The following is a 56,207-nucleotide window of genomic DNA, read 5'->3' as shown; positions in this document are numbered from 1 at the left end:
TACAAGGATCTGCACGCCAATCCGGAACTGAGCTTCATGGAGGTGCGCTCGGCCGGTGTGCTGGCGGCCGAGGCGCGCAAGCTGGGGTTCAAGGTGACCGAAAAGGTCGGCGGCACCGGCATTGTCGCGATCATGGAAAATGGTCCGGGGCCTGTGGTGATGGTGCGTGCCGACATGGACGGTCTGCCGGTGACGGAGCAGACGGGGTTGCCGATCGCATCCAAGGTGCGCGTTACGACGCAGGAAGGCGTCGAAACCGGCGTGATGCATGCCTGCGGCCATGACACGCATATGACCGCCTGGGTCGGGGTGGCGCGGTTGATGGCCGCGAACAAGGCGCAATGGTCGGGAACGCTGATCATGATCGGGCAGCCGGCCGAAGAGCGCGGTGCGGGCGCGCGCATGATGCTGGAAGACGGATTGTTCAAGCGTTTTCCGAAGCCGGAATATGTGCTGGCATTTCACGACGCGGCGCAGTTTCCGGCAGGAATGATCGGCTATACCCCCGGCTATGCGCTCGCCAATGTCGACAGCGTCGACATATTGGTAAAGGGCACGGGCGGGCATGGCGCCTATCCCCAGACGACCAAGGATCCGATCGTGCTGGCGAGCCGCATCGTCACTTCGCTTCAAACGCTGGTATCGCGCGAGATCAGCCCGCTCGACAGTGCGGTCGTCACGGTCGGCAGCTTCCATGCCGGCGCGAAGCATAACATCATCCCCGACGAGGCGCGCCTGCAACTGACGGTGCGCAGCTATACCGACGAAGTGCGCGACCATCTGCTCGATGGCATCGCGCGCATCGCGAAAGGAGAGGCGATTGCGGCGGGGATTCCCGACGAGCGGATGCCGGTCGTCACCGTCAATCGCAACGAATATACGCCCGCGACCTTCAACACGCCCGGCTTTACCGAAGATATGGCGGCCTATCTGAAAGGGCGTTTCGGCGATCGGCGGGTGGTCCAGCTTCCGCCGGTGATGGGCGGCGAGGATTTCGGCCGGTTCGGGCGCGAGGACAAGGACATCAAGAGCCTGATCATCTGGGTCGGCGGCGTCCCGCATGCCGAGTTTGAGGCGGCGAAGAAAGAAGGCCGCGCGCTGCCCAGCCTTCATTCGCCCTTCTGGGCGCCGGAGGCGGATACGGTGATCGCAACCGCGACCGAAGCGCTGACGGCGATGACGCTCAAGCTGATGCCAAGGGGATAATTGCTACCGGGGGTGGAGACACCCCCTTGCACGGCGCGATGCCGTGACCTAGATAAAGGATATGCGGGCCGGGCCCCTCTGGCGTTGGCAGGAATTTCCTGCCTTCGTGATGTCGGACCGCATCGGGTGACACCGATGCACTGGCGGCCTTACCCCTCCCACCTTTTGGGTCCCGGCATCGGAGTCACCTGTTTTGAGTACGCTCAATCAGGAGGCCATATGTCTTTGAATGCCCACGTTTATCGTCTGACCCTGCTGCATCGTCGGCTCGACGAAGCGGTTCGCCGTGAAGCGCGGCGGCGCGGTACAGACCCGTATCGGGTACTCCGGCTCAAGAAGCTGAAGCTTGCCGTGCGCGACCGCCTGTCGGTGTTGATGCGCCGTCCGGCGCTTGGCTGACAACAGCGTATAGGGTAAAAATCGGGCGCGTCGCCACGGGCGGCGCGTCCTTTCGCATGTTAGGGCATGATCATGGAATTTCTGTTCGCTGACTGGCTGGGTACGCCGGTCTGGTTCTGGCTGGCGTTCATGGCGCTGGTCGCGGCGCTCACCGCCTTTGACCTTGGTATATTGAACAAGGAAAACAAGGAAATGGGCATAGCGGAGAGCTTGAAGCTTTCCGCGCTGTACATCGGTATCGCGCTCGCTTTCGGCGCCTGGATCTGGGCGGAAAAGGGCGGCGAGGCCGGTATTCAATATTATACGGGCTTTTTCATCGAAAAGGCGCTGTCGATCGACAATATCTTTGTGATTTCGTTGATCTTTGCGACCTTCGCCATCCCGCCGCGCTTTCAGTATCGCGCGCTGCTGTGGGGCATTATCGCGGTGATCGTGCTGCGCGGCCTGATGATCGCGGGCGGCGTCGCGCTGGTCAGCGAATATGGCTGGGTTCTCTACATTTTTGCGGCCTTCCTGGTGTTTACGGGCATCAAGATGTTGTTCGCGGGCGAAAAGCCCATGGATGTCGCGGGCAATCCGGTCGTCAAATGGCTGTCGCGCCACATTCCGATCACGCACGAACTGCACGGGGAGAAGTTCTTCGTGCGGACCCCGGATGCCAAGACGGGCAAGCTGGTGCTCGCGGCGACGCCGCTGTTCCTGGCGCTGGTCGTCATCAATCTTGCCGACCTGGTGTTCGCGGTCGACAGCGTGCCGGCGATCCTGGCGATCACCACCGACAGCTTCATCGTCTATACGTCGAATATCATGGCGATCCTGGGCCTGCGCGCGCTCTACTTCGCGCTCGCCGCGATGGTGCACCGTTTCCACTATCTGAAATATGCGCTGGCGCTGGTGCTGGTGTTCATCGGATCGAAGATCTTCGTCGCCGATTTCGTCCTGGGCGCCGAAAAATTCCCGCCGCTGCTCAGCTTGGGCGTGACCTTCGGCCTGATAGCGGGCGGCATCATCTGGTCGCTCGTCAAGACCCGCGGCGACGATCAGGCGGCGGCCTCCTGAGCGTGAAACAGGAAAGGGCGGGCCATGACGGTCCGCCCCTTTTTTTGATCAGATGGCGAAGACCAACGTGTCTTCTGCGTTGGGGGCCGCGGCGGCATAGCTTGGCAGCGGCGTGAATTCCTCTTCGCGCAGTTCGGATACCGCGAGCCCGTCGAGCTTGAAATGGCCAAGGCGCTTGTCCTCGTCCGACCGCCAGTTCTTGCTGAGGTTCAGCGCGCTGACGAACAGATGTCCGTGGCGTTCGAACATCAGGTGCGGGGCAAGTTCCATGACATTGCCGTTGTAAAGTGCCGTCACGGTGCGTCGTCGGGCGATGGCTTCCATCAGTTTAAGGCGGGTATCGTTCATTCTCTTGCGACCATTGGGGGAGAGGGATTATCGTTGTGCGTCGCACCATAATGCATGGCGGCGATGCGGTGGCAAGCCTTCTAGACGGGTTGAGCTGCTTTAGGTTCCCAAAAAAATGCCCGCCGAACGTCCTTTCGGACACTCGGCGGGCAGGCTTTCCTCCCCAGGAAAGATCGGTTGGCGCGGAGCGGGTCGCAAAGCTCCGCGCCGAGCTCCTTAAGCGGCGAACTGGTTCATCGTATTGTCCTTGCCCGCGGCCTTCAGCGCGGCTTCGCCGGCGAAATATTCCTTGTGGTCGTCGCCGATATCGCTGCCCGACATATTCTGGTGCTTCACGCAGGCGATGCCTTGGCGGATTTCGGCGCGCTGGACGTTCTTGACATAGCCCAGCATCGCTTCCTCGCCGAAATATTCCTTCGCCAGATTGTCGGTCGACAAGGCAGCGGTGTGATAGGTCGGCAGGGTGATCAGGTGATGGAAGATGCCCGCCCGCTTTGCGGCGTCGCGCTGGAAGCTGCGGATGCGGTCGTCGGCTTCGGCCGCAAGGTCGCTGGCGTCATAATCAACGCTCATCAACTTGGCACGGTCATAGGCGCTGACGTCCTTTCCGGCCTTTTCCCAGGCGTCGAACACCTGCTGGCGGAAATTCAGCGTCCAGTTGAAACTCGGCGAATTATTATAGGCCAGCTTCGCATTGGGGACGACTTCGCGGATGCGGTCGACCATGCCCGCAATCTGTTCGATGTGCGGCTTTTCGGTTTCGATCCAGATCAGGTCGGCGCCGTTCTGCAGGCTGGTGATGCAGTCGAGGACGCAGCGATCCTCGCCCGTTCCCGAACGGAACTGATAGAGGTTCGAGGGCAGGCGCTTCGGTCGCACCAGCTTGCCATCGCGGTTGATGAGCACGTCGCCGGGATTGCCCGCGCCGCTCACGTCTTCGCAATCGAGGAAGCTGTTATACTGGTCGCCAAGGTCGCCGGGTTCGCGGCTGAAGGCGATCTGCTTGGTCAGGCCCGCGCCCAGGCTGTCGGTGCGCGCGACGATGATGCCGTCCTCGACCCCCATCTCCATGAAGGCATAGCGAAGCGCGCGGATCTTTTGCAGGAAATCCTCGTGTGGAACCGTGACCTTGCCGTCCTGGTGGCCGCACTGCTTTTCGTCCGACACCTGATTTTCGATCTGCAGCGCGCAGGCGCCGGCCTCGATCATCTTCTTGGCAAGCAAATAGGTCGCCTCGGCGTTGCCGAAACCGGCGTCGATGTCGGCGATGATCGGCACGACATGGGTTTCGTGATTGTCGATCGCGTGCTGGATCTGCTTTGCCTTTACCTCATCCCCGGCGGCGCGGGCCGCGTCGAGATCGCGGAACAGGCCGCCGAGTTCTCGGGCGTCGGCCTGGCGCAGGAAGGTGTAGATTTCTTCGATCAGCGCCGGAACGCTGGTCTTTTCGTGCATCGACTGGTCGGGCAGGGGGCCGAACTCGCTGCGCAGGGCGGCGATCATCCAGCCCGAGAGATAGATGTAGCGCTGTTTCGTGGTCCCGAAGTGCTTCTTGATCGAGATCATCTTCTGCTGCGCGATGAAGCCATGCCAGCAGCCGAGCGACTGGGTGTAATTCGCGGGGTCGGCGTCATAAGCGGCCATGTCTGCGCGCATGATCCGCGCCGTATAACGGGCGATATCGACGCCGGTCTTGAACTTGTTCTGGGCGCGCATGCGGGCAACGTTTTCGGCGGCGATCGCGTCCCAGCGACCGTCCTGATCGCGGATGAGTCGGCCAGCCTGTGCCATGTCTTCGGTGTAGCTCATCATCTTCGTCCTTGCCTGCGCCCCGGGGGGCGATTGGGATGACCCGAAAATGACCGAGGGCGCGGCGAAAGTGAAAAGCTTTGTCAATAATTCTTGTGAAATATTGCGCATCGGTGCAAAGTCGCATGTAAATCAGTAAAGAAAGTTACATTGATGGCGGAGCGACGGGTGTTTGCCGGGCCGGCGGTGCGCAAGGTGCGGCGCGATGCCGGGCTGACACAGGCTGCGATGGCCGAGGCGCTCGACATCTCGCCAAGCTACCTCAATCTGATCGAGCATGGGCAGCGCGCCCTGTCGGCGACGGTGATTGTGCGGCTGGCCGAGCGTTTCGGTTTTGACGCCGCGACGCTGGGTGCAGAGGATGTGCCGGGTGGCCTCGCCGGGCTTCGCCGTCGCCTCGCCGATCCGCGTTTCGCCGATCTGGGCATCGGCGCGCGCGAGGTGGAGGAATGGATGCAGATGGCGCCCGCCACGGCGGCGGCCTTTGCCCGGCTGTTCGATCAGGGTGGGGGCGAAGCGTCCGCCGCGCCTGCTCGTGCCGACGCGCCAGAGGTCGATGCCGTGCGCCGCGCGATCGAGAAATGGCGCAATCATTTCGCCGACCTTGATGCGCGTGCCGAGGAACTGGCCGACGAGCTGCGCCTCGCGGGCGGGGATCTGTACGGCACCATCGCCGAACGGCTGCGCACCCGGCATCAATTGGGTATCCGCATCTTGCCGGCCGACGTCATGCCCGACAGGCTGCGTTGGCTCGACTGGCATGCCCGGCAGTTGATGCTGAACGAGTTGCTCCGCCCGGCTTCGCGGACCTTTCAGGCGGCGGCGACGTTGGCGCAGATGGAGGCGAAGGAGGAAATCGCGGCGCTGGTCGCGGGGGCGGAGTTTGCCGAGCCGGGCGCCGCGCGCCTGTTCGAACGGCATCTCATCCAGTATTTCGCGGCCGCGCTGATGATGCCCTATGGTCGCTTTCTGCGTGCCTGCGATGCGACGGGCTATGATCTGTTGTTGCTCCAGCGCCGCTTCGGCGCCAGTTTTGAACAGGTCGCGCATCGATTGACCACGCTCCAGCGGGTCGGTGCCCGGGGGCTGCCCTTTTTCATGCTGCGTATCGATCGGGCGGGGCAGGGGAGCAAGCGTTATGCGGGGGCCAGCCAATCGGCGCTGGTCGACGGCGATGCGCGCTGTCCGCTGTGGGGGATGCACGAAGCCTTCGCCCGCGCGGGCGAAGTCGTTGCCGATCTGGTCGAGATGGAGGATGGCACGCGCTGGTTTACGCAAAGCCGCAGCGTGGCGGCGCCGGGCGCGACCGGGAGCGGCACGCCGGCGCGCTTTGCGGTATGTGTCGGGGTTGATGCCAAGGTCGCCGCTCCGCTTGTCGCGGCGCGCGGAATCGACCTGATGCGCGAGCGGGCAACGCCGATCGGCCTTGGCTGTCGGCGCTGCACCCGAAGCGGCTGTGTACAGCGATCGACCCCGCCCATCGGGCGCCCGCTTCGGTTCCGCGAGGGCGAGCGCGGGGTCAGCGCCTTTGATTTCGCCGGCGATTGACGCGCGCTCGGGCTTCGTTCCCGCTCAGGCGCGTTCACAGCTCTCCGGATCGGTCGGTGGGGCAGCGAAATGCTCCTGCCACCATTGACGCCAGCGCGTTTCGAGCGCCTCGAACCGATCGGCATCAAGGCCATAAGTGGTCAGGGTGGCCGATCCGCCACCGGTCGTTTCGCCTTGGGCAGGGCGGTCGGTGACGATGAGCAAGCCGTCGCCCCACGCCGGAACCGCCAGTCCGACCTGCCAGGCCCCGCGGTGCCAGGCGATGCCCTCGGTTCCTTGCGGCCCCCTTGCGCCCATCGTGGCGGGGCCGGGAATGACGAGGGGCGTGCCGGGCGAAAGTGACCGAAGCGGCGCCAGGCCCAGCGCCTCGATCGGCAGCTTTGCTCCGTTCCGCGCCGCGCCGCTCAGGCGGATCGTGCGCCGGTCGGCGAGCGCGTGGCGCTCGATGCCGAAGCGCAATTGTTGCGCAAAGCTGATCCAGCCTTCGGTCATGTCTTCGTAAATTCCGTCCCAGCTGTCGCCAGCCGCGACCGCGCGGATGATGCGAAGGCGGGATCGGGCGCCATCCGCGACGATTTCGATCCGGTCGTCGGTTCCTTCGAAATGAATGATGCGGTGGTCGGCATCGGCGCGGGCGTGATCGACGAAGATATAGCGGATTTCTTCGCCCAGCGTTTCGGAATCCCAGCCGAACCAGTTTTTGATGGCGGCGGGATCGCGGATGGCATCCCATAACAGGTCGGCGGGCGCCGCGATCGTCACGTCGACAAGGACGCGATCCCGGCGGGGCATTTCTTGGCGATCGGACACAGGGCTTCTCCCGATGGTCAGTTAACGGCGGCGGCGGGGCGGGTGGCCGTCGCGGGGTGGCCCGCGATCGTTACCTGGTATCGCCGTCCCCGGCCCGGCGGCGCGAAATCGGCGGCGATCGCGGCGAGCGCATCCGACAGGCGCGCGGTAAAGGTTTCGATATCGGCGGGGTGCTCGAACCCCACATCGGCTTCGACCGTGAAGGTCAGAAGGCGGCTGTTCTCGCTCTCTGCGGCGGCCTGCATCCGCGACACGTCGCGCACGATGGCGGCGGCGGTCCGTACCAGATGCGTCGCCGCGTGACGATCCTGCGCTTCGACATGCGCGGGGTCGTCGGCCCCCATGATCATCGGATCGACGATCAGGGCGTCGCCGCGCGCGCGATAGAGTTTCTCGGTGAACCCGCGACGTTGGCGGGTTTCCGATGCCGTAATCAACCCCGCCTGTTCCAACACCCGCAGATGATAGCCGAGTTTCTGGCGCGGCATGTTCAGCGCCTCTGACAGCATCGACGCCGACGCCGGGGTGCGAAGGCGGGTCAGCAGTTCGCGGCGCAGCGGCGACAGCGCGATCCGTGCCGCACCGGCATCTTCGAGCATGGCGATATCGTTGCTCATGCGTTGAAACTATAATGGACAAAATATTTGTCAATTCGTCCGGCGCGACCGAATTGGCAAGCGGATAATCGAGTGATAGGCTGACCAAAGAAACGGGAAAGGGGGGTGTGATGGGGGAACAGCAAGCAGAAGAAATCATGCGGCCGAAAAACATGCTGGAAAAGAGCAGGCCGCGACGTGCCGTCAAACTGGGTTTCGTCGATTTGAAGAGCAAGGGACATGATCGCCCGCAACCGAATATCGACTATGACATCATTTCGGCGGGAAGCAGTGTTCTGGACGCATTGCCCTATCCAAAGTCCGCCCGGCAAATGCTCGATATCGATGTCTATGCCCTATATGGCGGCGACCTTCCCGAGGGACTGTTCGGCGGGCGTAACGAGGGGCTGCTGAAAATACAGGCGCACACCGCTGACCCCCAGAACATCGCAGGACAGGAGGCCGTTGCCTCCTTTGTCCGCGAATTTGACGTCAAGGACGATCAATATGCGCCCGGTTTTCTGTTTTCGGGCGTTTTCCGGCGTATTTTGATCGAAGGATCGGCGAATATCGGCATCGATCTTTACGAGATGGATAGCGATGCGTCGGAATATTACGGACGGTTCAAATCGGTGGTCGACAAAGTCCCGGAAATCAAGAGCATCGACGTGCTGAAGGGCATCCCTTATTTGTCCCTCGCGACCAATCTGGCCGAAGCGGTGATCGATGTGTTCGGCAAGAATCCCGACGACCATATCTGGGGCGAATTGCCGTTGCTTGAGATCAAGCCGCTGATCGGCGGCGCGTTTCTGCGCGATGGCATCTATATCATCATCGAAGCCGAGCGCGATCGCAAGGCGATGAAATTTGAAGAATTGAAATACCGCAACAACAGCCTGGTCGGAACGACGGGGGTGAAGCTCGGCGCGCATCTGGTGTTCGGCCTGCGGCTGCGGGAATATTCGGGGCGGGCCTGAACGGCGGGCCGATTGTACAAGGGGGGAAGGCAGGACGATGCGGAAATTTGTGGGGGCCGCCATCGCGGCGGGACTATGTTCGGTGCCGGCTTCTTTGCCGGCGACGGCGCAGCAGCAGCGCCAGGTGCCGATTGCGCAGGGGGTGACGATGGTATCGCCCGATGCGGAGTGTCCGGCGGGCACCGTGCGACGGGTCTATGCCGGCCAGCAACAGGTGGCGCAGCAGGGGTTCGGAACCGCGACACTCCATTATTGCGTCGAAGCCGAACTGGTGGCGCCAAAGGATGCCGACGCCGGGCCGCCCGAACTGGACGCGGTACGTTCCTTCCCCACCCTGTTGCCCCTGTCGCGTTTCGGGCCCAGCGGAACCAACAGCGACACCCAGCTGGTCGAACTGACTCCAGCCGAAGTTGGCGGGCTGCGCGATGCGGTGACGGCGATTGCGTTCGCCAACTACCGCCTCAGTGGCTGTCATGACCGCGCCCACGCGGCCTATATGCTGCTTCCCGCCGCGCTGCGGGCAAAGGCGGTCAAGCAATGGGTCGTGGCTCCGTCGGCCTTTACACGCGGGGTTCGCGGCACGATCGGCTATCCCGCCGACGCTAGCGTGAACTGGCGCTATCATGTCGCGCTGGCATTCCAGACCCCCGACGGGATCGCGGTTTTCGATCCGACGCTTTCGCCCGGGCGGTTGCTGACCGAGGCGGAATGGCTTGGAAGCTTTGATTATCCGCCGCTCAGCATGCGCTTTTTCGCGCCGGCCGAAACCTATCAATTCTTCGACGAAGACAATGATGTCGTCGAATTGAACGAACGAAAATCCTATGTCGAGAACAAGGATATCTGGGTCGGCAACGGCTATCGCTATGAAGGAACATCGCGAGCGAACCATTGGATCCCGAACAATCTGGCGCGCGATGCGGTCGGTGCGCGGGTCGAGGAGGGGCGCGTGTGCCGCGATCTTCAGGCGTTCAAGGGGCAACCTGGCAAATTGCTCGACATATTGACTAACGGATCGCCGATCGATTGTCCGGCCGAAAAGGCGTTGTTTGACCAGACGCGAGCGAAGTGGGTTGCGCTGCTGAAATAGCGTGGATGCGCCGGTGCCGTCAGGCGGCGCAAGCCGCGGCGCGGGCCAAAAGGAAGGCGCGCTCGCGCTCATTCGCCGACAGGGCAGCGGCAGCGACGAATTCGTCGCGGGCTTCGTCACGCCGGCCCGCGCGGAACAGGAAATCGCCGCGCGCCGCGGGAAGGGGCGCGTAGTTGCGAAGCGCGGCGGCATCGGCAATCGCATCGACCAGGCGCAATCCCGCTTCGGGGCCATGGGCCATGCTGTGCGCAATGGCGCGATTGAGGTCGACAACGGGCGACGGCATGACGTCGCGCAACCGGTCATAGAGGGCGGCGATCGTCAGCCAGTCGGTGTCCTCCGGCCGCCGCGCCCGCGCGTGGCAGGCGGCGAGCGCGGCCTGAAGCGCATACGCTCCGTCGCTTCCCTGCGCGAGCGTCTCGGCCTGGTCGAGGGCGGTTAGTCCGCGGTGGATCAGAAGCTGGTCCCACCGGGCCCGGTTCTGGTCGGGCAGCATGATCGGGCTGCCATCGGGGGCGACCCGCGCGCTGAGGCGCGAGGCCTGTATTTCCATCAGCGCCAGAAGGCCAAAGACTTCGGGTTCGCCCGGCATCAACCCAGCCAGGATGCGACCGAGCCTCTGTGCTTCCTGACAGAGTGACGGGCGGACGACATCGTCACCCGACGTCGCGGCATAGCCTTCGTTGAAAATCAGATAAACGACGCCGAGAACCGACGCCAGGCGCGCGTCCCGATCCGCGCCGCGCGGCACCTCGAACGCCAGGCCGGCGTCGGCGATCGTGCGTTTGGCGCGCACGATGCGCTGGTTGATCGTCGCGGGGTTTGACAGAAAGGCGCGGGCGATTTCCTCGACCGTCAGCCCTGCGACCAGGCGCAGCGTCAGCGCGGCGCGGGCATCGGCCGACACGATCGGATGGCAGGCGGTAAAGATCAGCCCCAGCAGTTCGTCGCCAATATCATCGTCCATGGCCTGTTCCATGTCGCGCGCATCGTCGCTCTGGCCGCCGTCGAGATCGCGCGCAATCTCGACATGCTTTCTTTCGCGCATCCGGTTGCGGCGGATCGCATCGATCGCGCGGCGCCGCGCGGCGGCCATCAACCAGGCGCCGGGGCGGTCGGGAATGCCCGACCGCGGCCATTGGGCAAGCGCAGTCACCAGCGCGTCCTGGGCAAGCTCCTCGGCCTGGTCGACGTCGCGGACGATGCGCGCGAGGCCGCCGATCAGCCGCGCGCGCTCGATCCGGAAGACCGCCTCGATGGCCCTGTGCGTGTCGTCTGTCACCATGACGGATATGTTGGCGATCAGACGGCGCAGGGCAAGCGCGGCGGTCCTGGCCTAGGTTCAGGCACCGTCCAGCTTGTCGCGGACGCGGCCGTGAATTTCGCTTGCTTCTGGCGTGATGACATCGGCGAAATCCTCGACTTCGTAAATGGGACGGATTTCGAGTTCGCTCGGCCCCGGCATCGGATTGGGGCAACGCCTGGCCCAGGCAACCGCCTCGTCCATGTCCTTGACTTCCCAGATCCAGTAACCGGCGACCAATTCGCGGGTTTCGGCGAACGGTCCGTCGATTACCGTGCGACCGGGACCGTCAAAGGCGATCCGCTTGCCCGCCGACGAAGGCTTGAGGCCGTCGCCGCCAAGCAGGACGCCTGCGTTGACGAGTTCTTCGTTGAACCGGCCCATCGCCTCGAACATCGCGGCGGTTTCTGCGGTGGGGGCGATGCCCTGTTCGCTGTCTTCGGTGGCCTTGACAAATACCATGACACGCATCGTCATTCTCCTTGATTGGCAGGGGTCTTATGACCCCGCACCGACACGACGAACGAGGGGATGTGGAATCGACATGAGCCCCAGAATTTTTTTTCAGCTTTGATCCGCCACCCAGCGCTCGATCAGTTTCTCCAGCACGTCGATCGGCATCGCGCCCGCGCCGAGTGCGGTGTCGTGGAATGCGCGCAGATCGAATGCGTCGCCGAGCGTGTGTTTGGCCTTTTCCCGGATCGCCACCCACCGTATCTGTCCGACCATGTAGCTCGTCGCCTGTCCGGGCCACACGCAATAGCGTTCGATTTCGGTGATGTTCGAGCGTTCGGGCGTGCCCAGTTCCTCGTTGTAATAGCGGATCGCCTCTTCGCGGGTCCAGCGATAGTGGTGCAGCCCGGTGTCGACGACCAGGCGGGCGGCGCGGAACATATAGGATTGCAGATAGCCGAGACGACCCCAGGGGTCGTCGGCATAGACCCCCATCTCGTCCGCGAGCTGCTCGGCATAAAGGCCCCAGCCTTCGCTATAGACCGAAAAGGTCGGCAATCGGCGCAGGCGAGGAATTCCCGGCGCTTCCTGGGCCAGCGCGATCTGGTGATGATGGCCGGGCGAGGCTTCGTGATAGGTCAGCGTCGGCAGCGTCCACGACGGATTGTCGGCGGTGTCGCGCAGATTGATATAATAGGCACCGGGGCGCGAGCCATCGAGCGCGGGTATCTGGTAATAGCCGCCGGCTGCGCCTGCCTCTATCTCCTCAGGAACGCGGCGAATTTCCACCTCCGCCTTCGGCAGCCGGCCAAAGCATTCGGGCAGGCGCTTCTGCATCGCGGCCATCTGGGCGTTGAGTTCGGCGATCAGCTTTTCCTTGCCCGCCTCGGTGTTGGGATAGATGAAGCGGGGGTCCTTGCCGAGCGCATTCAGCCGTTCGGCGACGCTGCCCTTGGTCATGCCCTGTTGGCGCAGGATCGTGTCGGCGCGGGCGCTGAGTTCGGCCATGCGTTCCAGGCCGAGCTGGTGAATCTCCTCGGCCGACAGGCTGGTGGTCGTCGCATAGCGCAGCGCATAATCATAATATTCGGCGCCCTGCGGCAGGCGCCATACACCGGCATCATGGGTCGCTCGCGGGCGAACGGTGGTCAGCGAGGCCACCTGCCGCTGCATCGCCGGATAAATGCGATCGCGGACGATGGCCGCGCAGCGCGCGGCCCAGTCGCCCGCAATCGCCTTTGCGCCTGTCTTCGCCGCGATATTGGTCGTCAGCCCGTTGTTTTCGGGCGTAGGCGACAGGATCGCGCGATATTGTTCGAGCGTGCGGTCGATCACGAAATCGGGCGGGATGATCCCGGCCGCGTGATCGGCATCGATCCGACCGGTTTCGCGGTCAAGTTCGGTGGCAAAGGCGTCGCAGCGCGCGAGATAGGCTTCGGCGTCGCTTTCGGTCGCGATGCCGTGCTGGTTTATGAGGAAATCGGGGATCGAGCGGTATGTGCCGCTGAGCTGCGTCACCGGATGCGGCTCGGGCCAGCTGTGAAGCCCATAGCTGAACGTATCAAAGGCGTTTACGTAAGTTTCCCAGGGGCCGCGAAACGTCTCGTAATTGACAAGGTCCATGCCCGAAAGCTTGGTGGGATCGATCGCTTTCAATGCCTCCAGGCCTTGCCGATACAAGGCCTGGTCGCGAAGCAGGCCATCGGGCGAGCGATCGTTGAGATGCGACTTGGCGGAGCTGCGCTCACCCTTGTCGAGACCCAGCGCCGTGCAGAATTCGGGACCGTTATCGAGCAGTTGATCGAATATCCGTTCATAGATTGCCGTCAGCCGGGCCCCTTCGCTTTCCGCCGCGAGCGCCGCTCGAGCGGGCGAACGAAATCCTGCAAGTGCCGTGGTGGCTATGGTTGCGGCAAGAAGCGTACGGCGATCCATCATTCGTCGATCTCCTGGAGAAAGGGGGGGGGGAGGGGGCACGCATTTGAAGACTGAATTTTCGGCGTCGGATACTCTGCGGAACAGGGCCGGCCGCGGTGTCATGCCGGCCTATCCGCGCGCCTTGGCAGCGGCACGCACATCCTGCGATCGCGAAAGCGGCATGATCAGAATATCGTCGCCATCGACGATCACCGCGACATCATTCATGCCGATCACCGACACTTTCTTTCCGTTGGCGCGGATCAGATTGCCATGGCTGTCTGCCAGGAACACGTCGCCTGACGGGGCATTTCCCGCCGCGTCCTTGTTGGCGAGGGCGTGCACCGCCTGCCAGCTTCCAAGGTCCGACCATCCCATCGCGACCGGAACGACCGCAACGCGCTCTTCCTTTTCTATCACGGCATAGTCGATCGAGTCCGTTGGGGCGGCGGCGAACGCCGCGGCGTCGGCGTAAAAGGCGTCGCCCTCCAAGCGGCCATCGGTGACGGCCTGCTCGGCGGCGGCCAGAATCGCTGGGCAATGCTGCTGCATCGCGCCGCGCATTCGGCCCGCCCGAAACAGGAATATGCCGGCATTCCAGCTATATCCGCCGGCGGCGAGCATCGCTTCGGCGTCGGCAAGCGGTGGCTTTTCGATGAATCGCTCGACCGCAAAGCCCAATTCCCCGAGCGGCGGCCCGCTGGCGATATAGCCGAAGCCGGTTTCGGGGTGGTCGGGTGTGATGCCAAAGGTCACGATGCGATCGTCGGCGGCCAGCGCGGCGGCCTTTGCGATGGCTGCGTGAAAGGCGGCAAGGTCGGCGATGACATGGTCGCTGGGCATCACCAGCAGCAACGCATCCGCGTCCGCGCTGGCCACGGCGAGCGCAATGGCGGCCGCCGTGCCGCGCGGCGCTGGTTCGACGATCAATCTGGCGGCGCGTCCATCGATCTGGTCGCGGACCTGCTCCACATGGGCGGCACCGCAAAGGACAAGCGCTTCACCGAATGTCGTTCCGGCGGGCGTTCGGTCGAGCGTTTGCGAAAACAGGCTGGTATCGCCGGCCAGCGCCAGAAACTGCTTGGCGCGAATGCCGCGCGATTCAGGCCAAAGACGGGTTCCGGCGCCGCCACACAGGACAACGGGTTGAATCGATACGGTCATTTGCATGGTCTATCGCCTTGATTGTCGGTCGTCACCCCCCGTCCAATCGCTCGCGAACCATCGCAAATGTGTAAAGTTTACCGACAATTCACGCCTGTAACCTATAACGCAGCCTTGAAAGGGCGCATTCAGGCTTCATGTTCAGATTGTTCAAACATTATGTGCCGCACTCGGTTGCGTGGCTGGCGCTGATCGAATTCCTCGCGCTGCTCGCGGCGGCGGAGAGCGCTTGGCATATCTATGCTCAGCAGGCGGATTTCGGTCCGGGGCCTTTCGCCGATCGCGCGCTTCCGGTGCTGACCTTTGCGCTCGCCAACTCGCTGGCGATGATGGCGACTGGACTTTATGGCAACGAGGCGCTGCGCTCGATGCGCTTTGCCACCGCGCGGCTGCTGGCGGCGGTTTCGCTCGGCGTGCTGTTCCTGTCGGTGGTCGGCTTTCTGCTGCCGACGGCGACATTGTGGCGCGCGAACAGCATTTACGCGATGGCGATCGCGATTGCCCTGTTGTTTCTGGTGCGCCTGGCCTTGACCCAGACCGCCGGGACCGATGCCTTTCGGCGGCGGGTCCTGATTCTGGGGGCGGGGCCACGTGCCGCGCGATTGGCCGAAATGGCCGAACGTCCGGGCAGCGGCCTCGACATCGTCGGCTACGTTGCCATGTCGGCCAGCGAAAAGACGATGGCGGGTGCCGTCCCGCGTGCGCAGATCAATAATCTGTCGGATCATGTGCTCAGCCTGAAAGCGGGCGAGGTGGTGCTTGCGCTCGAGGAACGCCGCGGGTCCTTGCCGCTGGGCGATTTGTTGCGGGTCAAGACGACCGGGGTCCACGTTAACGACATCTCCAGCTTTATCGAGCGCGAGACGGGGCGTGTCGATCTGGCCACCACCAATCCTAGCGGATTGATCTTTTCCGACGGCTTTTCGGCAGGGCAACGGATTTCGCGCGTCAGCAAGCGCCTGTTCGATATTGTCGCCAGCCTGATGGTGTTGGTGATCGGTCTGCCGCTGATCCTGATCGCGGGGATCGCGGTCAAGCTCGATAGCCGGGGGCCGATGCTCTATCGTCAGGCGCGCGTGGGGCTGTTCGGCGAAACCTATGACGTCTGGAAAATACGGTCGATGCGCACCGATGCGGAGGCCGCGGGCAAGGCGGTTTGGGCGAGCGAGAATGACCCGCGTATCACCCGCGTCGGCAACATTATCCGCAAGCTTCGCATCGACGAACTGCCGCAGCTTTGGTGCGTGCTCAAGGGCGAGATGAGCATCGTCGGCCCGCGCCCCGAACGGCCGAGTTTCGTCGAGGAACTGGAACGCGAGCTGCCCTTTTATGCCGAGCGTCATATGGTCAAGCCGGGCGTGACGGGCTGGGCACAGATCAACTATCCCTATGGCGCCTCGGTCGAAGACGCGCGCGCCAAGCTGGAATACGACCTCTACTACGCCAAAAATTATTCGCCCTTTCTGGATTTGCTGATCCTCCTCCAGACCGTCCGCGTCGTGCTGTGGCCCGAGGGGGCCCGATAGACATGACGCTCGCCAGCCTGTCCCACATCCTGTCCGCGCTGGCGATGACGGGCTTTCTGGCCATGCTGCTATGGATGCTGACGCACCCGGCGATGCGCCGTGCGGCGCGGGGTGCGGCACCGGTGCCTTTGACCGCGGTGGTGGCGGGCGTCGCGCTATGGTGCGCCGCGCTTTATGGGTTCGGTCCGGGTTCGGTCGAGGCGCTGGCGGTCCAGCCGATCCGCGATCTGACGATGCTCTACTGGTGTTCTGGCACCTTCTGGTCGAAACGGGCGCCGATGCCCGCGCCGCTGCGGCTTATCCAAAAGATGCTGGCGACGATCTGCATCGTCATGCTGCTGTTGGCGATCATGCCTCTGTTGGGCGTCCGGATCGGCGACGACACATGGCTTTACTTTGCGCTGACCATCACCGCGATGATCGTCGCGGCGGGGGGATTGCTGATCGTCGACAGCGCGGTCCGCCGGGCGAACAGCGGGGCGACGGCGCGGCTCGCGGTCGTCGCTGGCGGTCTGGCGATGCTGTGGGGCTATGAACTCAATGCCCAGTTGATCGGCGCGCTGACCGGGCAGGCCGCATCGACGCTGATTGCCCTTCTGCCCGGTGTCGCCCTGCTGGTGCTGCCGACATTCATTGTCGCCACACTGAATGTCGGCCGCGATCGCATGCGTCTGTCGCGCCCGGCTGCCATGCGGACGATCGTGCTGATCGGCGGGGCGGCCTATTTGATCCTGATCGGGCTGGCGGGCGCCGTCGCCCGTTTCGTCGGCGGCGACTATGCCTATCTCGCGCAGGCGACCTTCCTGATTCTGGCGCTTGGAACGGGGGGCTTGTTCCTGCTCTCGGCGCGCGCGCGGGCCTGGTCGTCGGTGATGATCACCAAGCATTTTTTCGAGCATCGCTATGATTATCGCGCCGAATGGATGCGGTTTACCGCGACCCTGGGGACCGGAGACAGCGGCGAGGAGGGCGATGCCAGTCTTCACCGCCGCGTCGCAAAGGCGCTTGCCGAACTGACCGGCAGCCCCGGCGCTTTGCTGATGCTGCCCGATACGCTGGGCGGCTTCGCGATCGCTGACCATTGGCGCTGGCCGGTCAAACCGGTCGAGGAAGCGGCGCTGTCGCTGCGGTCGGCCTTCATGCTTCAGGAAACCCGGCATATCGTCGATCTCGACGCCGAACGGCGGGCACCGTCCACCGACGCCTCCAGCCTTTCGATCCCCGAATGGCTCTTGTCGGATCCGCGCGCCTGGGTCGTCGTACCCGTGCTGCATTTCAATCGGATGATCGCGATCGTCGTGCTGCACCGTCCGGCCGTGTCGCGTTCGCTCGACTGGGAGGATCTCGACGTGCTGCGGATCGCTGGCCAGCAGGCGGCAAGCTATCTGGCCGAAGCGCAGAGCCAGCGGGCGCTATCCGAAGCGCGCCGCTTCGACGAGTTCAACCGCCGTTTCGCCTTCATCATGCACGATATCAAGAATCTGGCCAGCCAGTTGTCGCTGCTCGCGCGCAATGCCGAACGCCATGCCGACAACCCCGCCTTTCGAGCGGACATGGTCGGTACGCTGAAATTGTCGGCGGGGCGATTGTCCGACCTGCTCGTTCGCCTGTCCCCGCGTCAACGCGGCCCCTCGGCCCAGGCTGGCCGGGTCGCGGTCGAACCCTTGCTCCACGAACTGGCCGACGAAATCCGGCCGCGCCGCACCTTGTTCGTCAGCTGCCAGACGGGGGTGGCGGCGTGGGCCGACGGGGCATCCGTGCGCCAGATCGTCCATCATCTGGTCAGCAATGCGATCGACGCTTCCGACGCCGATACGCCGGTCCAGGCGATCGCCGCGGTCGACCAGGGCCGGGTCCGGATCGACATCATCGATCAGGGCTGCGGCATGAGCCGGGCCTTCATTCGCGACGAACTGTTCAAACCCTTTGTGTCGACAAAGGAAGCGGGCTTCGGCCTCGGCGCTTTCGAGGCATTGCAACTCGCACAGGCGATGGGCGGCACCATCGAAGTGGCGAGCGAGCCGGGGCGGGGGAGCTGCTTTACCCTCTGGTTGCCGCAGCCGGATGCGCGAGGCGGCACGGACACAGATTTGCTGGATGAAAGAATGGCTTCCCGATGAGCGAGACGAGCGGTGACAAACCGACCCTGCTGGTGGTCGAGGATGACCCCGGGCTGCAGGCGCAGCTCAAATGGGCCTATGAGGATTATCGGGTCCTGATTGCGGGCGATCATGACAGCGCGATCGACATGCTGCGCGCAGAGGAACCGGCGGTCGTGACGCTCGACCTTGGGCTTCCGCCCGATCCCGATGGCACGCGCGAGGGGTTTCGGACATTGTCGGCGATCCTCGAGATGAAACCCGACACGAAAGTCATCGTGGTGTCGGGCCATGGCGAGCGGGCAAGCGCCTTGTCGGCGATCGCGAGCGGAGCGTGGGATTTTTACAAGAAGCCGATCGATATCGACGAGCTGGGCCTCATCGTTCGCCGCGCCTTTCATGTTCGCGAGCTGGAAACCGAAAACGCTCGCCTCGCGGCGCTTGGATCGGGCGATCATCGCGTGCTTGGCGGAATGATCACGGGCGCGCCCGTGATGCAAAAGGTCGCGCGGACGATCGAACGGGTTGCGGGGCTGGACGTTTCGGTGATGCTGCTCGGCGCAAGCGGGACCGGCAAGGAACTGCTGGCGCGCGGATTGCACGAAGCGAGCGGTCGGCGCGACGGGGCCTTTGTGGCGATCAACTGCGCCGCAATCCCCGAAAACCTGCTCGAAAGCGAACTCTTCGGGCATGAAAAGGGTGCCTTTACCGGCGCGGTAAAGACCACCGAAGGCAAGATCGAACTGGCGCATGGCGGCACGCTGTTCCTTGACGAGGTCGGGGATATTCCGCTGCCGCTTCAGGTCAAGCTGCTCCGCTTCCTTCAGGAACGGACCATCGAACGGATCGGTGGGCGCAAACCGATCGCGGTCGATACGCGGATCGTCTGTGCAACGCATCGCAATCTCGATGCCATGATCGCGGCAGGCGATTTCCGGGATGATCTATATTATCGTCTCGCCGAAATGGTGGTGAAGATACCCGCGCTGTCGGACCGGGCCGGCGATTCCGTGCTGCTGGCGCGGCATTTCCTGCATCAATATGCGCCCGACATGAACCCCGGCGTTCGCGGCTTTGCCCCCGATGCCTTGCAGGCGATCGACGAGGCCGCGTGGCCCGGCAATGTCCGCGAACTCGAAAATCGGGTAAAGCGCGCGGTCATCATGGCCGACGGCAAGTTGGTGATGCGCGAGGATCTCGATATGCCGGTCGGTGACGAGGAGGGAGAGGGCGAAGAGGCCTGGCTGAACCTGCGCAGCGCGCGCGAAGCCGCCGATCGCGTCGCGATCCGCCGCGCCATGCGGCTGAGCGAAGGCAATATCTCGCACGCCGCCAAGCTGCTCGGCATCAGCCGCCCGACGCTTTACGACCTGCTCAAGCAATATCGGATGCAGGCCTGAATGTGGCCGGCCGTCCCTGGCGGGCGCGTCCGGACGGGGGCGCTGTTGCTGTTGGCGGTCGTCGCCGCCGGCTGCGACGGCCCGCCGCCGCAAACCCCGCGACAGATGTTCGAGGAGCGGCGAGCCGTGTTGCAGGACGCGATCGCGCGCAACCCGGAGGCGATAGCCGAGCGCGTGCAACTGGCGCGGGTCGCGTTCGGCCTCGGCGACGGGGCCGCGGCCGAAGCGGCCGTCCGCGAGGCGATGGCGCATGGTGCAAAGGCCGATGCGCTGCGGCCGCTGCTGGCGCGCGCCTATGCGATGCAGGGCGATGGCAACCGCGCGCTGCGGACGCTCGATGAAGGGCCGATCATCCCCGAGATGATCGGTGAAGCGGCCTGGGTCGCCGGCAATATCCATCTCGAAAACGGCAATCTGGGCGCGGCGCGAGAGGCGTATGACCGCGCGGTGCGCGCTTTGCCGCGCAACGCCGACTTGTGGGTCGATGTCGCGCGGTTCCGCGAAGCCAATGTCGACACACGCGGCGCGCGCGATGCTGTCGCCTTTGCGATCGAACTCGACGGCCGCAACGGTCCGGCGCTGGCGCTGACCGCCAATCTTGTCCGGAGGCAGGAGGGGCTTCGCGCCGCGCTGCGCTGGTACGACGCGGCGCTGGACGCCGATCCGGACAATGCCGACGCGCTGATCGAGCGGGCGGCGACGCTGGGCGATCTTGGCCGCTATCGTGACATGTTGGCGTCACTCCGCCACGCCGCGACGCTCGCACCGCGCGATCCCCGGCTCTATTATCTGCAGGCGGTCGTTGCGGCGCGGGCCGACAATTACCGGCTGGCGCGCAGCCTGCTTCAACGCACGCGCGGCCAGATGGACGACGTGCCCGCCTTCATGTTGCTGAACGCGGTGGTCGAACTGCAACTCGGCGGGGAGGCCGTTGCGGCGACCTGGGCCGGACGATTGCTGAACGAACAACCGCATAATCTGACGGCGCGGCGCCTGCTCGCCGCCGCCGAGTGGAGCGACGGCGATGCCGAGGGCGCTTTCGATGTGCTGGCGCCGATCGTCGACCGATCCGACGCCGACAGCTGGTCGCTGTTGATGGCGGCGCGCGCTGCGTCCGAACTCGGGCGCGCGGGCGAAGCCGCCGATCTGACCGCGCGGGCGGCCACGCTCGCGCGCGGCGAGGCTGCCCCCTTTGCCATCGATGGCGACTATAATTTCATCGGCATGGCGGCCGATTCCGAACCGCTGAATCCCGGGCGCGTGATTCCCGCCATTTCAGCCGATCTATTGCGCGGCAATGCCGGACGGGCGATCGAGCGCGCGATACGGCTGCGCGATGCCAATCGCGGTGTTGCCGACGCACATATCCTGCTTGGCGATGCGGCGCTGGCGGGCGGGCGATATGAGCTGGCGGTCGAGGCCTTTCGCGCCGCGCGCGCCCTGGATGCGGGCGAGCGGACGACCCTGCGGCTTGCCAATGCGCTGTTTCGTGCGGGCGATCCGGCGGGTTCGGGAGCCGCCATTCTGGCGCTGCGCGACAGCCAGCCGTCGAGCATCGCCGCCGATCGGCTCGCCGGGCATCTGGCGATGGACTTGCGGCACTGGGATCAGGCGATCGGTCATTTCGATCGGGTGCGCCATCGCATTGGCGACCGCGATGTCGTGATTCTTCGCGAACTGGCGCGGGCGTGGGCCGCAAAGGGCGACGATGGCCGCGCGTTGCAGATGATCGCGCGCGCCTATCGGCTCCAGCCGCTCAACCGCGAGATCATGCTATTCTATGCCGATCTGCGCGAACGCAACGGCGATGCGCAGTCGGCCGCCGACCTGCGCGACAAGGCCGCGCAGATCGGGCGCTGATCAGACGAGCGGCCCGAATTCCTCGACCAGCCCACGATAAAGCGCGCGTTTGAACGGCACGATCAGCTTTTCGATTTCATGGAGTTCGGCCCAGCGCCAGGCGCGAAACTCCTGATGGCTGGTTTCGATGTTGATGTCGGCATCGCTTCCCATGAACCGCATCAGAAACCAGCGTTGGCGCTGGCCGCGATACTTGCCGCCCCAGATCTTGCCGATCAGCTCGTCGGGCAGATCGTACAAATATTCGTCGCGGCTGCGCGCGATGATCTCGACCAACCCGCCGTGAACGCCGGTTTCCTCTCCCAGTTCCCGGATCGCCGCTTCCTCGGCATCCTCGCCCGGGTCGATCCCACCTTGCGGCATCTGCCAGGCCTCGGTCGTGGTATCGAGCCGCTGGCCGACGAAGATGCGGCCATCGCGGTTGGCGAGCATCACCCCGGCGCAGGGGCGATAGGGAAGCGTGTCGTGATCGTTCATGCAGTCGCCATGGACTCGGCGACGATGGCTTTCAAGACTGTGAGTGCACCCTTGATGTCGTCCTTGGCGCTGGGGATACCCTGCGCCAGGCAAATATAACCGTGGATATTGCCGCGCGCCTCGCGATAGGTGGTCGGCACCCCGGCGGCGATCAGTTTCGCGGCATAGGCGCGCCCTTGGTCGCGCAGCGGATCAAGCCCGGCGGTAATCAACAGCGTCGGGGGCAGGCCCTCGGCGGAAAAGTCGAGTGGCGCTGCGCGGCGGTCCTGCGGATCGGCGGCATAATGGTCGGCGAACCAGGCCATGCCGTCCTGCGTCAGCAAATGTCCCTCCCCAAAATCGCGATAGCTTTGCCAATCGTCGTGGGTCGTGACCGCCGGATAGATGGGATGGATCGCCACGACCGGCTTGGCCGCGGGTTCGTCGCGCAGCGCAAGCGCCGTTGCGATCGTCAGATTTCCGCCCGCGCTGTCCCCAGACAGGACCAGGCCGGTGCTGGGCAAGTTCGCGGCGACCCACCGCGTCGCGGCTTCGCAATCTTCGGGCGCGGCGGGGAAGGGGTGCTCGGGGGCAAGGCGATAATCGACGGCGACCACCGGCATGTCCAGAATGCGTGCCGCTTCGGCGCAATAGGGATCGTGGGTGTCGAGATCGCCGATCACCCAGCCGCCGCCGTGAAAGAAAAGCATGACCGGTCCCGGTTCGCGGTCGGGGCGATTGTCGTAGATGCGGACAGGAATATCGCCCGCCGGGCCGGGGATGGTGCGGTCCTCGACCTTCGCGATCTCGCCGCGGGGAACGTCGGCAAGCTGGCCCATCACCCGCATCATCTCGCGGGCGCCTTCGGGCGGCATCTCGTTCATTTTCGGACCTTCCTGCGCGTTGAGGAAAGCCAGGAACATGGCCACGTCGGGGCGCGTGAAATGGGTCGGGGCCTCGGTCATCCTGTCACCTTTCGTCCTGTTGCTTTGACGCAGCTATTCGCTATCGCAGGGCGATATTCAATCGCGAAATGAAACTTGTTGGTGCGTTCGGCTTTGTGCCGCACAATTTTTTCTGAATTGCGGCTTTGCGCGGACGCGCCTAGGCCGATGGAACAGGTTCGCAAGATTTGAAGGCAGAGCAGAGAATGGCGACAGCGGTAGAGGACCGGGCAACGACGCCCCAGTCCCCCCTTTCCGATGCAGTGGTGGTACGTTTCGCGGGTGACTCCGGCGACGGGATGCAGTTGACCGGCGGTCAGTTCACCCTTTCCACCGCGCTCGCGGGCAACGACCTTGCGACCTTCCCGGACTTTCCGGCCGAAATTCGCGCGCCGCAGGGCACTTTGTTCGGCGTTTCGGCGTTTCAGATCAATTTCGGGTCGAGCCAGATCGACACCGCGGGCGACGCGCCCGACGTGCTGGTGGCGATGAACCCGGCGGCGCTCAAGACCAATGTCGGCGCGCTGAAGCTCGGCGGGCTGATCATCGCCGACGAGGGCGAGTTCAACGACCGCAACCTTGCCAAGGCGAAATATGAATCGAACCCGCTGGAGGACGGCAGCCTGGCCAAATGGCAGCTGTTGAAACTCAACATCAGCCAGGCGACGATGGATGCGGTCAAGCCCTTCGGCCTTGGCAACAAGGAAGCGCTGCGCTGCAAGAATATGTGGACGCTGGGCCTCGCGCTCTGGATGTTCGACCGCGACCGCCAGCCGCTGATCGACTGGCTGAAGGCGAAATTCGCAAAGGCGCCCGAGCTTGCCGATGCGAATATCGCGGCGCTCAACGCGGGTCACGCCTATGGCGAGACGGCGGAACTCGCCGGGCCGCTGAAACAGCATCATGTCGCACCGGCTCCGGCCGAACCGGGCCTTTATCGCACGCTCACGGGGGCAGAGGGCATTGCGCTCGGCCTCGTCGCGGGCGCGCAGCTCGCGAAGCTGCCGATGTTCTTTGGCGGCTATCCGATCACGCCGGCGTCGGCGATCCTCCACCATCTTTCGCGGCTCAAGGAATATGACGTCACGACCTTCCAGGCCGAGGACGAAATCGCCGCCATCTGTTCGGCGATCGGCGCCAGCTATGGCGGGTCGCTCGGCGTCACCAGCTCGTCGGGCCCCGGTATCGCGCTGAAGGGCGAGGCGATGGGCCTTGCGATCATGACCGAGCTGCCGCTCGTCATCGTCAACTCGCAGCGCGGGGGCCCTTCGACGGGTCTTCCGACCAAGACCGAACAGTCCGACCTTTATCAGGCGGTTTATGGCCGCAACGGCGATGCGCCGATGCCGGTGATCGCCGCCCGCTCGCCCGCCGATGCGTTTGAATGCGCGATCGAGGCGTGCCGGATCGCGGTGCAGTACATGACCCCGGTGATGCTGCTCACCGACGGCTATATCGCCAATGCCGCCGAACCGTGGCACGTGCCCGACCTCACCACCTATGAAGCCTTCCCTGTCGCGTTTCTGACCGAAGTGCCCGAAGGTGGCTTCAAACCCTATGGCCGCGACGAAAAGCTCGCGCGCCCGTGGGTCAAGCCCGGAACCCCCGGTCTGCTCCACCGCATCGGCGGGATCGAGAAGGAAGTCGATACCGGGCACATCAACTATGCGCCCGAAAATCACCAGGCGATGACCGACATCCGCAAGGACAAGATCGACGGTATCAAGGTGCCCGACCAGATCGTCGAACTGGGCGCGGAGGGCGGAAAACTCGCCATCGTCGGCTGGGGGTCGACCTTTGGCCCGATCCACCAGGCGGTCCGCCGCAAGCGCGCCGAGGGACTGGACGTCAGCCACATCCACCTGCGGCATATCTGGCCGCTGCCCGCCAATCTCGGCGAACTGCTGAAAAGCTATGACAAGGTGATCGTGCCCGAAATGAACACCGGACAATTGAAGACGGTGCTGCGCGACCAGTATCTGGTCGACGCTCAGCCGCTGAACAAGGTGTCGGGCCAGCCGTTCCGCATTGCCGAAATTGAAGCCGCGATCGAGGAGGCCCTGTCGTGAACGAGATGACCAGCATCGCCAAGACGACGACGCTCAAGGATTGGGAAACCGATCAGGAAGTGCGCTGGTGCCCCGGTTGCGGCGACTATGCGATTTTGAAGGCGGTGCAGCGCACCATGCCCGACATCGGCACCGCGCCCGAAAATACCGTGTTCATCAGCGGCATCGGCTGCTCGTCGCGCTTTCCCTATTATATGGAAACCTATGGCTTCCATACGATCCACGGGCGCGCGCCGGCCTTTGCGACGGGGCTGAAGCTCGCCAATCCGAACCTCGACATTTGGATCGTCACCGGCGACGGCGACGGGCTGTCGATCGGCGGCAATCACACGATGCACCTCATTCGCCGCAATCTCGATTGCCAGATCATGTTGTTCAACAACGAAATCTACGGGCTGACCAAGGGGCAATATTCGCCGACCAGCCGCGTCGGCACCAACAGCCCCTCGACCCCCTATGGCTCGGTCGATCGTCCGGCGCAGCCCGCCGCCTTTGCGCTTGGTGCAGGCGCCCGCTTCGTCGCGCGCGGCTTCGACGTGTCAAAAGAACTGCCCAATGTGCTGAAGGCGGCGCATGCCCACAAGGGCGCGGCGTTCATCGAAATCTTCCAGAACTGCATCGTTTATAACAAGGATGTGTTCCAGGATTTCGCTGCCCCCAAGGGCGCCGAGGATCGCCAGCTATGGCTCAAAAATGGTGAGCCGATGCTGTTCGCCAAGGGCGCAAAGGGCATCGCGCTCGATAGCGAAGCGCTCGAGCTCAAGGTCGTCGATGTCGTCGATGGCGACTGGCAGGCGGCGGGCGTGATCGTCCATGACGTCACCAATCGCAGCGTCGCGCACATGCTGGTCGAAATGCGTTTCGGGGAGTTTCCGATGGCGCTTGGCGTCCTTTACGACGATCCGCGCCCGACCTTCGAAGCCGATGTCTGGCGCCAGAACGCCGCCGCGCGCGAAGGCAAGACCGCCGACCTCCAAAGCCTGCTCAAGAAGGGGCAGACCTGGACGGTGGCGGAGGGCGGCCCCGAGCTTTGATCGGGGGCCCGCGGCGCCGCGCGGATCGATGATGGGATAAGGGGCGGGCGGCGAGTCGTCCGCCCCGCTCTCCCGCGCCGTGCCCGTCGTACCGGTCCGCTTTCCGCCTTTGTGCCATCCAAATCAGTCGGTAAGAGGCTGATATGGATAATCTGACTCACAGCCTTGTCGGCGCTTTGCTGGGGCAAATGGGCCTCAAGAAGAAAACCGGCCTTGCGATGCCGACGCTGATCATCGCGGCGAATCTGCCCGATATCGATGCGGGCTGCGCCATCTATGGCATCGAGTCGCTGTCGATGCGGCGCGGTATCACCCATGGTCCGATCGCGCTTCTCTTGCTGCCCTTGCTGCTGTGGGCGCTGATGATCGGTTTTGACCGCTGGCAGGCGCGCCGCGGCAAGCGGCCGAAGGGGCGGGCGCCGCTGCACAAGGGGTGGCTGCTCGCGCTCGCCTATATCGGCTGCCTCAGCCATCCGGCGCTCGACTGGCTCAACAATTACGGCATCCGCCTGCTCGAACCCTTTTCCTCGCGCTGGTTCTATGGCGACACGCTGTTCATCATCGATCTGTGGGTGTGGATCGCACTTGGTCTGTCCATCTGGTTTTCGCTCCGGCGCGAGCGTGCGAATGCGGCGCAATGGACGCGGCCCGCCTGGGCCGGGTTCGCGGCGGTCTGTGCCTATATCTTCGCGAACGGCCTGATCACCGGTGCGGCCGAGCGGACCACGACACAGGCTTTGCGGGCGGCGGGTGCGGGCGATGTCCTCGCTGTGGCCAGTCCGCCTCCGCTTGCCTTTTGGCGGCGTGACGTCTTCTGGCGCGCGGGCGATCGTTATGGCAGCGGCAGTTTCACCCCCGGCGTCGGCGGCCATCTCGACATTTCCGGCGCCGCGACGGGGATGGCGGATCCGCGCCTTGCGACATGGGTAAAGGGTGATCCGGCGGCGCGCGCCTTTCTGTTCTGGGCGCGGATGCCCGTCGCGCAGCCCGATGGGACGGATGCGATCCTGCTGCGCGATCAACGCTTCATGCACCCGCTTGCCCAGGAGCGTTTTCAGGTCCGGCTGACCGCACCCGATACGGCGACCCATCCGCTATGACGGCGCCCGCGATCGTCTGGCTGCGCCGCGATCTGCGCCTGTCGGATCAGGCGGCATTCGCGGCAGCGGCGGCGGCGGGGCCGGTCATACCGGTCTTCATCCTCGATGACGAGACGCCGCGGCATCGCGCCATGGGCGCCGCGTCGCGCTGGTGGCTGCATCACAGCCTGGACCGCCTCGATTGCGCGCTGCGCGAAAAGGGCGCGCGCCTGATCCTGCGCCGCGGAAAATGTGACGAGCAACTCGCCGCGATTGCCGAAGAGGCCGGCGCGTCGCGGGTATATTGCCTGCGTCATTACGAACCCTGGTGGCGCAACGCCGAACGCGCGGTGGCCAAGCGGCTCGATCTCGTCTGTCACGATGGAAATTATCTGGCGCCGCCGGGGGCGGTAACGACCGGAAGCGGGGCGCCGTATAAAATCTACACCCCCTTTTGGCGGGCATTGATGGAACGGATGCCCCCGCCAATGCCGGTGCCGGCGCCCGAATATCTGGCGGCGCCGGATGTCTGGCCGGTTTCGGACCGGCTGGCGGATTGGGCGTTGCTACCCACGAACCCCGACTGGGCGACCGGCTTCGCGAAGGAATGGAAAGCCGGGGAGGCGGGGGCGCACGCGCGCCTCGATGCCTTTGTCGACGAGGCGGCTTCCTATGACCAGCGCCGCAACCTGCCGTCGGAGGAGGGGAGTTCGCGCCTGTCGCCCCATCTCCATTTCGGCGAAATCTCTCCTGCGGCCATCTGGCACCGCACGGCCAGGGCGGGAGGGACGGTCGACGTCTTCCTGTCCGAAGTCGGATGGCGCGACTATGCGCAGAATATTATTGTTCAATTTCCAGAATATGGCGGGCGAAGTGCGCGCGACGCCTTTGATTGGATGCCGTGGCGTACCGGCCCGGATGCCGCCGCCGATCTGCAGGCATGGCAGCGGGGGCGCACCGGCTATCCGATCGTCGATGCCGGGATGCGCCAGCTTTGGGCGACAGGGTGGATGCACAACCGGGTCCGGATGATCGCCGCCAGCTTCCTGGTCAAGCATCTGCTTATCGACTGGCGGCGGGGCGAGCAATGGTTCTGGGACACGCTGGTCGACGCCGACTATGCGAACAATGGCGTAAACTGGCAGTGGGTGGCCGGGACCGGCGTCGACAGCAATATGTTCGTACGCATCATGGCGCCCCTGACCCAGTCGGAAAAGTTCGATGCTGCGGCCTATATTCGCCAATGGGTTCCCGAATTGATAGATTTGCCGGAAAGCGCGATCCACGATCCAGAGGCGCACGGACGGCGCCCGCCGGGCTATCCGGCCAAGATCATCGGTCATCGCGAGGCGCGCGCGCGCGCGCTGGCTGCACATGACGTCATGAAGGCGCACGGCAACTGATTGTCAGCCAGTCACTTTTGGGGCAGGAAGATGGCTATGAACACGCATGTCAGCTCCAAACGCGGCAAGGCGCTTCTGCGGGCCGATCGTGTCTTTCGAACGGGCGGCTGGCTCGCGCGCCTGCTCGGGCTGGCGCCGGCGGCGTTGTTCCACCGGATGCTCGACCGGATCGACGCGGGTCTGGGTCACGGCACGCTCGAAGGCCATCTGCCCGACGGCAGCGTCCGTATTCTGGGCGGGCGTGGGCGCGGCCCGACCGCGATCGTGCATCTGAACGGCTGGACGGCGCTCGTTCGGCTGGCCTTGTCGGGATCGGTGGGCTGGTATCGGGCGTGGGACAAGGGCGAATGGACATCGCCGGACCCTGTTCCGCTGTTCGATCTGTTCATGCGAAATGCCGAGGCACTGGGGTCGGCTGGACGGGCGCACGGCCCCTGGCGCCTGATCAACAGGCTGGTTCACGGACTTCACCGCAACAATCGCAGCGGAGCCCGGCGCAACATTCACGCCCATTATGGTTTGGGCAATGATTTCTATGGCTTGTGGCTCGATACGGGAATGAATTATTCGAGCGCGCTGTTCGTCGATCCGGCGCAAACGCTGGAGGAGGCGCAGGCGGAAAAGATCGATGCCATATTGGATCGGCTCGATCTGCGATCGGGCAGCCGCTTGCTTGAAATCGGATGCGGCTGGGGCGCGCTGGCCGAGCGGGCGGTGGAGCGCCACGATGTACTTTACACCGGCATCACCCTGTCGACCGAACAGGCGGTGATTGCCGAGGCGCGCGTTCAGGCCGTCGACCTGTCGGGGCGGTCGCGGATCGAGATTTGCGACTATCGTGACGTCAAGGGGCCCTATGACGCGATCGCCAGCGTGGAAATGGTGGAGGCGGTGGGCCAGGCTTATTGGCCCGCCTATCTTGATGCGATCGCGGGGCTTTTGCGGCCTGGCGGCAAGGCGGCGATCCAGTATATTTCGATCAACGACGCCCTGTTCGAACGCTATGCGGCGAGCAGCGACTTCATTCAGGCTTATATTTTTCCGGGCGGTTGTCTGATTTCGGAAAGCCGCTTTCGCGCGCTTGCCGACGAGCGCGGGCTGGCCTGGCGCGATCAGCACCGCTTTGGCGGGGACTATGCGCATACCCTGCTGCAATGGCGGGAACGGTTCGATGCGGCGGTGGCGCGCGGCGATCTGCCCGCCGGCTTTGACGACCGGTTCGTTCGCCTGTGGCGCTATTATCTTCAATATTGCGAAGGCGGTTTTCGGGGGGGCGGCATCGACGTCGCCCAGGTCACGTTGGAAAAGACACATCGATAGATATGGGGGAGAAAAGCATGAGACTGACTTTGGTCGCCGCGTTCCTTTTGGCGGCGACGGCGGGGTGCAGCGCACCCAGTGAAAAGCCGACCACCGACAATTTGCCGAAGGATATGAATGTGCTGTTCTGGACCCAGGATCAACGCGACCTTGCCTTTCGTACCATGGAAACGGTCCCCAAGGTCGTGGTCAACACGATCGAAGCGGGCGACAGCGTCTATCCGCTGCCCGCAGGCAAGCCGATCGATCTGGGCGTCGACGTCGATGCCTATATGGCGGCCCAGCGCAACGCCGGTCTGATCATCGTTCAGGACGGCAAGGTCCGGTTGGAAAAATATGCCCTTGGCTATGGTGCGGCGGGCCGATGGACCAGTTTTTCGGTCGCCAAAAGCTTTACCTCCACCCTCGTCGGCGCTGCGGTGAAGGATGGCTATATCAAGAGCCTCGACGACAAGGTTACGGTCTATATTCCGGGGCTTAAGGGGTCTGCTTATGACGACGTCAGCGTTCGTCAGCTGCTGACGATGACCTCTGGCGTCCGCTGGAACGAGGATTACACCGATCCCAAATCGGATGTCGCGCTGTTCAACCTGCAAAAGCCGGTGGCGGGCGAGGATGTCACCGTCAGCTATATGAAGACGCTGCCGCGCGAGGCACCCGCCGGATCGAAATGGGTGTACAAGACCGGCGAAACCAATTTGATCGGGGTGCTTGTCTCGAGCGCGACGGGCAAAAGCCTGTCGCAATATCTGGCGGAAAAGGTCTGGAAGCCGTTCGGGATGGAGCAGGACGCCGTGTGGATGCTCGGCGCTACGGGGCACGAGATCAGCGGCTGCTGCATGTCGGCCAGCCTCAAGGATTATGCGCGCTTCGGCCAGTTCATCCTGAATGGCGGCGTCGCGGGCGGGGTCAAGATTCTCCCCGACGACTGGCTCGCGTCGGCGACGACCAAGCAGGCGGGAATCGATATTCCCGGTCGCGGCTATGGCTATCAATGGTGGACCAACGACGACGGCAGCTTCGCCGCGCAGGGGATTTTCGGGCAGGGGATTTTCATCGATCCCAAGCGGCGCCTTATCATCGCGTCGAACGGCAACTGGCCGACGGCGACCGATCCCGAAGGGGTCGGGGCGGCGCGCGAAGTCTTTTACAAGGGCGTCCAGGCCGCGATCGACAGGGAGGCTGCCGCGAAATAGCGGCAGGGCGGACTTCCGCGCGGGGGCATGGGGCGCTGGCGTTAATCGTCGGCGCCTCGTTCCTGTGTGGAAGGCAGCGAAGGGAAGCGTTCAGTCGGTCGTTGCTGTCGAGACGGTCCGCTCGGCGAGCCAGATCGCCACCAGCGGGATCAGCGTGCCAAGCGCCATCACCCACCAGCTGTCGGCCAGCGTGACGGCCCGGTAAAGCGCGGCGCCGATGACCGCGCCCGCGACGATCCAGCCGGCACCGCTGCCGCCGGAAATGCGCATGGCGAGCCATCCGCCGCCAAAGGTGCCGACGAACCAGCCGATGAACAAGGCAATGGTCGACCCCAGCGGGATCAATATTTCGCCGGTATCGGGGTCAAAGACCATCGGGGACAGGTTGTTGCCGGCATATTGAGCGACCCAGACCAGTCCAAATGCGAGAAGGATTCCGACCACGGCGGCAATCGCCGGTCGCAGGATAGTCTTGCTCATTCCACTGCCTTTGCAAACGCTTGTCGAGCGTGGCCTAGCACAGGAAAGCAAAGATGGCGTTAAGCTTCTTCCATCACCTTGGGCAGGGCGTGGAAGTCGGTGCTGTCAAAACCGTCGACCATCAGGCGGCCGACAAACTCGCCGACCGCTGCGGGATCCTTGATGCTTTGCGGATCTTCGCCGGGATAGGCGCGCGCGCGCATCTGGGTGCGGGTGCCGCCGGGATCGAGGATCGCGGTGCGCACGGTCGAAATATTGCGCATTTCGGCGCCATAGCTTGTCACCAGCGCTTCGAGCGCGGCCTTCGATGCACCATAGGCGCCCCAATAGGCGCGCGGTTCGCGCGCGACGCTGCTCGTCAGGGCGACCAGGCGTCCGCGCGCCGCGCGGCGCAGCAAGGGGTCGAAATTGGCGATCAGCGCCTGCTGGGCGATCAGGTTCAGCGTCAGCAGGCGGTTGAATTCCTTGCCGTCGATTGCGGCAACCGGGGTCAGCGTGCCGAGCATGGCGGCGTTGAGCACCAGCATGTCGAGATGCTGCCAGCGTTCGGCCATGGCGCTTGCCAGCCGGGCGATGCTGTCGCCGTCGGTCAGGTCGAGCGGCGCGATCGTCGCGCTGCCGCCCGCGGCGTGGATGCGGTCCTCAAGCTCTTCGAGCCCGCCGGGGGTGCGGGCGGTGATCACGACATGGGCGCCGCGCGCCGCCAGCGAATAGGCAATGGCCTCGCCGATTCCGCGGCTGGCCCCGGTGACGAGCGCGACCTGGCCCGCCAGTGCATCAGAATTGTTGCTCATTGTGTCAGACAACCCGTTCGGCCAGCAGCGAAAATTGGTCTTCCATGCCATGCTCGTCGAAATCGGTCAGCGTGGTCGGATAGTCGCCGGTGAAACAGGCGTCGCAATATTGTGGGCAGTCGTCGTCGCGCTTTGCTTCGCCCAGCGCCCGGTACAGGCCGTCGATGGTCAGGAAGGACAGGCTGTCGGCGTTGATGAAATTGGCCATCTGGCCGACGGTCATCTGCGCCGCGAGCAGCTTGGCGCGCTCGGGGGTGTCGACGCCGTAAAAACAGCTGTGCTGGGTCGGCGGGCTGGCGATGCGCATATGCACTTCGGCGGCGCCGGCATCGCGCATCATCTGCACGATTTTAAGGCTGGTCGTGCCGCGAACGATCGAATCGTCGATCAGGACGATCCGCTTGCCCGCGATCAGCGCGCGATTGGCATTATGCTTCAGCTTGACGCCCAGGTGGCGAACCTTGTCGCCGGGCTGGATGAAGGTGCGCCCGACATAGTGCGAACGGATGATCCCGAGTTCAAAGGGGATGCCCGATTCCTGCGCATAACCGATCGCCGCGGGCGTGCCCGAATCGGGGACCGGGATGACCAGATCGGCATCGACCGGATTCTCGCGGGCCAGTTCGGCGCCGATCGCCTTGCGCACCGAATAGACGCTGGTGCCGTCGACGATCGAATCGGGACGCGAAAAATAGACATATTCGAAAATGCACGGCCGCGCCGGGCGCTCGGCGAACGGGCGGTGCGAGGTCAGCTGGCCGTCGCGAACGATGACGAGCTCGCCCGGCTCGACCGAGCGGACAAACTCGGCGCCGACGACGTCGAGCGCGACCGTTTCCGATGCAAAGATATGAGCATCGTTCAGCTTGCCGATCACCAGCGGGCGAATGCCCAGCGGGTCGCGGCATCCGATCATGCCGTCGGCGGTAAGGACGATCAGCGAATAGGCGCCCTCGACCTGTTTCAACGCATCGATGAAGCGGTCGAGCAGGGTGCGATAGCTGGATGTCGCGACAAGGTGGATGATGACCTCGGTGTCGCTGGTCGATTGAAAGATCGAACCGCGGCGGACCAAAATCTTGCGCAGCGCGGTGGCGTTCGAAATATTGCCGTTGTGCGCGACGGCGAAACCGCCGGTGGCCAGGTCGGCGAACAGCGGCTGGACGTTGCGCAGCGCGGTTTCGCCGGTCGTCGAATAGCGGACATGGCCGACCGCCGCCGCGCCAGCCAGCTGGCGCATGATGTCGTCGCGGTCGAAATTGCCCGCGACATGGCCCATCGCGCGGTGGGTGTGGAATTCCTTGCCGTCAAAGGCGGTGATGCCAGAGGCTTCCTGGCCGCGATGCTGCAGCGCGTGAAGGCCGAGCGCGGCCACCGCTGCTGCGCCGTCGGCGCCGTGAATGCCAAAAACGCCGCACTCCTCGCGGAGTTTGTCGTCGTCGAAAGGATGGGTCGTCAGCATGTCGTTCCGGGAGCAGGGGGGCTGGACTGCCGCGCATATAGGAGCGCCGAACGCAAATGTCGCCCCCCCAATTTGCCCCGAGCGCTCGTTTGGATGGCAAGTCCCGGACGACAGGGGCTTCCTTCGTGCATATTTCCTGTTCTATGGCCCGGTTCATGGACCAGAAACGTGACGAGACCGAGCTTTTCCTTCCCCGCTTCGACGCCGCCGGGTTGGTGACGGCAATCGTCATCGACGCCGATCATGGGCGTTTGCTGATGGTCGCGCATATGAATGCGGAGGCAATTGAGCATACCCGAACGACGGGGCGGGCCCATTTCTGGTCGCGCTCGCGCGGTCAGTTGTGGCGCAAGGGCGAGACCTCCGGCAACGAACTGGTGGTCGAGGACATGCTGGTCGACTGCGACCAGGATGCGCTGTTGCTGCGGGTGCGCCCCGCCGGCCCGGCCTGCCACACCGGGCGGCGATCCTGCTTTTATCGCCGCGTGGAAAGCGACGGACGGCTGACCTTCCTGGGCGATCATGCGCAAGGCTAGCCTGTCGCCCATGTTGGCGGCGCTGGTGCTGGCCGGGGCGCTCGGCGGATGCGACCGCACAGCGCAGGATGCGGGCGAAGCCGCGATCGACGCCGGGAACCCGCTGGAAATGGCGGCGCGCGAACGTGGCATCGTGCGGTCCGAAACCCCCGTTCCGACCGGGGTGTTCGAACGCCGGCACGATCTGGGGCGCGATGCGATGTGCGTCGTGCCCGACGGGGCAGGGCGCTGGCGCTTTTCGCTGACGGCCGCCTTTGGTCCGGGGCTCAGCTGTGCCACATCGGGAAGCCTGTCGCGCGACGGCGACGGTTGGCGCATGCGTTTCGGCTCGGCGGAGGATTGCGTTCTGACCGCCGACGAAAGCGACGACATATGGCGCCTGCCGGGACGCCTGCCCGATCAATGCGCCGCGCTGTGTCCGGGGCGGGCCACGCTGGCCGGTCTGGAACTGCCGCGTGCCAGCTGGTCGGAGGGCGATGCAAGGGACTTGCGAATGCGCGACCAACGCGGCAATATGGCACGTCCTTGCGCGGCTGGGCCTGTGTGAGACGTCCCGCTGGTCGGCCTTGACGTTCACGTCAACGGAAACTAGACTTTTTCCATGACCGACGAATACGGCCACGCCCATATCGACACGCCCGACCATCTGGGCCGCGAACAGTTCAGTATCACCGACCTGTCGTCCGAGTTCGGTGTGACGGCGCGCGCGCTCCGCTTTTATGAGGATGAGGGGCTGATCAGTCCCTCGCGCAAGGGGCTGTCGCGTATCTATTCAAAGCGCGACCGTGCGCGACTGGCCTGGATATTGCGCGCCAAGCGCACCGGTTTCAGCCTCGCCGACATTCGCGAGATGATCGACCTTTACGACGTGGGCGACGGCCGCAAGCTGCAGCGTCAGGTGACGATCGAAAAGTGCGAGGAACGCATTGCCTTGCTCCGCCGTCAGCGCGACGATATTGACAGTGCTGTAGATGAGCTGTCACGGTTCATCGAAACGGTGAAAATGGTCGACGCCGCCGAGAAGCAGAAAAAGGCCAGCTGAGCCTTTCTACAATTCTCTCCCCAGGCAAGACTTGTTCGCTGAATACAGATTTTCAGAAGGATAATTCATGCCCGTTTATCGCGCGCCCGTGCAAGATACGCTGTTCCTGATCAACGATGTTCTCGGTATCGAACGCTATTCGAACCTTCCCGGCTTCGCCAACGCCAGCCCCGACATGATCGAAGCGGTGCTGAACGAGGCCGGCAAATTCTGTGAAGAAGTGCTGTTCCCGATCAACCAGTCGGGTGATCTCGAAGGTTGCACGCGCCACGACGACGGGTCGGTCACGACGCCAAGCGGGTTCAAGGAAGCTTATAAGGCCTATTGCGAGGCGGGCTGGACGCTGCTGACCCAGCCCGAGGAATTCGGCGGACAGGGCTTGCCCCATGTCGTCGGTTTTCCGGCCGAGGAGTTTCGCATGGCCGCGAACCAGGCCTTCGCCATGTATCCCGGCCTGACGCAGGGCGCGATCGCCGCGATCCTGGCCAAGGGGTCGGAAGAGCAGAAGGCGACCTATGCGCCCAGAATGATCTCGGGCGAATGGGGCGGGACGATGAACCTGACCGAGCCGCATTGCGGCACCGACCTTGGCCTCATCCGCACGCGCGCGGTGCCCAATGGCGACGGCAGCTACGACGTCACGGGGACCAAGATTTTCATCTCGTCGGGCGAACATGACCTGACCGACAATATCATCCATCTGGTGCTGGCAAAGACTCCCGACGCGCCGGACAGCGTGAAGGGAATTTCGCTGTTCATCGTGCCCAAATATCTGGTGAATCCCGATGGGTCGTTGGGAGAGCGGAACACGCTGTGCTGCGGCTCGATCGAGCACAAGATGGGCATCCACGCCAATTCCACCTGCGTCATGAACTATGACGGGGCAAAGGGCTGGATGGTCGGCGAGGAGAATAAGGGACTGGCCGCCATGTTCATCATGATGAACGCGGCGCGGCTCGGCGTCGGCATCCAGGGGCTGGGACAGGCGGACATCGCCTATCAGAATGCCGTTCAATATGCGCAGGACCGCCGACAGGGACGCGCCCTGACCGGGCCGCAGAACCCGCAGGAAAAGGCCGATCCGCTGTTCGTCCACCCCGACGTGCGCCGAATGCTGATGGATGGCAAGGCGACGGTCGAAGGTTTGCGGGCGCTGTGCATCTGGGGCGCGTTGCAGGTCGATCTGGCGCATCTCGCCGAAACCGAAGAGGAGCGCCAACAGGCCGACGATCTCGTCAGCCTGCTGACGCCGGTGATCAAGGGTTATGGCACCGACAAGGGCTATGACGTTGCCACCAACGCGCAGCAGGTGTTCGGCGGTCATGGTTACATCGAGGAACAGGGCATGAGCCAATATGTTCGCGATGCCCGCATCACGATGATCTATGAAGGTGCCAACGGGGTGCAGGCCATGGATCTGGTCGGGCGCAAGCTCGCCCAGAACGGCGGCCGCGCGATCCAGGCCTTTTTCGGCGTTGTCGACGGCGAATGCGCGGCGGCAAAGGATGGTCCGCTCGGTGATTTCGCCGGCCGACTGGAAAAGGCCAATGGCGAACTGAAAGCGGCGACGATGTGGTTCATGCAGAACGGCATGGCCAACCCGAACAATGTCGGAGCCGGCGCCCATCATTACATGCACATGATGGGCATCGTCGCACTGGGTCTGATGTGGCTGCGGATGGCGGAGGCGGCGCAAAAAGCACTGGACGAAGGGCGCGGAAACAAGGCTTTCCTCGAAGCAAAGCTCGTCACGGCTCGCTATTTTGCGGAACGCTTCATGCCCGATGCCGGGGCGCTGCGCCGCAAGATCGAAACCGGCAGCGAAGCGATGATGGCACTGACGCCCGAACAGTTTTTCGCCGCCTGACGATACGCCCGCGCAACCATCGCCGTCGTCGTGCGTGGCGATGGCGATGAGTGCGCCGGGCCCGCCTTTCACCGATCTGTCCCCGATTGTCGTCGAGGGTCGCAATTGTTGGCGCATCGAATGCGCGGACAAGGCCCGCATGATCGTCGATGCGGCCGACTATTTTGCGCTGCTCAAACGATTGATGGAAGGCGCCCGCGAGCGCATCCTGCTGATCGGATGGGATTTTGACCCCCGCATCTCGTTGACGCCGGACGGGCAGGGCAAGGGGGAGGCGCTCGGGCATTTCCTGCTTCGCCTCGCGCATCGTGAACCGGATCGCGATATCGATATTCTGCGCTGGAACTTCGGCGGGCTGAAACATCTGCTCGTGCCGCGTATCGTGGCGATGATTTTGCGGTGGAAGGCGACACGCGCGATTAGCTTCCGCCTCGACGGCGCGCATCCGGTGGGTTGCAGCCATCACCAGAAGGTGGCGGTGTTCGACGACCATCTGGCGGTGTGTGGCGGCATCGACGTCGGCGCGCGCCGTTGGGACACGCGCGATCATCACGACGATGATCCGCACCGCGTTGCACCCGACGGAAAGCCGTATCTGCCTTGGCACGATTCGACGATGATCCTCGCGGGGCCGGTCGGCAACGCGCTTGCCGACCTGGGCAATGAACGCTGGCAGCGCGCGACCAGGAAACCGCTTCGCGAACTGTCGGGCTGGGGGGAGAATTGGCCCGATGATTTGCCCGCCGATTTCGAAGGGGTCGATGTCGCCATTTCACGGACCCGCGCCGAATATGACGATAGCGGCGAGGTCCGGGAGATTGAGCAACTCTATCTCGATATGATCGCGGCCGCGCGGCGCTTCATCTATTTCGAAAATCAGTATTTCACCTGCGGCAAGATCGCCGCCGCCATCGCCGCGCGGCTCGAAGAAGACGATCCGCCCGAATTCGTGATGGTGATGCCGCGAACCGCCGATGGCTGGTTGGAACAGGTGGCGATGGACGCGGCGCGGGTGCGCCTGGTGCGGGCGATATCGAAAGCGCGGCATGGCGACCGGCTAAAGGTTTATTATCCGCGCACCGCGGGCGGAGCGCCCATCTATGTCCATGCCAAGACGGCGATCGTCGACGACCGGCTGATCCGGGTGGGGTCGGCAAACCTCAACAATCGGTCGATGGGCCTCGACAGCGAGTGCGACGTCACGATCGATGCGGGGCTTCCGGCCAACACAGAAATACTCCCCACGATCCGGCGCCTGCGCGAATCGCTGATCGCGGAGCATCTGGGTGTCGATCCGGCGGAGGTCGCCGCACGCTTCGATGACAATGGCTCGCTGATCGCGACCATCGAAGCGCTGCGCGGATCGGGGCGCTCGCTGGAACTGCTCGATCTCGTCGCGCCGGGACCATTTGACGAATTCGTCGCCGACAATGAACTGCTCGATCCGACCAGCCCGGATGCGATGTTCGAAAGCCTCGCCGAGCGCGGCCTCAAGAAAAGCTGGCGGCGGGGGAAGGCCTGGATGAAGCGCCGCCGACCGTTCCGATAACCGTTCCGATAATTGTGAAGGTGCGCGCGGCCGCGTGGGGGACGGCCGCCCGACATGCGCCGTGCGGCACGGGGCGCCGCCGGTCAGTCGGCCAGCGACAGGATGTGCATCGCCTGTTTCAGATGCGGGGCATCGACCATTTTTCCATCGACCTGCAGGACGCCCGCGCCGGGATTTGCGGCGAAAGCATCGACGATGGCCTGCGCCCGCACGACCTCTTCGGCGGCAGGGGTGAAGGCGGCATTGATCGGCTCGACCTGCGACGGGTGGATCGCCATCATGCCGGTAAAACCGTCGCGCCGCGCCCGCGCGGCATAGGCGGCAAGCCCGGCTTCGTCCTTGATCGCCGGGTACACCGTATCGATGGCTTGCGCCGCAGCGGCGTGGGCGGCGAACAATGTCAGCGCCCGTGCGACGCGATAGGGCTCGGTATAGCTTCCATCGCTTTCGCGGCTGGTCACGGCGCCGATCGCGGCGGGAAGGTCTTCGGCTCCCCAGGTCAGTCCCAACAGCCGTCCCTGTACTTCGCGGTAACTGCCGAGGGTAAAGATCGCCGCCGGGGTTTCGGTCGCGATGGGCAATATGGGCGGCAGTGACGCATCGGCGGCGGACTCGCTGCGCAGGATCGTATCGAGCTGCGCGATACTGGGCGCCCCTTCTGCCTTGGGCAGCATGATGGCGTCGGGCCGCGCGCCGATGATCGCGGCAATGTCGGCGGCGGTCATGCGGCCATCGAGCGGATTGACGCGCACCAGCGTAACCACCTCGCGCGATCCCGCCAGATAATCGGCGATATGGCGGCGCGCGATATCCTTGTTCGCCGGGGATACCGAATCTTCGAGGTCAAGGATGATGGCATCGGCTCCCGACGCTGCGGCCTTCGCAAAGCGTTCGGGGCGGTCGCCGGGGACGAAGAGGAGGGAACGAAGCCGCATCACGCATCCTTTTTCTTGATAAGCGCCGACCGCTCGCACTGGCAGACGATTTCGCCGCGCTGGTTGATGCAGCGGTGAAGGAAGGTCACGATTCCGGCATTGGGCCGGGACTTCGATTCTTTGGTCCCGATCACTTCGGTTTCGGCGTGCAGCGTGTCGCCGATGAACACGGGCTTCGGCATGACCAGCTTGTCATAGCCCAGATTGGCAACCAGCGTGCCCAGCGTCGTGTCGCCGACCGACAGCCCGACCATCAGGCTGAAGGTGAAGGTGCCGTTGACTAGGATCTGGCCGAACTCCGACGCCTTCGCGGCTTCCAGATCGATGTGCAGCGGCTGTGGATTGTGGGTCATCGTCGAAAACAGCAGATTGTCGGTTTCCGTCACCGTCCGCCGGATTTCGTGCGTCAAAGTGTCGCCGACGGTCCAATCATCGAAAAATCTGCCTGCCATAATGTCTCGCTCCGTGGGGCGCTGCGGCCCGTCATTCATTGCCGCCGGTCGAGGCCGCGGGCGCCTCCTTGACGATCAGATAGCGATAGACGCCGATCGCGTTGATGACCAGCAGGGCGATGTTCTGCCAACCGATCCCTTCGCTGTCGGACTGGACGAAGCCCCAGGCGATCAGGGCCGCGCTGCTCGTCACGAAGACGACAAACGCCCAGCCGGTCCAGCGCCGCCCAAGGTTGAGCGACACGATGAGCGCGGCGATCGTCGACGCCGCCGCGCCATAATATTGCAGCGCGTCGAGCAGCCCGTCGGTCACAGGATGGCGCCGATCAGGGCAAAGATGCCCGATGCGGCCAGCAACGGCCAGATGATGTGCCGCCCCCGTGTATAGGCGGCGTTCGCCATGCCGGTGGCGAACCAGCCCGTACCGATCAACAGGACAAGGCCCCGCGGCGTTCCGGGCCAGGCGACCGTCGCCGCCGACATCAGCATCAGCACCGCGGTGGCATACCATGCGAAGCAAAGCACTTTGCGGGCAAGTTCATTGGCCAGGATGCCGCCGTCGAGCGCCAGCAGGGGATGCAATATCCGCCTTGCCCCGGCGATGCCGTGGACCAGTGCCGATGCGATCATCGCTGCGGCGGACAGCCAGAGCCAGATCATCGGCATGACCGGGATGGGCGGGGGCGGCGGCGTGACGAGCGGGGCGTGCGTGGCGTGCTGGGCATGGGGGCTTCCAAAGGCTGGCTTGCAGGGATGAAAGGCCATACAGTTTGCCTGTCGCTTTCGACAGGGGCAATGGCATCCGCATGATCGATACGCTTACCCATCTCGACCGGCTCGAGGCCGAGAGCATCCATATCATGCGCGAAGTGATGGCCGACGCGGCAAAGCCCGTGATGCTCTATTCGGTCGGCAAGGACAGCGCGGTGATGCTGCATCTGGCGCGCAAGGCCTTTTATCCCTCGCCGCCGCCCTTTCCGCTGCTCCACGTCGATACGACGTGGAAGTTTCAGGCGATGTATGAATTGCGCGACCGTATGGCGGCCGAAAGCGGCATGGAACTGATCGTCTATCAGAATCCGGAAGCGAAGGAGCGCGGGATCAACCCCTTCGATCACGGCCCGCTGCACACCGACATGTGGAAGACCGAGGGGCTGAAACAGGCGCTCGACCTGCATGGTTTCGACGTCGCCTTTGGCGGCGCGCGGCGCGACGAGGAAAAGAGCCGTGCCAAGGAGCGCATCTTTTCCTTCCGCACCGCCAGCCACGGCTGGGACCCCAAGAAACAGCGCCCCGAGCTCTGGAACCTCTATAACGCGCGCAAGGCGAAGGGGGAAAGCATCCGGGTCTTCCCGATCTCCAACTGGACCGAGCTTGATATCTGGCAATATATCGCGCGCGAAAACATCCCGATCGTGCCGCTCTATTTCGCCGCGCCGCGCCCGACGGTGGAGCGCGACGGGCTGTTGCTGATGGTCGACGACGACCGCTTTCCGCTGCTGCCCGGCGAAACGCCGGTGGAACGCTCGGTGCGTTTCCGGACCCTTGGCTGCTACCCGCTGACCGGCGCGGTTGCGAGCGAGGCGGCGACGCTCAGCGAAGTGATCCAGGAAATGCTGCTGACGACCACCAGCGAGCGCCAGGGCCGCATCATCGACAAGGACGGCGGCGATGCGTCGATGGAGAAGAAAAAGCAGGAGGGGTATTTCTGATGACCGACCCCATCTATGTCACCGATGCGCTGATCGCAGAGGATATCGACGCCTATCTGGCACAGCATGAGCAAAAATCGCTGCTGCGCTTCATCACCTGCGGCAGCGTCGACGACGGCAAGTCGACGCTGATCGGGCGGCTGCTCTATGACAGCAAGATGATCTTCGAGGATCAGCTCGCGGCGCTCGAGGCCGACAGCAAGCGCGTCGGCACCCAGGGGCAGGAGATTGACTTCGCCCTCCTCGTCGATGGCCTCGCCGCCGAGCGCGAGCAGGGGATCACGATCGACGTCGCCTATCGCTTCTTCACCACCGAAAAACGCAAGTTCATCGTTGCCGATACCCCGGGCCACGAACAATATACGCGCAACATGGTGACGGGCGCCTCGACCGCCGATCTTGCCGTGATCCTGATCGACGCGCGCAAGGGGGTGCTCACCCAGACCCGCCGCCACAGCTTTCTCGCTCACCTGCTCGGCATTCGCCATATCGTGCTGGCGGTGAACAAGATGGACCTTGTCGGTTATGACAAGGCGGTGTTCGACCGCATCACGCTGGCGTACCGGGCCTTCGCCAGCGAGATCGGCATCACCCATTTCACCGCGATCCCGATTTCGGGGTTCAAGGGCGACAATATCACCGCGCTGTCGCCGAACACGCCCTGGTTCAAGGGGCCCGCGCTGGTCGAGCATCTGGAAAATGTCGAGGTCGGCGGCAAGGCCGACGAGGCCAAGGCATTCCGTATGCCGGTCCAGTGGGTCAACCGTCCCAACCTCGATTTCCGTGGTTTTTCGGGGCAGATCGCCGGCGGATCGGTCAAGCCGGGCGATCCGGTGCGTATCCTGCCCAGCGGCAAGACGACGCACGTGGCGCGCATCGTCACCCTCGATGGCGATCTTGGCGAAGCGGTCGCGGGGCAATCGGTGACATTGACGCTCGCCGACGAGGTCGATTGCTCGCGCGGCGACGTGATCGCGGCGGCCGACAATCCTCCGCAAGCCGCCGACCAGTTCGAGGCGACGCTGGTGTGGATGGCCGACGAGGCGATGATACCGGGGCGCGCCTATTGGCTCAAACTGGCGACCCAGACGGTGTCGGCGACCGTGCAGCCGCCGAAATATGAAATCAACGTCAACACGCTCGACCATCTGGCGGCCAAGACATTGGATCTCAACGGCATCGGCGTCGTCGAACTGTCGACCGACAAGCCGATCGTCTTTGAAACCTACGCCGACGATCGGGCAAGCCCCAACAAGGTGCTGGGCGGCTTCATCCTGATCGACAAGCTGACCAACGCGACCGTCGCGTCGGGGATGCTCAATTTCAGCCTGCGCCGGGCACAGAATGTCCACTGGCAGGCAAGCGACATCAGCCGCGAGATGCGTTCGGATCTCAAGAATCAGAAACCCGCGCTGCTGTGGTTCACCGGTCTGTCGGGGTCGGGCAAATCGACGATCGCCAATCTGGTCGAAAAACGGCTGCACCGGATGAACCGGCACAGCTTCCTGCTCGACGGCGACAATGTCCGCCACGGACTGAACCGCGACCTTGGCTTTACCGAGGCCGACCGGATCGAGAATATCCGCCGCGTCGGCGAGGTCGCCAAACTGATGACCGACGCCGGGCTGATCGTCATCACCGCCTTTATCTCGCCCTTCCGCGCGGAACGCGAGATGGTGCGCGGGATGCTGCCCGACGGCGAATTTATCGAGGTGTTCATCGACACCCCGCTTGCGGAGGCCGAGCGGCGCGACGTCAAGGGGCTCTACAAAAAGGCCCGCGCCGGCCAGCTCAAGAATTTCACCGGCATCGACAGTCCCTATGAAGCGCCCGAAAATGCGGAAATTCATATCGACACGACCGCGATGACGCCCGAAGAAGCCGCAGACCTGATCATCGACCGGCTACTGGGATAAGATGCACGAAAGCGACGAACAACTCGCCGAAAGGCTCGCCACCGCGGCGGGCGACATTCTGCTCGCGTTGCGCAGCGGGAGCGAACTGGAAGGCAAGGCGCTCGGCAAGGCGGGGGACGAAGCCGCCAACGCGATGCTGTGCCGCGAACTGCGCGCCGCGCGGCCCGCCGATGCGCTGCTCTCCGAAGAGGAGAAGGATAATGCCGCACGCTGCGGGCAGAGCCGCGTCTGGATCGTCGATCCGCTCGACGGCACGCGCGAATATGGCGAAGGGCGGAGCGACTGGGCCGTGCATGTTGCGCTCGCCGTCGATGGCGTGGCGCGGGTCGGCGCGGTCGCGCTGCCGGGCCTGGGGGTGACGCTGACGTCCGGGGCGCCGAAACCGCTGCACCCGGCCAATGCGCCGCTCAGGATGCTTGTCAGCCGCACCCGCCCCGCCGCAGAGGCGGTTTTCGTCGCCGGGCGAATGGGCGCCGAACTGCTCGCCATGGGATCGGCGGGGGCAAAGGCCATGGCGGTGGTGCGCGGCGAGGCCGATATCTATCTCCACACCGGCGGCCAGTATGAATGGGACAATTGCGCCCCCGTCGCGGTCGCCGCGGCCGCCGGACTGCATGTCAGCCGCGCCGACGGGGCGCCGCTGCGCTATAATAATCGCGATACCTATCTGCCCGATCTGCTGATCTGCCGAAAGGAACTGGCGACCGACGTGCTGCGGCTGGCGGCGGACTATTCGTCGGCGACCTAGCCTCTCGGCAATTGGGTGCCGTCACCCTGTTGTCGTGAACGGCGATTTGACCGCAAGAATCGGGGCGCGGCGTCCTTCGCCGCACCGATAGAGCGCCATGACCAACCTCTGAAAGGACAGGTCATGGAACTGGAAAACAAGACAATAATCGTTACCGGCGCGAACAGCGGCATCGGCGCTGCGGCGGCACGGCTGTTTGCGGCCGAAGGCGCGAATGTGGTGCTCGGCGCGCGCCGCGCCGCGCCGCTCGAAACGGTCGCGGACGCGATCGTGCAGGCGGGTGGCCGCGCGGTGTGCCTGGCGGGCGACGTGACCGATGAAGCTTATGCGGCAAAGCTGGTCGATCTCGCCGAACGGGCCTTTGGCGGGCTGGACGGTGCGTTCAACAATGCCGGCGTTGTCGGCGCGATGCAGCCTGTCCCGGATATGGCAATCGACAATTGGACCGACGTGATCGCGGTCAATCTGACCGGCGCCTTTCTGGCCGCGAAGGCACAGATTCCGGCGATGCAGGCGCGCGGGCAGGGCTCGATCGTCTTTACCTCCTCCTTCGTCGGTTTCAGCAACGGCGGAATGCCGGGCATGGGGGCCTATGCGGCATCCAAGGCGGGGTTGGTCGGTTTTGCGCAGTCGCTGGCGTCGGACCATGCTGCCGAGGGGATCAGGGTCAATACGCTCCTGCCCGGCGGTACGATCACACCGATGGGCGGCGAGAATGACCCCGCCGCGCTCGCCTTCATCGCCGGATTGCATCCGATGAAGCGCATGGCGGCACCGATCGAGATCGCACAGGCGGCGCTGTTCCTGCTGTCCGACCGGTCGAGCTTCATGACGGGAAGCCCGATGATCGCCGATGGCGGCGTGTCGGTGCGATTGCTGTGACGACGAACCTCGGTCCGGCGCTGCCGGTACGGCAAGGGTGGGGGTGAGGGGGAGGGCAGACAGCGGGCAAGGCGTCCGTTCCTTGCCCGCGAACGCCGATCAGGGCATTTTTTCGACGCTGGCGATTGCCAGTGCCGCTCCATGTTCCTATTTCCGTTGCATCTGAAAACCGACCTATGGGAGACGCCCGATGACCGACCTGCCCGCGACCAATTTGACCATGCTGACGCTGGTAAAGCCCGAAGGCGAGCTGGAGGTGTTTTTCGAGCGCCGTCCGATGCCCGAACCCGCGCCGCACGAAGTCGTGGTGAAGATCGCGACTACGCCGATCAACCCGTCCGACCTTGGCCTCCTGTTCGGTGCGGCAGACATGACCAGCGCGCGGGCGTCGGAACGCGATGGGCTGCCCGTCATCACCGCCGACATTCCGGAGGTCGGGATGCGGGCCATGGCGGGCCGTGTGGGCGAAGCCTTGCCGATCGGCAACGAAGGCTGCGGTGTCGTGGTCAAGGCGGGCTCGTCGCCCGAGGCGCAGGCGATGCTTGGAAAAACGGTCGCGCTGCTCGGCGGCGAAATGTACGCCGAATATCGCTGTCTGCCGATCCAGATGGTCATGCCGCTTCCCGACGGCACCGACCCGGTCGATGGCGCATCCTGCTTCGTGAACCCGCTTACCAGCCTTGCCTTCACCGAAACGATGCGCATGGAAGGGCATAGTGCGATCGTCCATACCGCCGCCGCGTCGAACCTCGGCCAGATGCTGGTGAAAATCTGTGCCAAGGATGGCATTCCGCTGGTCAATATCGTGCGCAGCGACGCCCAGGTCGCGATGCTGAAGGATATCGGCGCGCAATATGTGCTGAACAGCAGCGACCCCGATTTCCAGTCGCAACTGGTCGACGCGATCAGCGAAACCGGCGCGACATTGGGTTTCGATGCGACGGGTGGCGGAAAGCTGGCCGGACAGGTGCTGGGCGCGATGGAGGTCGCCGCGGCAAAGCGGATGACGACATACAGCCGCTATGGTTCCGACACCTTCAAACAGGTTTACATCTACGGCGCGCTCGACCTCAGCCCGACGATATTCTCAAGCCGGGCGGCGGGGCTGTCCTGGTCGTTGTCGGGCTTTTTGCTGACCCATTTCCTGCAACGCAGCGGCGCCGAAGTCGCGGGACGGATGCGCCAGCGCGTGATCGATGAACTGACGACGACCTTCAAGAGCCACTACAGCCACCAGATTTCGCTGACCGACGCGCTCAAGATGGACGTGGCGCAGGCCTATAATGCGAAGCGGACGGGCGAGAAATATCTGATCAGGCCGCACGGCTGATATCGCCCGGCATCGCGACGATGCGAACCGCGCCATGGGCAGAAGCGCCGCGGGCCCTCCGCGGTCAGCGCTTCATGCACTGGCGCGTGTCGTCGCGCTTATACTCGCTGCAATTCCACAGGGCCTTTTCAAATCCGGCCTTGTCGTCGCGCAGATAGGAAAAGCTCATCGCCGCACGCTGCATATCGTTCATCGCTTCGCCATCGGGTTTCAGAACCGGGTTGGTCCAGCCCATGAACTTGCAATAGGGACGCTCGCCGCACAGGCGCAGCGCGGTCGTGACAAAGCTTTCCGGCGCGGCGCGGCGATCGAGCTGGACAAGGAGCGTTTCGCGCACCGCCGCCTCATCGGCGCGCGGGACGATCCGGACCTCGCCGATCTCGGCCTTCGCGTCGATGCCGGCGGTTTCGACCGGCAGGCCCAGAGCGGCGGCATGGAGCGGTGACAGCGCGGCGAGCTTGGCGACCGGGGCGTCGTCGCCCGACACCGCACCGCGAAAGGCGCCCGGCGTTCCCCAATAGCCCGGCCAGCGGAAGAAAAGATGCGTGTCGACGATCGCGATCTTTTCCAGGCTGTCGCTCCAATAGGGGCGGACCCAGTCGGTGTGATAATGGGTGGCAAGCCCGACCGGCGCATAGGTCGTGCCCGACAACATCCGGTCGGCATTGGTCCGGGCGCGGGCCCACGCCGCATCGGAATAGCGGCGCGCCAGCGCGCCGTCGCAGGTGAAGGTGAACTGGCACCCGGTCGTCCGCTCGGCGCCCTGAAACACCACGCCGCAGATCGACTTGGGAAAGGCCGGATGCCGGGCGCGGTTGATCACCACCTGGCCGACCGCCTGCTGCCCCTTTGCATCGTCGCCGGCCTCATAGATCATCGCGGCGGCCAGGCAGTCGCGCGCCCGCGCCCGCGCGTCCCCGTTACCGGCATAGGTAAAGGGGCGCGGCGCGATGAAATCCTTGGTGATCAGGGCGATGCGGGCGTTTGCGCTGCGCGCATGGTCTTGGGTAACCGGCGCATATTCCATTGGCGGTGCTGCCGGCACGACATCGGCGGGCGGCGCCACCGGATGCGGCCGCGCCATGTAGCGCGCGCCGCCCTTTTCGCCATTGGCATAGAGGACGGCGCCGATCGCCGCCGCCGCGAGCAGGGCGAACAGCCAGCCCGTCCAGTCGCGCGCAAGCGGCGGCCAGGGCGTCGGCGACGCGGAACCGTCCATCGCGGGGGTCAGATTTCGGGCAGGAAGTCGGGCACCGACAAATAACGCTCGCCGGTGTCATAGTTGAAACCGAGCACCCGGCTGCCCGCGGGCAGTTCGGCGAGTTTCTGCCGGATCGCCGCCAAGGTCGCCCCCGACGAAATGCCCACCAGCATGCCTTCCTCGGTCGCGGCGCGGCGCGCCATGTCCTTGGCGTCGGCTGCATCGACCTTGATCACCCCGTCGAGCAGGTCGGTGTGCAGGTTGCGCGGAATGAACCCGGCGCCGATGCCCTGAATGGGGTGGGGCGCGGGCTGGCCGCCCGAAATGACCGGCGAGGCCAGCGGTTCGACCGCGAACACCTTCATATTCGGCCAATGGGCCTTCAGAAACTGTGCACAGCCGGTGATATGGCCGCCGGTGCCGACCCCGGTGATCAGCACGTCGATCGGCGTATCCTGGAAATCGGCGAGGATTTCGGGGCCGGTGGTGCGGACATGGACATCGACGTTGGCGTCATTTTCGAACTGCTGCGGCATCCAGGCGCCGGGCGTGGTTTCGACGAGTTCGATCGCGCGCTCGATCGCCCCCTTCATTCCCTTTTCGCGCGGCGTCAGGTCAAAGGTCGCCCCATAGGCGAGCATCAGGCGGCGCCGTTCGACCGACATGCTTTCGGGCATGACCAGGACCAGCTTGTACCCCTTGACCGCCGCCGCCATCGCCAGGCCGATGCCGGTGTTGCCCGACGTGGGTTCGACAATCGTGCCGCCGGGCTTCAGGCTGCCGTCCTTTTCGGCGGCTTCGATCATCGCCAGGCCGATGCGGTCCTTGATCGATCCGCCGGGATTGCTGCGTTCCGATTTCACCCAGACCTCGGCGTCGGGAAACAGTTTGGCGACCCGGATGTGCGGGGTGTTGCCGATGGTGTCGAGGATCGAATTGGCTTTCATGGTCGATACGCGCTTTCTTTATGGTCGGACCGAAGAGGCCCGCGGCGTCAGGCGGTTCGGCCAGTCTCCGCTACGGAGCCAGAGCCGCTCGTCGGCGAGCGCGGGGGTCGGCGCGGGTTGTAACGAGGCGAGCAGATACTGTCCATAAGGCCAGTCGCCGATGCCCGATGCGGCATTGATGTGACCAAAGGGACCGGCGTTGACGAAGCGCGCGTCCCAGCGCCGCGACAGCCGCCAGACATGCGCCGATTTCGCATAGGGATCGTTGTCGCTGCCGACGACGATCATCGGCGGCCGCGCCGAAAAGGCCGGGGCCGCGGTGAATCCCGAAACGCGGCTGTCACGGTTCAGCCGCGACAGGTCGGGCGGGGCGACCAGCAGCGCGCCCAAGATGCGCGAACGGTCGAGCGCCGCCGCGTTGGCGAACCAATGGGCAAAGGCGTGGCAGCCAAGGCTGTGCGCGGCGATCAGCACCGGTTCGCTTTCGCCCGAAATCGCATCGGCGATCGCGGCGACCCATTTGTCCTTCGCCGGGGCGTGCCAATTGCCAAGGTCGATGCGTTCGCACGCGGCAAATTTTCGTTCCCACAGGCTTTGCCAATGGGCGGGGCCGCTGTTGTCGAGGCCGGGAATGGTCAGGATTTTGCGGCTGATCAGCGCGCTGGGCATGACGGTTACTCCTTTGAGGAACAAGGGAAACCGCGGTGACGGGTGCCGACACTTTATATCAATTAAATTGATAGACAATAGGGCGTCGATCAAAGGAGATGGGATTGCGTCGAACTGCGCCGGCACCGGGCGCGGCGCGAAGGATCGCGTCCGCGACACCGCAACGGGTGGGCTATGGCGTGCGAAACTGCGGTTCGAAGGTGCGCGCCCGGCGCAGTTCGGGAAATATCCAGGCCCACAGCGCGGTGATCCCGATCGCGCCGACGCCGCCGATGACAACGGCGCCGACCGGCCCCAACAGCGCGGCCATCGCCCCGGCGCGCATCTCTCCCAGTTCGTTCGATGCCGATATGGCAAGGCCGGAGGCGGCGCTGACACGGCCGCGCATGTGATCGGGCGTGTTGAGCTGGATCAGCGTCCCGCGCACGAAGACCGAGAACATGTCGGCGGCCCCCAGAATGACGAGCAGCGCCATCGACAAAAGAAAGCTCGTCGACAGGCCGAATCCCACGGTGGCGGCACCGAACACCGCGACCGCCCACAACATCTTGACCCCGACGTTGCGTTCGATCGGGCGAACCGCGAAAATTGCCGCGATAATGACCGCCCCCGCCGCCGGGGCAGCGCGCAGCAGGCCGAGCCCTTCGGACCCGATGTGCAGTATGTCATGGGCAAAGACGGGCAACATGGCGGTCGCGCCGCCGAGCAGCACCGCGAACAGGTCGAGCGTGATCGTCCCGAGGAGAAAGCGCTCGCGCCACACGAACTGAAGGCCGTCGACCATCTCGCGCAGCGGGTGTCGGCGCACCTCGGCGGGCGGGGGCGGCACGGGACGCACCCGGCTGAGCGAAAAGGCCGAGATGCCGAGCAGCGCGGCAGAGAATATATAGACCGACGTGGGATGCGCGGCATAGATCAGGCCGCCGACGGCGGGGCCCACGATCGACGCGCCTTGCCAGGCCATGCTGCTCAGCGCGACGGCGCGGGGCAGGACGGCGGCGGGAACAATATTCGGCGCGATGGCGGCAAGCGCCGGCCCTGAAAAGACCCGCGCGACGCCGTGCAGCGCGGCCAGCGTGAACAGCAGCGGCAGGGTCAGCGCCTCGGTCCAGGTGAACCAGCCGAGCATGGCCGCAATGGCCAGGTCGATGAGGTTCGAAAAGATCGCGACGCTGCGCCGTTCGAAACGGTCGACGGCCCAGCCGGCCACCGGGGTCAGGATCGCCAGCGGAACGAACTGGACGAGCCCGAGCAGGCCGAGTTGCCACGAGGCATCGTAAACCGACATGCCATAGTCGTTTCGCGCGGTCAGATAGACCTGATAACCGATGACGACCACCATCGCGATCGTCGCCATGACGGCAGAGAAGCGCGCGGCGAGCAGAAAACGGAAATCGACATAGGCGAGGGGGGAGCGCGGGACGTCCGAAGATGCCGGCTGAACGGAAGGAGTGTCGGTCGCCATTGCGATCCGCCGTAAACGGCTTTTCGGCGCTGTCCAGACCCGGTGTGGCTGCCGTTTGTCGATTAACGGATGCGGCCGCGGTCGCGGCTTGGCACACAGGGGCCACAGATTGGGGAGAGTTCGACATGAAAAGCAAATTGTCCCGTTTCGGCGGTGCCGCCATGGCCGCCACCTTGCTGCTTCTCGGGGGCTGCGATGCCGCTGGCGACAAGACCGCGACGAAGGCGGCGAACTGGACCGAGTTCCGCGATGCTTTCCTCGCGGGCTATTTCCCGCTGAACCCCGGTTTTGCGGTCTATCAGGGCAAGCATGAGTTCGACGGGCAACTCCCCGACTGGTCGCCCGAAGGGTTGGAGAAACAGGCGGCCTATCTCGAAAAGGCGATCGCCGACGCCAGGGCGTTCGATGGTGCGATGAACGACGCCGAAAGGTTCGAACGCGATTATCTGATACATGTCGCCGAAGGACAGCTCTTCTTTTTGCGTGATACCGATTTCGCTCGGAAAAGCCCGGCCTTCTATGTCGGGGCGCTGGACCCCAACGTCTATATCGCCCGGCCCTATGCCGACGCCGAAACGCGGATGAAGGCGTTCATCGCCTATGCGGAAAACGTCCCTGCCGCCGCGGCGCAGATCAAGGCGAATCTCCAGCTGCCGCTGCCCGCCACCTTCGTCAAATATGGCGCGGCGGGCTTTGGCGGCTTTGCGGACTATTATACCGGTGACGCCAAGGCGGCCTTTGCCGAGGTCAAGGATGCGGCGCTGCAAAAACGGTTCGACGACGCAACGGCAAAGGCCGGGGCGGCGATGACCGATCTTGCAAAATATGTGGAATCGCAGCCGGGAACCGCCGACGGCTATGCGCTGGGTGCCGACAAATTTGCGAAGATGATCCGCACCAACGAGGGCGTCGATACGCCGCTCGACGAACTGGAACGGATCGGAGAGGCCGATCTCAAGCGCAATCAGGACGCGCTAAAGGCCGCCTGTGCGACCTATGCCGCCGGAATGAGCATTGCCGACTGCATGAAAAAGATGGGCGCCGACAAGCCCGCCGACGGCCCCGTCGCCGAAGCGCGGCGACAGCTTCCCATGCTGCGCGCCTTTCTGGTCGAAAAGGATCTGGTGACGATCCCCGGTACCGAAGAGGCGAAGGTAGAGGAATCGCCGCCCTATAATCGCCAGAACAGCGCCTATATCGACATTCCCGGCCCTTATGAAAAAGGGCTGCCGTCGGTCTATTACATCTCGCCGCCCGATCCCGCGTGGGACAAACAGACGCAGATGGATTTCGTACCAGGCAAGAAGGATCTGCTCTTCACCTCGGTTCACGAGGTCTGGCCGGGCCACTTCCTGAATTTCCTTCATTCGAACCGTGCGACAAGCATCTTCGGCAAGCTGTTCGTCGGCTATGCCTTTGCCGAGGGGTGGGCGCATTATACCGAAGAAATGATGTGGGACGCGGGCCTGAACGCGGGCGATCCCGAAACCCATATCGGGCAATTGTCGAACGCGCTCCTGCGCAACTGCCGCTATCTGTCGGCGATCGGGCTTCACACCAGGGGCATGACCGTCGCGGAATCGGAAAAACTGTTCAAGGAACAATGCTATCAGGACGAAGGCAATGCGCGGCAACAGGCGGCGCGCGGCACCTATGATCCGCTCTACCTCAACTATACGCTGGGCAAGCTGATGATCCGCAAGCTGCGCGAAGACTGGACGAAGGGCGACCGGACGAAGTGGAAGGCGTTCCACGACGAATTCCTGTCCTATGGCGGGCCGCCGATCCCGATGGTGCGCGCCGCGATGATGAAAGAGGAATCGCCGAAGGCGGTGTTCTGATACAGGCCGGCGCCGGGGCTGTCCGCAACCGGCGGCCCCGGCACCATGTCGTCAGGGCGCGCGCAGCCGCGCGATGAAAAATCCGTCGAGCCCCCCTTCTGCGGCCAGCAGGCCGGGCAGGGTGCGGACAAGGCCGTCGGCATCGGGCGCGATCGCCTCGGGCAGCTCGGCTGCCGTCACGGCGTCGATACGCCAGCCGTCGTGCGCGGCCAGGAATTCGGTGATCCGCTCTTCCCCTTCCGCGCGTTCGAGCGAACAGGTGGCATAGACCAGCAAGCCGCCGGGCTTTACCCAGCGCGCGGCGCGGGTCAGCAGTTCGCTCTGGAGTATCGCCATCTCGGCGATTTGCGCGGGCTCGATGCGATGCAGGACGTCGGGGTGCCGGCGAAAGATGCCCGTCGCCGAACAGGGCGCGTCGAGCAGCACGGCATCGGCGGGGGATGCCGGTTCCCATGTCCGGATGTCGCCTTGCACGACGTCGGCCGACAGGGCGGTGCGGGCAAGATTTTCGGTCAGCCGGGCCAGGCGCTTCGCGCTGGCGTCCACTGCCGTCACCTTCCAGCCCGCCGCCGCGAGTTGCATCGTCTTGCCGCCGGGGGCCGCGCAAAGGTCCAGGATATGCCGCCCCTCGCCGTCGCCGAGCAGCCGGGCCGCGAGACCCGCTGCCAGATCCTGGACCCACCAGCCGCCTTCGCGATAGCCGGGCAGCGTTTCGACCGCATGGCCGCGGGGCAGGCGCCGGTGACGCGGGGCAAGCTGCACGGTGTCGGGCCAGTCGGCATCGCTCGTTTCGGCCGCGAAGCTGAGGTCGAGCGGTGGGGCGCTGCTCCACGCCGCCGTGGCGGCCGTCGCCATCGCCTCGCCCCATTGCGCGGTCCAGCGTTCGGCGGTCGCGGGGGGCAGGGTGGCGGTGTCGGGCAATTGCCAGCCATCCTGCTGTGCCCGGGACAAAAGGGCGTGGACCAGTCGGCGCGGTCCGCCGGCGACCAGCGGCAGGGCGGTCGACACCACGGCATGGGCCGGGCTTTTCAGGACCAGCAGCTGGGCCAGCGCGATGCGCAGGACCGCGCGCGATTTGACGTCGTCGGGCAGGATCTGGCTGGTCGCGCTGTCGATCAGCGCGTCGATGTCGGTCATCCAGCGCAGCGTTTCGGATACGATCGCGACGGCAAAGGCGCGGTCGGCGGGCGGCAGCCCCTGCGTCGCGGCATGGACCGCGATGTCGAGCGGGTCGCCGCGACGCAGCACGGCGTCGATCAGGCGCAGCGCGGCGCGGCGCGGGGCGGTGCCCGGCGGGTCGGCTTCGCCCGGATGGCGGCGGCGGCGGGGCGGGCGACGGTCAGCCACGGGATGGAAACAGCTTGTGGTTGGCGTGGGCCATGGGAAATCCTATAATGGCCGGACTATGACCGACCTTGTGAAAAAGGACAGCGTTGGCGGCACGCCGCGCGCGACGCAGCGTCCACCGCATGTAAAAGCGCCCGAAGGCTGGAGCAATGAACCCGTGCCGGTGCCCGAAGCCGTGCGCGAGGACAAGGCCGAAGATCAGCCGGGCGGCCGCAATCCCGTTCGCTACGGCGATTGGGAGTATAAGGGGCTGGCGATCGACTTCTGAACCGATCGTCTCCGGAACCGGCGGCGCCGTCGGTTCAAAAGGGATTCATGCGTCCGATCAGCCCGGTGCGATCGACAAACTGGTGTTTCAGCGCCGCCAGAATGTGAATGGCGGCCAAAACGAGCATGGCGATGCCCAGCGTCTCGTGGCGTTCGTGCATCTGGTCGGCCAGGGCTTCGTCGGGGCCGACGATCGCGGGCAATTGGAACAGGCCGAAAAAGTCGATGGGCCGGTCGGCTGCGGAAAACCAGATCCAGCCCGACAGCGGCAGCAGGATCAGCAGCGCATAGAACAGGAAATGGACGATTCGGCTCATCGGGCGCTGCCAGGCCGGGGTGCCCGCGGGTTGCGGCGGGGGGCGGTGCCCGATGCGCCAGAGGATCAGCAGGACGGTCAGCCCCAGCACGGCGATGCCCAGCGGCTTGTGAATATTCATGAGCGCCATGCGCGTCGCTCGCGGCAGGCCTTCGGTCAGCATGGCAAGGCTGATATTGGTCAATACCGCCAGGCCGATGGCCCAGTGGAGCCATATGGCCACCTTCGTATAGCGCATCCCGGGGGCGGCGTTTGCGATGGTGGCCATATTGATCCTTTCGTCAGGCGGTCGGGGCTTCCGTTACCTGCGGCATCTTGCCACTTTTTACCTGTTCGGCAAATACTTCGCGCATCAGTTGCAGCGAGAAGAGGTGCGCAAAGATCAGCGGCAGCATTCCGTTCTGCATCATCTTGCGCAGCACGTCGCCGCGCAGTTCGCGCAGCTTGTTCTCGTCGACCATCTGGAAACCGCGATAGACGAAAGGCTGCGGATTGCCTTCCTGCTGGATCGCCACTTCGCCGTCCATCAGCAGGTCGGCCTTTTTCAGTTCTTCGACGAACATGCCGGTGCGCTGACCGGATTCCTCGAAATTCTGGCAGAATTGCAGGATCGCGTTGGTCGCTTCCGACGGCTTGGCATCGTCGAACAGCGCATCGCCTTCGTCGAACTTGCCGATCGCATCGGCGGTCGGGTCAAAGCACAGCGACAATTCTTCGCTGTCGGGGCGCAGGCGCGCCAGCAGGAACGGATAGCGGCGGATATAGGCCGGGACATAGACGGGGTTGATCAGCTTGCCCTCGGCGTCGACAAAGGTGTTCACCCCTTCGTTCATGCCCATCAGCGCCAGCGGAACCGGATTCTCGCCCGCCGAAAAGACGATGGGATAGAAACGCGATGCCGGAACGAATTCGTCGCTGGTCAGCGGCACGGCATGCTGGTTGATCAGAAAATCGGCGCGGTCGAGCGGGCGCGCTTTCCAGTCGGCATGATCGACGCTCGAAAGCGGAACGAGGTCTTTGTAGAAAATCGGCAGGTTGGAAGGCGCGGGCGCAGTGGCCATGATGAAGCTCCGAAACAAAAGGCCCCGGCGTGCCGGGAAGAAAAAGACAATGGCGGGCCTTATTGGCCTATGCGCCCCGACGCAAGGGGCCGATATGCTTTCGCCCGATGCGGCGGTCAGCCGATCAGCTTGCCGGGGTTGAAAATGCCCGCGGGGTCCATCCCCGCCTTGATTGCGCGGAGGGCCGCCAGCCGGGCGGGGCTGTCGAGTTCCGCCATGACGTCACGCTTCATCTGCCCGATGCCGTGCTCGGCCGAAATCGAGCCGCCCCATTCCAGCACATGCGCATAGACGAGGCGACTGACCGCGGCGCCGTGCTCGGC

At 64.3% G+C, this 56,207-nt stretch carries 52 protein-coding genes and 1 pseudogene (2 of these 53 only partly in view); 28 read left to right on the top strand and 25 right to left on the bottom strand.

The annotated features are described in order from the left end of the window. From U0S50_RS04400 to U0S50_RS04390, 3 genes are all read left to right on the top strand, one after another. Positions 1-1,206, top strand: the 3' portion of a protein-coding gene (locus tag U0S50_RS04400) for an amidohydrolase (protein ID WP_322307544.1). Its footprint begins 120 nt before the window's first position; the window shows 1,206 of its 1,326 coding nt (coding positions 121-1,326); its start codon lies off the left edge, out of view; its stop codon occupies positions 1,204-1,206. Positions 1,207-1,425: 219 nt separating this feature from the next. Then, on the top strand, positions 1,426-1,605 hold the full coding sequence (locus tag U0S50_RS04395) for a DUF465 domain-containing protein (RefSeq protein WP_322307543.1): 180 nt from the start codon (positions 1,426-1,428) through the stop codon (positions 1,603-1,605). A 72-nt stretch (positions 1,606-1,677) separates the two neighbouring features. Further along, complete coding sequence (locus U0S50_RS04390; RefSeq protein ID WP_322307542.1) at positions 1,678-2,664, top strand: TerC family protein; 987 nt, start codon at positions 1,678-1,680, stop codon at positions 2,662-2,664. A gap of 48 nt (positions 2,665-2,712) precedes the next feature. Here U0S50_RS04390 and U0S50_RS04385 read toward each other — a convergent pair whose 3' ends face one another. Then, positions 2,713-3,012 (bottom strand): hypothetical protein, encoded by a 300-nt coding sequence (locus U0S50_RS04385; RefSeq protein WP_322307541.1) that lies wholly within the window; start codon positions 3,010-3,012, stop codon positions 2,713-2,715. A gap of 216 nt (positions 3,013-3,228) precedes the next feature. Continuing rightward, positions 3,229-4,821 carry an isocitrate lyase gene (locus U0S50_RS04380; RefSeq protein WP_322307844.1) on the bottom strand — a complete coding sequence of 531 codons (1,593 nt, stop codon included), beginning with the start codon at positions 4,819-4,821 and terminating at the stop codon, positions 3,229-3,231. A gap of 153 nt (positions 4,822-4,974) precedes the next feature. Here U0S50_RS04380 and U0S50_RS04375 point away from each other — a divergent pair, with 153 nt between their 5' ends. After that, positions 4,975-6,369, top strand: a complete 1,395-nt coding sequence (locus U0S50_RS04375) for a helix-turn-helix domain-containing protein (protein WP_322307540.1) — start codon at positions 4,975-4,977, stop codon at positions 6,367-6,369. A gap of 24 nt (positions 6,370-6,393) precedes the next feature. On the opposite strand, the gene U0S50_RS04370 is transcribed toward U0S50_RS04375, so the two are convergent. Together U0S50_RS04370 and U0S50_RS04365 are read right to left on the bottom strand one after the other, a co-directional pair. Beyond that, the gene (locus U0S50_RS04370; protein WP_322307539.1) at positions 6,394-7,179 is read right to left on the bottom strand and encodes a hypothetical protein; all 786 of its coding nucleotides are present in this window, start codon (positions 7,177-7,179) and stop codon (positions 6,394-6,396) included. 17 nt (positions 7,180-7,196) lie between these two features. Continuing rightward, the gene (locus U0S50_RS04365; protein ID WP_322307538.1) at positions 7,197-7,796 is read right to left on the bottom strand and encodes a helix-turn-helix domain-containing protein; all 600 of its coding nucleotides are present in this window, start codon (positions 7,794-7,796) and stop codon (positions 7,197-7,199) included. A 137-nt stretch (positions 7,797-7,933) separates the two neighbouring features. On the opposite strand from U0S50_RS04365, the gene U0S50_RS04360 reads away from it, so the two are divergent. Next, positions 7,934-8,752: a hypothetical protein gene (locus U0S50_RS04360; RefSeq protein ID WP_322307537.1), complete on the top strand. Its 819-nt coding sequence runs from the start codon at positions 7,934-7,936 to the stop codon at positions 8,750-8,752. A 37-nt stretch (positions 8,753-8,789) separates the two neighbouring features. Next, the gene (locus U0S50_RS04355) at positions 8,790-9,842 is read left to right on the top strand and encodes a protein-glutamine glutaminase family protein (protein WP_322307536.1); all 1,053 of its coding nucleotides are present in this window, start codon (positions 8,790-8,792) and stop codon (positions 9,840-9,842) included. 19 nt (positions 9,843-9,861) lie between these two features. On the opposite strand, the gene U0S50_RS04350 is transcribed toward U0S50_RS04355, so the two are convergent. The 4 genes and pseudogenes from U0S50_RS04350 to U0S50_RS04335 all read right to left on the bottom strand — a co-directional run bounded on the left by U0S50_RS04350 (position 9,862) and on the right by U0S50_RS04335 (position 14,679). After that, entirely contained in the window at positions 9,862-11,127 is a 1,266-nt protein-coding gene (locus U0S50_RS04350) for an RNA polymerase sigma factor (RefSeq protein ID WP_322307535.1), read from the bottom strand. 129 nt (positions 11,128-11,256) lie between these two features. Next, a pseudogene (locus U0S50_RS04345) lies at positions 11,257-11,616 on the bottom strand (YciI family protein); the annotation flags it as partial. 93 nt (positions 11,617-11,709) lie between these two features. Then, complete coding sequence (locus U0S50_RS04340; protein WP_322307534.1) at positions 11,710-13,536, bottom strand: DUF885 domain-containing protein; 1,827 nt, start codon at positions 13,534-13,536, stop codon at positions 11,710-11,712. Between the two features lie 108 nt (positions 13,537-13,644). After that, a complete protein-coding gene (locus U0S50_RS04335) occupies positions 13,645-14,679 on the bottom strand; it encodes a mannose-1-phosphate guanylyltransferase (protein ID WP_322307533.1) in 1,035 nt (344 codons plus the stop codon). 137 nt (positions 14,680-14,816) lie between these two features. Between U0S50_RS04335 and U0S50_RS04330 the strand changes: the two genes are divergently transcribed. From U0S50_RS04330 to U0S50_RS04315, 4 genes are read left to right on the top strand one after another with little or no spacing between them, the layout of a single operon-like run. Further along, positions 14,817-16,205 (top strand): TIGR03013 family XrtA/PEP-CTERM system glycosyltransferase, encoded by a 1,389-nt coding sequence (locus U0S50_RS04330; protein ID WP_322307532.1) that lies wholly within the window; start codon positions 14,817-14,819, stop codon positions 16,203-16,205. Positions 16,206-16,207: 2 nt separating this feature from the next. Continuing rightward, complete coding sequence (gene prsK / locus U0S50_RS04325; protein ID WP_322307531.1) at positions 16,208-18,325, top strand: XrtA/PEP-CTERM system histidine kinase PrsK; 2,118 nt, start codon at positions 16,208-16,210, stop codon at positions 18,323-18,325. Further along, entirely contained in the window at positions 18,322-19,704 is a 1,383-nt protein-coding gene (gene prsR, locus U0S50_RS04320) for a PEP-CTERM-box response regulator transcription factor (protein ID WP_322307530.1), read from the top strand. The genes prsK and prsR overlap by 4 nt, the downstream gene beginning before the upstream one ends. After that, positions 19,705-21,564: a tetratricopeptide repeat protein gene (locus tag U0S50_RS04315; protein ID WP_322307529.1), complete on the top strand. Its 1,860-nt coding sequence runs from the start codon at positions 19,705-19,707 to the stop codon at positions 21,562-21,564. It begins immediately after the preceding gene. On the opposite strand, the gene U0S50_RS04310 is transcribed toward U0S50_RS04315, so the two are convergent. Both U0S50_RS04310 and U0S50_RS04305 read right to left on the bottom strand, forming a co-directional pair. Continuing rightward, a complete protein-coding gene (locus U0S50_RS04310) occupies positions 21,565-22,041 on the bottom strand; it encodes an RNA pyrophosphohydrolase (RefSeq protein WP_322307528.1) in 477 nt (158 codons plus the stop codon). It lies immediately after the preceding gene. Next, positions 22,038-22,985, bottom strand: a complete 948-nt coding sequence (locus tag U0S50_RS04305) for an alpha/beta hydrolase (protein ID WP_322307527.1) — start codon at positions 22,983-22,985, stop codon at positions 22,038-22,040. The genes U0S50_RS04310 and U0S50_RS04305 overlap by 4 nt, the downstream gene beginning before the upstream one ends. Positions 22,986-23,170: 185 nt before the next feature. Here U0S50_RS04305 and U0S50_RS04300 point away from each other — a divergent pair, with 185 nt between their 5' ends. From U0S50_RS04300 to U0S50_RS04275, 6 genes are all read left to right on the top strand, one after another. Continuing rightward, positions 23,171-25,033, top strand: coding sequence for a 2-oxoacid:acceptor oxidoreductase subunit alpha (locus U0S50_RS04300; protein WP_322307526.1), 1,863 nt, complete (start codon positions 23,171-23,173; stop codon positions 25,031-25,033). Continuing rightward, positions 25,030-26,067: a 2-oxoacid:ferredoxin oxidoreductase subunit beta gene (locus tag U0S50_RS04295; RefSeq protein WP_322307525.1), complete on the top strand. Its 1,038-nt coding sequence runs from the start codon at positions 25,030-25,032 to the stop codon at positions 26,065-26,067. The genes U0S50_RS04300 and U0S50_RS04295 overlap by 4 nt, the downstream gene beginning before the upstream one ends. 143 nt (positions 26,068-26,210) lie before the next feature. Then, complete coding sequence (locus U0S50_RS04290) at positions 26,211-27,167, top strand: metal-dependent hydrolase (protein WP_322307524.1); 957 nt, start codon at positions 26,211-26,213, stop codon at positions 27,165-27,167. Beyond that, positions 27,164-28,549, top strand: coding sequence for a deoxyribodipyrimidine photo-lyase (locus U0S50_RS04285; RefSeq protein ID WP_322307523.1), 1,386 nt, complete (start codon positions 27,164-27,166; stop codon positions 28,547-28,549). Before U0S50_RS04290 ends, U0S50_RS04285 begins: the two co-directional genes overlap by 4 nt. Before the next feature lie 36 nt (positions 28,550-28,585). Further along, on the top strand, positions 28,586-29,869 hold the full coding sequence (locus U0S50_RS04280; RefSeq protein WP_322307522.1) for a cyclopropane-fatty-acyl-phospholipid synthase family protein: 1,284 nt from the start codon (positions 28,586-28,588) through the stop codon (positions 29,867-29,869). Positions 29,870-29,886: 17 nt separating this feature from the next. Continuing rightward, on the top strand, positions 29,887-31,065 hold the full coding sequence (locus U0S50_RS04275) for a serine hydrolase domain-containing protein (protein ID WP_322307521.1): 1,179 nt from the start codon (positions 29,887-29,889) through the stop codon (positions 31,063-31,065). A 90-nt stretch (positions 31,066-31,155) separates the two neighbouring features. Here U0S50_RS04275 and U0S50_RS04270 read toward each other — a convergent pair whose 3' ends face one another. The 3 genes from U0S50_RS04270 to purF are packed head-to-tail and all read right to left on the bottom strand — an operon-like array spanning position 31,156 to position 33,801. After that, positions 31,156-31,545 carry a hypothetical protein gene (locus U0S50_RS04270; protein ID WP_322307520.1) on the bottom strand — a complete coding sequence of 130 codons (390 nt, stop codon included), beginning with the start codon at positions 31,543-31,545 and terminating at the stop codon, positions 31,156-31,158. A 59-nt stretch (positions 31,546-31,604) separates the two neighbouring features. Beyond that, positions 31,605-32,339, bottom strand: a complete 735-nt coding sequence (locus tag U0S50_RS04265; RefSeq protein WP_322307519.1) for an SDR family NAD(P)-dependent oxidoreductase — start codon at positions 32,337-32,339, stop codon at positions 31,605-31,607. A 4-nt stretch (positions 32,340-32,343) separates the two neighbouring features. After that, entirely contained in the window at positions 32,344-33,801 is a 1,458-nt protein-coding gene (purF, locus tag U0S50_RS04260) for an amidophosphoribosyltransferase (RefSeq protein WP_322307518.1), read from the bottom strand. 155 nt (positions 33,802-33,956) lie between these two features. Between purF and hisI the strand changes: the two genes are divergently transcribed. The 5 genes from hisI (at position 33,957) to U0S50_RS04235 (ending at position 38,795) form a co-directional block, all read left to right on the top strand. Beyond that, positions 33,957-34,337 carry a phosphoribosyl-AMP cyclohydrolase gene (hisI, locus tag U0S50_RS04255; protein WP_322307517.1) on the top strand — a complete coding sequence of 127 codons (381 nt, stop codon included), beginning with the start codon at positions 33,957-33,959 and terminating at the stop codon, positions 34,335-34,337. Then, complete coding sequence (locus tag U0S50_RS04250) at positions 34,324-34,884, top strand: hypothetical protein (protein ID WP_322307516.1); 561 nt, start codon at positions 34,324-34,326, stop codon at positions 34,882-34,884. The genes hisI and U0S50_RS04250 overlap by 14 nt, the downstream gene beginning before the upstream one ends. Before the next feature lie 54 nt (positions 34,885-34,938). After that, positions 34,939-35,379 (top strand): MerR family DNA-binding transcriptional regulator, encoded by a 441-nt coding sequence (locus U0S50_RS04245; protein WP_322307515.1) that lies wholly within the window; start codon positions 34,939-34,941, stop codon positions 35,377-35,379. A gap of 67 nt (positions 35,380-35,446) precedes the next feature. Beyond that, positions 35,447-37,246, top strand: coding sequence for an acyl-CoA dehydrogenase C-terminal domain-containing protein (locus tag U0S50_RS04240; RefSeq protein WP_322307514.1), 1,800 nt, complete (start codon positions 35,447-35,449; stop codon positions 37,244-37,246). A 46-nt stretch (positions 37,247-37,292) separates the two neighbouring features. Next, complete coding sequence (locus tag U0S50_RS04235) at positions 37,293-38,795, top strand: phospholipase D-like domain-containing protein (RefSeq protein WP_322307513.1); 1,503 nt, start codon at positions 37,293-37,295, stop codon at positions 38,793-38,795. Positions 38,796-38,878: 83 nt separating this feature from the next. Here U0S50_RS04235 and U0S50_RS04230 read toward each other — a convergent pair whose 3' ends face one another. The 4 genes from U0S50_RS04230 to U0S50_RS04215 are packed head-to-tail and all read right to left on the bottom strand — an operon-like array spanning position 38,879 to position 40,947. Beyond that, a complete protein-coding gene (locus U0S50_RS04230) occupies positions 38,879-39,730 on the bottom strand; it encodes a CoA ester lyase (protein WP_322307512.1) in 852 nt (283 codons plus the stop codon). Next, the gene (locus tag U0S50_RS04225) at positions 39,730-40,182 is read right to left on the bottom strand and encodes a MaoC family dehydratase (RefSeq protein WP_322307511.1); all 453 of its coding nucleotides are present in this window, start codon (positions 40,180-40,182) and stop codon (positions 39,730-39,732) included. The genes U0S50_RS04230 and U0S50_RS04225 overlap by 1 nt, the downstream gene beginning before the upstream one ends. Before the next feature lie 31 nt (positions 40,183-40,213). Next, the gene (locus U0S50_RS04220) at positions 40,214-40,495 is read right to left on the bottom strand and encodes a hypothetical protein (RefSeq protein WP_322307510.1); all 282 of its coding nucleotides are present in this window, start codon (positions 40,493-40,495) and stop codon (positions 40,214-40,216) included. Further along, positions 40,492-40,947 carry a hypothetical protein gene (locus U0S50_RS04215; RefSeq protein WP_322307509.1) on the bottom strand — a complete coding sequence of 152 codons (456 nt, stop codon included), beginning with the start codon at positions 40,945-40,947 and terminating at the stop codon, positions 40,492-40,494. Before U0S50_RS04215 ends, U0S50_RS04220 begins: the two co-directional genes overlap by 4 nt. Positions 40,948-40,988: 41 nt before the next feature. Between U0S50_RS04215 and cysD the strand changes: the two genes are divergently transcribed. The 5 genes from cysD to U0S50_RS04190 all read left to right on the top strand — a co-directional run bounded on the left by cysD (position 40,989) and on the right by U0S50_RS04190 (position 46,770). Beyond that, positions 40,989-41,894: a sulfate adenylyltransferase subunit CysD gene (cysD, locus tag U0S50_RS04210; RefSeq protein ID WP_322307508.1), complete on the top strand. Its 906-nt coding sequence runs from the start codon at positions 40,989-40,991 to the stop codon at positions 41,892-41,894. Further along, positions 41,894-43,810, top strand: coding sequence for a sulfate adenylyltransferase subunit CysN (gene cysN, locus U0S50_RS04205; RefSeq protein WP_322307507.1), 1,917 nt, complete (start codon positions 41,894-41,896; stop codon positions 43,808-43,810). The genes cysD and cysN overlap by 1 nt, the downstream gene beginning before the upstream one ends. A 1-nt stretch (position 43,811) precedes the next feature. Beyond that, positions 43,812-44,558 carry a 3'(2'),5'-bisphosphate nucleotidase CysQ gene (locus U0S50_RS04200; protein ID WP_322307506.1) on the top strand — a complete coding sequence of 249 codons (747 nt, stop codon included), beginning with the start codon at positions 43,812-43,814 and terminating at the stop codon, positions 44,556-44,558. Between the two features lie 123 nt (positions 44,559-44,681). After that, positions 44,682-45,440, top strand: coding sequence for an SDR family oxidoreductase (locus tag U0S50_RS04195; RefSeq protein ID WP_322307505.1), 759 nt, complete (start codon positions 44,682-44,684; stop codon positions 45,438-45,440). A 190-nt stretch (positions 45,441-45,630) separates the two neighbouring features. Then, complete coding sequence (locus U0S50_RS04190; RefSeq protein ID WP_322307504.1) at positions 45,631-46,770, top strand: zinc-binding dehydrogenase; 1,140 nt, start codon at positions 45,631-45,633, stop codon at positions 46,768-46,770. Positions 46,771-46,834: 64 nt separating this feature from the next. Here U0S50_RS04190 and U0S50_RS04185 read toward each other — a convergent pair whose 3' ends face one another. From U0S50_RS04185 to U0S50_RS04170, 4 genes are all read right to left on the bottom strand, one after another. Then, positions 46,835-47,989, bottom strand: a complete 1,155-nt coding sequence (locus U0S50_RS04185; protein WP_322307503.1) for a cell wall hydrolase — start codon at positions 47,987-47,989, stop codon at positions 46,835-46,837. 8 nt (positions 47,990-47,997) lie between these two features. Continuing rightward, positions 47,998-48,918: a cysteine synthase A gene (cysK, locus tag U0S50_RS04180; RefSeq protein ID WP_322307502.1), complete on the bottom strand. Its 921-nt coding sequence runs from the start codon at positions 48,916-48,918 to the stop codon at positions 47,998-48,000. Between the two features lie 18 nt (positions 48,919-48,936). Further along, the gene (locus U0S50_RS04175) at positions 48,937-49,587 is read right to left on the bottom strand and encodes an alpha/beta hydrolase (RefSeq protein WP_322307501.1); all 651 of its coding nucleotides are present in this window, start codon (positions 49,585-49,587) and stop codon (positions 48,937-48,939) included. A 172-nt stretch (positions 49,588-49,759) separates the two neighbouring features. Further along, complete coding sequence (locus tag U0S50_RS04170; protein ID WP_322307500.1) at positions 49,760-51,052, bottom strand: MFS transporter; 1,293 nt, start codon at positions 51,050-51,052, stop codon at positions 49,760-49,762. Positions 51,053-51,177: 125 nt separating this feature from the next. Here U0S50_RS04170 and U0S50_RS04165 point away from each other — a divergent pair, with 125 nt between their 5' ends. Further along, the gene (locus U0S50_RS04165; protein WP_322307499.1) at positions 51,178-52,893 is read left to right on the top strand and encodes a DUF885 domain-containing protein; all 1,716 of its coding nucleotides are present in this window, start codon (positions 51,178-51,180) and stop codon (positions 52,891-52,893) included. A gap of 51 nt (positions 52,894-52,944) precedes the next feature. Here U0S50_RS04165 and U0S50_RS04160 read toward each other — a convergent pair whose 3' ends face one another. Beyond that, on the bottom strand, positions 52,945-54,240 hold the full coding sequence (locus U0S50_RS04160; RefSeq protein ID WP_322307498.1) for an RsmB/NOP family class I SAM-dependent RNA methyltransferase: 1,296 nt from the start codon (positions 54,238-54,240) through the stop codon (positions 52,945-52,947). A gap of 58 nt (positions 54,241-54,298) precedes the next feature. Between U0S50_RS04160 and U0S50_RS04155 the strand changes: the two genes are divergently transcribed. Continuing rightward, on the top strand, positions 54,299-54,508 hold the full coding sequence (locus U0S50_RS04155) for a DUF1674 domain-containing protein (protein ID WP_322307497.1): 210 nt from the start codon (positions 54,299-54,301) through the stop codon (positions 54,506-54,508). Between the two features lie 34 nt (positions 54,509-54,542). Here the strand turns inward: U0S50_RS04155 and U0S50_RS04150 are convergent, their stop codons facing one another. The 3 genes from U0S50_RS04150 to U0S50_RS04140 form a co-directional block, all read right to left on the bottom strand. Further along, positions 54,543-55,091, bottom strand: a complete 549-nt coding sequence (locus U0S50_RS04150; RefSeq protein WP_322307496.1) for a cytochrome b — start codon at positions 55,089-55,091, stop codon at positions 54,543-54,545. Between the two features lie 13 nt (positions 55,092-55,104). Next, positions 55,105-55,884, bottom strand: a complete 780-nt coding sequence (locus U0S50_RS04145; RefSeq protein WP_322307495.1) for a SapC family protein — start codon at positions 55,882-55,884, stop codon at positions 55,105-55,107. Positions 55,885-56,000: 116 nt separating this feature from the next. Next, a protein-coding gene (locus U0S50_RS04140; protein ID WP_322307494.1) for an FAD-binding oxidoreductase crosses the window boundary here: on the bottom strand, positions 56,001-56,207 show its final stretch. It continues 1,218 nt past the right edge of the window; the window shows 207 of its 1,425 coding nt (coding positions 1,219-1,425); its start codon lies beyond the right edge, outside the window; it ends in the stop codon at positions 56,001-56,003.

This window comes from Sphingopyxis sp. (genome assembly GCF_034380315.1).
Classification (GTDB): domain Bacteria; phylum Pseudomonadota; class Alphaproteobacteria; order Sphingomonadales; family Sphingomonadaceae; genus Sphingopyxis.
The sequence above is the reverse complement of the archived record's forward strand: the minus strand, read 5'-3'. Positions and strand labels throughout refer to the sequence as shown.

Excerpts from the sequence above, each read along its gene's own strand:
- U0S50_RS04190 (WP_322307504.1), top strand. The coding sequence starts at position 45,631 with ATGACCGACCTGCCCGCGACCAATTTGACCATGCTGACGCTGGTAAAG.
- U0S50_RS04330 (WP_322307532.1), top strand. The coding sequence starts at position 14,817 with ATGTTCAGATTGTTCAAACATTATGTGCCGCACTCGGTTGCGTGGCTG.
- U0S50_RS04270 (WP_322307520.1), bottom strand. The coding sequence starts at position 31,545 with ATGAGCAAGACTATCCTGCGACCGGCGATTGCCGCCGTGGTCGGAATC.
- purF (WP_322307518.1), bottom strand. The coding sequence starts at position 33,801 with ATGCTGACGACCCATCCTTTCGACGACGACAAACTCCGCGAGGAGTGC.
- U0S50_RS04390 (WP_322307542.1), top strand. The coding sequence starts at position 1,678 with ATGGAATTTCTGTTCGCTGACTGGCTGGGTACGCCGGTCTGGTTCTGG.
- U0S50_RS04310 (WP_322307528.1), bottom strand. The coding sequence starts at position 22,041 with ATGAACGATCACGACACGCTTCCCTATCGCCCCTGCGCCGGGGTGATG.
- U0S50_RS04275 (WP_322307521.1), top strand. The coding sequence starts at position 29,887 with ATGAGACTGACTTTGGTCGCCGCGTTCCTTTTGGCGGCGACGGCGGGG.
- U0S50_RS04155 (WP_322307497.1), top strand. The coding sequence starts at position 54,299 with ATGACCGACCTTGTGAAAAAGGACAGCGTTGGCGGCACGCCGCGCGCG.
- U0S50_RS04290 (WP_322307524.1), top strand. The coding sequence starts at position 26,211 with ATGGATAATCTGACTCACAGCCTTGTCGGCGCTTTGCTGGGGCAAATG.
- U0S50_RS04300 (WP_322307526.1), top strand. The coding sequence starts at position 23,171 with ATGGCGACAGCGGTAGAGGACCGGGCAACGACGCCCCAGTCCCCCCTT.
- cysD (WP_322307508.1), top strand. The coding sequence starts at position 40,989 with ATGATCGATACGCTTACCCATCTCGACCGGCTCGAGGCCGAGAGCATC.
- U0S50_RS04250 (WP_322307516.1), top strand. The coding sequence starts at position 34,324 with ATGCGCAAGGCTAGCCTGTCGCCCATGTTGGCGGCGCTGGTGCTGGCC.
- U0S50_RS04230 (WP_322307512.1), bottom strand. The coding sequence starts at position 39,730 with ATGCGGCTTCGTTCCCTCCTCTTCGTCCCCGGCGACCGCCCCGAACGC.
- U0S50_RS04200 (WP_322307506.1), top strand. The coding sequence starts at position 43,812 with ATGCACGAAAGCGACGAACAACTCGCCGAAAGGCTCGCCACCGCGGCG.
- U0S50_RS04305 (WP_322307527.1), bottom strand. The coding sequence starts at position 22,985 with ATGACCGAGGCCCCGACCCATTTCACGCGCCCCGACGTGGCCATGTTC.
- U0S50_RS04280 (WP_322307522.1), top strand. The coding sequence starts at position 28,586 with ATGAACACGCATGTCAGCTCCAAACGCGGCAAGGCGCTTCTGCGGGCC.
- U0S50_RS04150 (WP_322307496.1), bottom strand. The coding sequence starts at position 55,091 with ATGGCCACCATCGCAAACGCCGCCCCCGGGATGCGCTATACGAAGGTG.
- U0S50_RS04285 (WP_322307523.1), top strand. The coding sequence starts at position 27,164 with ATGACGGCGCCCGCGATCGTCTGGCTGCGCCGCGATCTGCGCCTGTCG.
- U0S50_RS04315 (WP_322307529.1), top strand. The coding sequence starts at position 19,705 with ATGTGGCCGGCCGTCCCTGGCGGGCGCGTCCGGACGGGGGCGCTGTTG.
- U0S50_RS04365 (WP_322307538.1), bottom strand. The coding sequence starts at position 7,796 with ATGAGCAACGATATCGCCATGCTCGAAGATGCCGGTGCGGCACGGATC.
- U0S50_RS04340 (WP_322307534.1), bottom strand. The coding sequence starts at position 13,536 with ATGATGGATCGCCGTACGCTTCTTGCCGCAACCATAGCCACCACGGCA.
- U0S50_RS04175 (WP_322307501.1), bottom strand. The coding sequence starts at position 49,587 with ATGCCCAGCGCGCTGATCAGCCGCAAAATCCTGACCATTCCCGGCCTC.
- U0S50_RS04380 (WP_322307844.1), bottom strand. The coding sequence starts at position 4,821 with ATGAGCTACACCGAAGACATGGCACAGGCTGGCCGACTCATCCGCGAT.
- U0S50_RS04165 (WP_322307499.1), top strand. The coding sequence starts at position 51,178 with ATGAAAAGCAAATTGTCCCGTTTCGGCGGTGCCGCCATGGCCGCCACC.
- U0S50_RS04350 (WP_322307535.1), bottom strand. The coding sequence starts at position 11,127 with ATGGTGACAGACGACACGCACAGGGCCATCGAGGCGGTCTTCCGGATC.
- U0S50_RS04355 (WP_322307536.1), top strand. The coding sequence starts at position 8,790 with ATGCGGAAATTTGTGGGGGCCGCCATCGCGGCGGGACTATGTTCGGTG.
- U0S50_RS04225 (WP_322307511.1), bottom strand. The coding sequence starts at position 40,182 with ATGGCAGGCAGATTTTTCGATGATTGGACCGTCGGCGACACTTTGACG.
- U0S50_RS04215 (WP_322307509.1), bottom strand. The coding sequence starts at position 40,947 with ATGGCCTTTCATCCCTGCAAGCCAGCCTTTGGAAGCCCCCATGCCCAG.
- cysN (WP_322307507.1), top strand. The coding sequence starts at position 41,894 with ATGACCGACCCCATCTATGTCACCGATGCGCTGATCGCAGAGGATATC.
- U0S50_RS04145 (WP_322307495.1), bottom strand. The coding sequence starts at position 55,884 with ATGGCCACTGCGCCCGCGCCTTCCAACCTGCCGATTTTCTACAAAGAC.
- U0S50_RS04240 (WP_322307514.1), top strand. The coding sequence starts at position 35,447 with ATGCCCGTTTATCGCGCGCCCGTGCAAGATACGCTGTTCCTGATCAAC.
- U0S50_RS04360 (WP_322307537.1), top strand. The coding sequence starts at position 7,934 with ATGCGGCCGAAAAACATGCTGGAAAAGAGCAGGCCGCGACGTGCCGTC.
- U0S50_RS04185 (WP_322307503.1), bottom strand. The coding sequence starts at position 47,989 with ATGGACGGTTCCGCGTCGCCGACGCCCTGGCCGCCGCTTGCGCGCGAC.
- U0S50_RS04265 (WP_322307519.1), bottom strand. The coding sequence starts at position 32,339 with ATGAGCAACAATTCTGATGCACTGGCGGGCCAGGTCGCGCTCGTCACC.
- U0S50_RS04170 (WP_322307500.1), bottom strand. The coding sequence starts at position 51,052 with ATGGCGACCGACACTCCTTCCGTTCAGCCGGCATCTTCGGACGTCCCG.
- U0S50_RS04195 (WP_322307505.1), top strand. The coding sequence starts at position 44,682 with ATGGAACTGGAAAACAAGACAATAATCGTTACCGGCGCGAACAGCGGC.
- U0S50_RS04235 (WP_322307513.1), top strand. The coding sequence starts at position 37,293 with ATGAGTGCGCCGGGCCCGCCTTTCACCGATCTGTCCCCGATTGTCGTC.
- prsK (WP_322307531.1), top strand. The coding sequence starts at position 16,208 with ATGACGCTCGCCAGCCTGTCCCACATCCTGTCCGCGCTGGCGATGACG.
- U0S50_RS04375 (WP_322307540.1), top strand. The coding sequence starts at position 4,975 with ATGGCGGAGCGACGGGTGTTTGCCGGGCCGGCGGTGCGCAAGGTGCGG.
- U0S50_RS04245 (WP_322307515.1), top strand. The coding sequence starts at position 34,939 with ATGACCGACGAATACGGCCACGCCCATATCGACACGCCCGACCATCTG.
- U0S50_RS04395 (WP_322307543.1), top strand. The coding sequence starts at position 1,426 with ATGTCTTTGAATGCCCACGTTTATCGTCTGACCCTGCTGCATCGTCGG.
- prsR (WP_322307530.1), top strand. The coding sequence starts at position 18,322 with ATGAGCGAGACGAGCGGTGACAAACCGACCCTGCTGGTGGTCGAGGAT.
- cysK (WP_322307502.1), bottom strand. The coding sequence starts at position 48,918 with ATGAAAGCCAATTCGATCCTCGACACCATCGGCAACACCCCGCACATC.
- hisI (WP_322307517.1), top strand. The coding sequence starts at position 33,957 with ATGGACCAGAAACGTGACGAGACCGAGCTTTTCCTTCCCCGCTTCGAC.
- U0S50_RS04385 (WP_322307541.1), bottom strand. The coding sequence starts at position 3,012 with ATGAACGATACCCGCCTTAAACTGATGGAAGCCATCGCCCGACGACGC.
- U0S50_RS04335 (WP_322307533.1), bottom strand. The coding sequence starts at position 14,679 with ATGACCGTATCGATTCAACCCGTTGTCCTGTGTGGCGGCGCCGGAACC.